This is a genomic window from Micromonospora sp. CPCC 205554 (assembly GCF_036902745.1).
In the GTDB taxonomy this organism is placed as follows: domain Bacteria; phylum Actinomycetota; class Actinomycetes; order Mycobacteriales; family Micromonosporaceae; genus Micromonospora; species Micromonospora tulbaghiae.
This window is the reverse complement of record NZ_JBAKHP010000037.1, coordinates 1-54,464: the sequence shown is the minus strand read 5'-3', so window position 1 is coordinate 54,464 and position 54,464 is coordinate 1. Positions and strand designations below refer to the sequence as shown.

Genomic DNA, 54,464 nt, shown 5'->3' with positions numbered 1-54,464 from the left:
CACCCCTACCTCGGCGGCACGCCGTGGCAGGTCAGCTTCTACACCACCCGGCGGGACGCAACCTGGCTCACAAGGACGTGTGGTCCAACCGGATCGTCGGCTACTCCATCGACTCACGGATGAAATCGAGGCTGGCCGTCAACGCCCTGCACAACGCCGTAGCCCGCCGTGGTGACGTGGCCGGCTGCGTGTTGCACACCGACCGCGGGTCGCAATTTCGAAGCCGGAAATTCGTCCGTGCCCTCAACCAGCACCACATGATCGGGTCGATGGGCAGGGTCGGCGCCGCCGGCGACAACGCTGCCATGGAGTCATTCTTCGGCCTGCTGCAGAACAACGTCCTGGACCGCCGAACCTGGACGACCCGGCAGCAGTTGAGGACCGCGATCGTGACCTGGATCGAGCGGACCTACCACCGCCGCAGACGCCAACGATCCCTGTCCCGGTTGACCCCTATCGAGTACGAGACCATCATGACCCCACTGGCCAGTCAGGCCGCGTGACTACGACTGTCACCTATCGGTGCAGCAGACCCGGTTCCCAGCCGGGGTGATCGTGTTCGCGGTGCGGTGGTATCTGCGGTTCAACCTGTCCTACCGCGACGGCCGGCTTCCACTAGCACATACCAGTTAGCAGGACCGGTACCGACGCCATGTGCATGACAGCGTCGTGGCCCCACATCGAGCGCTCGCTCAAAACTGGGTTGGGCTACGGCTAGAGAGAAGTGCTTCGGCGATCTGTTCGACCCGCTTGCCGTCGGTGTCGTATCCGAACATCCTGGTGGGACGATTGAGCGCCTCCGACTTTGACGGGTAGTTGAAGAAGAGGATCTCCCTGCAGAAGGAACGCGCCTCGATCATGATGCTGTCCTGACAGGTTCCTAGCACAGTTATCCCGTGATCCTTTGCAACTTTCGCGATCGCTTCGAGCACGTCGCGACGGTGTTCAGTCCCGAGAGAGTCGCCAAGCTCATCAAGAATCAGGACCCGTCCACACGGCTCGGGCGCGGCGAGAAGTGCCGCGAGTACGAGGTGGATCGAGAAAAGTTTCTCCTGTGCGGTATTGGTGACGGTGTCATAGGCGAGAAGTCGGCCAGCGGTGTTTCGACGCCAACGCGGTGTCACTTGGCAAACCCAGTCGGCATCTGGGGTACCAGGCGGCACGACGCTGTACTGAAGATCGGCGCCGAGACCGCCGGCCGCGCGGTTGAGTTGGTCGAGGGCGGCGCTGATCGCGTCAAGTCGCGTCTCCGCGCGCTGGGTGATGGCCTGCTGCGTGGCGGCCAGCTCGTCGACAAGTTGCTGCACTTGGGTCGCGACGTACTCGTTCTCGAGCGCTCTCTTCGCTTGTTGTTGCTGGATCTGTTCCTCAGCTGTGCTGTCGCGGTCGGCCGAACCGTTCAGCCACGTCTCGATCGCGCCGATCGTGGTGTCGAAAAGGCTGCCGTCGCTGTCCTCCTCACCGCTGCTCTGGCTGTTCTGATAGGCGCTCGCGGCCGCTGCGAGGTCCGCGCCGGGTGGTCCGGCTCCTTCACCGTCGTGGCCAAAGACCGCGACCATGGCAGTTAGCTGCGCGTGGGCGGCGCGGGCCAGCGCTGCGGCTGGTCGCCGCTCGACAGGCGGCCCATCGGGCACCTGCATTGGGGGGGCGGCTTCCTCTACGAGCCGCTCGGCGGCTGCGGCATCGATTGCGTCTGTTGGCCATCCGAGTTGGGCTAGAGCTTGAGCGGTCCCCCACGGCCAGGCGGCCAGTACCTGATCGTCGGGACGGCTTGCCACGCGCAGGCGCGCGAGTTCGCTCTCCTTCGCTTCCACATCGTGTTTTGTTTTTCTGATCTTGTTAGCAACGTTGCTCAGCTCGGTGTCGCGGTTCGCAAGCGCTTGCTTCGCTGCAGCGTTCTCATCCCGGGCGGTGTCCCGCGCGTCACGCAGCTGGGGCAGCGTTTCTCCGCGATGGGTGGCGAGCTGCTTGCTGGCGGCGACGATCTGAGGTTCAAGGTCGTCCACGAGTTGGGCGGCTTCCGCTCGGGCGAGGGTGTCCTCTGCCTGTTCCGCTGCGATCACGCGTGCGGCCACCTGCCGGTTGGCTTCATCTAGCCGGTCCTTGGCCTGTTGAAGCTGCTGGGCAAAGTGCGCGCAGATGTCTTCCTTGCCCACAATGGGGCTGGTGAAGCCGCCTATGGTGTGGACGCCAGTGCGAGGGTCGGTCACGTACGGGACGGGTGCCGCAACCTCGTCCTGGCTGGCGAGAGCATGCAGGAGGTCGTTCGCTTCCGCGGGGGCTTCCAACACTCCCGCAGGCCACACGCGTTCTACGACTTGTCTGTTGGCGTCAGAGGGCGCGCCGATCGTTCTGTTGTCTGGGCTGATGACGATGGCGCCTGGGAAGCTGCGAAGAGCTTCCAGGGCATCGGGCAGGTCCCCTGACGCTACGCAGATAGCTTCTCGCCATGGGGCGATACGCGCCTCCCATGATCCGCGTCCTTCCGGAGCTAGCCGGGTGCCTTCGGCGAGGCCAACGGCGGTAATGCCGAGCGAGTCCAACGTTCGGATGTAGGCGCCGGCCACACCTACTCGGCCGGCGCGCGCCTGTCGCAGCGCCTCTTCGGCCTCGGTGAACGCAGTGCTCGCCTTGGCCTGCTCCGCTCTGGCTTGCGCTAATTCCGTCGCCTTGATCTGGACCTGCTCGGCTGCGCTTGCAGGGGCGCCGTCCAGGCTTAAGTCGTAGCCCGCGGCGGTAAGGCGAGCCTCGCCGATCCTCGTTTCCCACTCGGCGATCCGGTCAGCGAGTCGCGTATCGTCGGCCAGCGCACGATCATACTCATCGTCTGTCTTCCGGAGCAGCCCTGCCTTCTCTTCCGCGGTCCGGCGCAGAGCGATCACGTCGCGTAGACGGGCCTGTTCCCTCGCCTGCTCCTGCTGAGTCCGGCGTAGTTCGGCAAGGTCCGCTTCGGTCTCTGCGAGCGGCGCTTTGGCTGACGCTGCCCTCGCGTAGGTGTCCAGAAGTTGCCGTGAGCGGAAAGGGCGCCAGAGGCTCATCGCCTGCTTCGTCTGGTAGCGCAGCCTGTTACGCGACGTCACCTGGCGCCGAATTGCCTCCTCACGTTCGGTCTTAATCTTGTCGTCTTCGAGGACCTCTTCCAGTCGAGCCTGTGTTGCGGCGAGCTTCCGTCGGACTTCGGCATCGTTCTCGAATAGCGCGGCGCGGCCGGTGACGGACAGGAGCGTGTCACCGATCTGTTCCGGAGTAAAGGTGCCGGCGTCGAGCTTTAGCAGCGACGGACGGGACCGAACCTTGCCCCGCGTGGCAACGTAGGCAAGGACACGCGGCGTCCGCCCGTACAGGATGCTCGGATACTCGCCACCACCCAGCGACTGTCCGCCGAGCGACTGAAACGTCTCTGGGGCGACTTCGTGGCGCTCTCTGTCGTCCTTCGCCACCACCAGACGTACGCCAGGCTCGTGGCGGACCTGCACATACGGCGTCCGCGAAGAAACCTTTAACCACACCGTGTAGGCCGTTGCAGCCACGTCATCGGGTTCAGCAAACACACCGACCACATAGCCTTCACCGGCCGCATGGGCTGTGGCGACGTCGCCGGCCGTGGCCGCATCGAACAGGAGGGTCGCAACGTTCGCTGCTCCGGTGCCCCCGGTGCGCCACTCCGGGTCGCCGAGCAGGAGCGACACTGCGGCCAGGAAGCTCGTCTTTCCCGACTCGTTTGAGTCCTTCGGGCCCCTACCAGTCACCGCGATGAACGCACCTGGAATGAGAGCGACAGGATGCGACGTCAGCCTGGCGATGTTGAACGTCTGCACACAGATCAGCTGGCGCCGGCCGATGAGGCCGAGCTGCGGTGCGGCGATCCCGGGCAGCATTTCCGCTGTCATCCTTGCGACCCACTGTCCGTCTCAGACATCGCCGACGGCCGACCCGCATTCGGCCGGAGGAGTTCACGCCGCGATCGGATCTTCGCGGCCATATGACCGTCAGGGCGACCGAGTAATACAAGATCCTCCCACAGCGATGCTGCCCGTGCAGCACCGATCCGCTGTAGCGCTGGACCTGGCACATAGTGCCCGGCCTTGGTCGTGGCGAGGTATCCGGCGGCCCGGAGGCCGCGGACCCCGTCACGAATCTGCCTGCGCGTAAGCCGCCGATTGGTAGCCAACTCGTCTATGGTCGTCGGCCGGGTCGTAACGGTCCAATGCTCGTGGTGGTGATGACCATGGGCGCGGGGGATCGCAACCGTCCGTAGCAGTACCAGGGCCAGCACCGCTCTTTCTGTGCGGCTGAGCGTTCCGGCCTCGGCTTCGACGAGTACGTCTGCCACAGAGTCGGGGAAGCCGGTGATCCAGTTGCCCTCAGGCGTACTGATCAGGATCCGGCCGCATGCGGCCAGAGAATGCTCAAGACTACGTCGCAGGGCAGGGTCCGCCAAAGCGGGCACGTCCGTGCGGGCTACGGCTCCTCGGGCCATCTCCAGCGCGGCGGCGGCTGCGCGGACGATCGACTCGTTGACCCCGAGAGGACCTGGCTGCGGGGCCGGGACCTTCCGACCGCCAGCCGGTCCTTGCGCTCCGGCCGCAGCCTCGCAGCCCACCGGTAACTCCTTACTGGGTGTCGGTCGCGGGGCGAGACGGGGAAGCCGGTCGTGGAAACGGGTCAGGGCCGACCACACGCTGCCGGGCAGCGCCGCCACCGCGGGACCGAGTCGGCGTATTGCTCCCGCCGCTGTGATGAGGCCAGCTTGGGGAAGACTGCCATCGAGCGCCCGGACCACCGCGTCGTCGTGGGCGCCGAGGCCGACGCAGGTGCGAAGCACCTGTGCTCGCGCGAACGGACGCCCGGGATAGGGCGGGGCGGTGGGATCTGGCCATGCGGCGGCCAGACACGCCGCCCAGACCAGATACGGGACTGCGCTGAGGGTCCTGGGCGGAGCGGAGGGATGTTGTGTCGGGTCGGGGGCGGCGCCCTGGGTCCAGCCGAGAACGAACTCACGTCTTGCCCCTGTGGGACTAACGACTTCCACGAGTTGCCGGTCGACTGCCGCTGCCGCGACTGCTGCTGCGGCGACCACCTCGGATGACACTTGTGCCGGCGCCACACCCGTGGCCCGGATCCGCGCCATCAGCACAATGCTGGCATGGGGGCCATCCGGCGGGTGTGTACCTGGGTCTGGCCTGTCGGTCCCGGCAGACGCACCCGCGCCCTGCTCACCGGTCACCGTCGACTCCCCCACGAAGATGGGCTGTCGCCGCGGTGCCGGCGGGTACATCCAGGGGAGGATCGGTCCGTATCAACCTTGCAGGATGCAGGTAGGTGACCTTCGCCTCGGGGTCGATCAGGAGCAATTCTTCGAGATCGAGGACGAACGGTTCGGCAGGATCAGCGTCCAGCAGCAGGGCATCCGTGATGATCTCGGCCGCCGCCGGCCAGCTCACGCGCATGTGCGGCAACAGGTCGACCTCCGCTCGACCATCGAGGATGCTCTCAAGAGCCAACCGACGTCGCCGAACAGCCCGAGCGTGGGCCAATTCGAGCGCTGTCAGCGGATCGTGTTCGTCCTGTACAGGTAGACGTGGCTCTGGCGGCCGAAGGTGATTGCGAGGTCGGGGTTGGTACTGATCGACCGCGTCGAGTAACGCCTCTGGGTCGAGGTACGTGGGTGGGGCGTCCGAGACCAGCGCGGTGCCCAACTCAGCGAGTTGGTCCAGGTCCGCGGTCACTGCTGCGTTCTCGTACTCGGCAGGCGTGAGCACGTCGAAATTCAGGCTAGATCCCCCCTGCGCGATCACCTTTTCGACAGCCGCCAGCACCTGGGTGCGATAGAACAGCTCGGCCTGGATCAAGTCGGCGCCAGCCTGGTCCATCTCGAAATGTCTAGCAAACCTGGCAGTCACCAGATCATTGAGCGCGACCACCTGGTCAGTGAACTTGCTGTGATCATGTTGGCGGCTCGCAGCTATGAGTTCCCCCGCCGTCCCCGACGCGATTCGTCGCTGAAGAGCAAGAGCAAAGTTGATCAGGGTGTATCGGCAGGTGTTGAGGTAAGCCAAGATCTGAGCAGGATCAGCGTGTTCGAGGGTGAGCGCCTCGCGCGTCCTATCAAGGAGTACGAGCAGCTCATCAACGCCACCACGTTCGGCAACACGGGCCGCCGCTAGAGCTCCCGCCATACCGGCTGGCCGGACGATGTACCGGTCCTGATGGGACTTAAGCAGGTACGGCTCCAGGAAGCCCATGCGTTCCAGGTGTTCGAGGCGAGCCTCAACATCATCCTCTGAGCGGGAGATTCCACGCCGACGAAGTCCGTCACGGATTTGGGCCCGGGTGAGTCCGTGCCGCGTCGGCTGATCGGCGAAGACAGCCAAGATATGAACGGCGATGTCGACCAGCTCGGGATCATCGATCACCGCTCCGGCATTGGACGCTAGCGGCGCGACGAACGCCTTCCATGTCGCGAAGCGTTCCGCACGTGCCAGTTGCTCGTACTCTTCGTTCGCGAGGCTGAGCTGCTCGGTGATATTTCCGGCACATTGCCCGCCTTCGGGGTTGCTCTGCACCCACGCCGCAGCGGGAGGGGCGTCAGACAAGAACCCTCCTTCCAGGCTGACGCCACGGTGTCGGCAGCGACCCGCCGATGCTGATCGCAATGCCGATGCGCGTAGCGTCACCAGGAGAATACCCGAGGTCGTGAGCACGATCATGAGGTCGACCTGTCGGATACATCGTCAAGCCAGCAGTGCTTCGAGGCGTTCAGCCAGACGGGGAAGAACTTTGTCATGAATCGCCTGTTGTTCACACGACCCACCCCGCGCGGCGATCTGGCCGGCGAGAGAGCGAAGGTCTTCTGGCCCGTCTGCGCAGAGTTTCGCGGCGCGTGCCTGATCGCGCTCGATCAACGCCGGCTTTTGCTTGCGGTGCTCCGTTGTTTGCCAGAGCTCAAGATCCATCCCAACGGCACGGACGGGTCGGTTAAGCTTTTTGGAGAGATCATGGATGATTCCGATTCCGTCTGCATCCAGGTCGCACCAGGCAGCCAAGGGCAAGGGAGGCAGGTTGGCGATGAGCGGAACTAGGCCATGACTGACATACCCTTCACCCCATACGCACAGCCACGCCTCGGCAACGCCCGGCAGCTTGCACACCTGCTCGAAGGTGTCCGCGTTCTCGATCACGAGAACGCCCCTGGCCGCGCACTGCACGACGCCCGATACGTGTAGGCCCTTGGCCGGGACGGCGATCCAAGGCACGGCCGTTGCGGCATTGGCGGCGACATCGCCCACCCGCCACAACAAGGGTCCGCGCATTCGCAGGTCCGTGTCCGTCTGAGTGACCGCCTGGTCGAAACTGATGCCAATGAGATTCGCGAACGCTTGAGCGCGCTGCGGAGTCCAGCCCTTCGAATCACGTAACGCCTTCGCCGCCAGGGCGTGCGCCGTCATCTCCTCGCCGGCAAGCCGGAACGGCCACCACACCGAGGCGGTCCGGACGGCGGACTCGTACACGGTCCAAGCGGCGGTTCCGGTTGCCGTACCTGCCGGTACCCGCAGAGGCGTCCCTGCCGGGCATTCCGCCAACAGCTGGAACTCATCAGCTAGCTCCTCGACCCCCGACATAAGGTCTAGCAGTTGACCACGAACGGCATCGGGGTTCCGGTACCCTCGAATCTCGGCGAGCAGATCTGGGGCCTGGGATGCCCACGCATGGCTGAGTCGCCACCCTAGGGGCGCGCTGAGGTGAAGATCGGCGTCCGTGGCGCACCGCAACACCACACCGCCGCAGCGAACCAGTTCCACCGCTCGCGCCCAGGCATTGGGCCCAAAGAAATCGCTGATCGTCGACCACTCACGCCGACCCTTGGCCAGCACGAAACCTAGCTCACGATCGGTAAGGCCCGGCGGTCTATCGAACCCGTTGACGGCACCGCCGGAGATAAGGTCGATGTCTTCGATGCGCAACAGACCACGACGATTGCGTGGCACGCGCGCCTGACCCCCGCGGCGGACCGGCACAGATACAGCGACAGTACCGAAGGGCAGGCCGCCGATAGCCACCGGGACCCGACCTTCGCTCTCACCCAGAACGAACTGCATAAGACCCCCGGATTCGCACATATGACCCAATTTGATGGCGGACACCTATCGATCATCTGGCCGGTTTCGTCTCGGCGGGATGCGTACTGAACCCCTTCCTTACGGTGCTAGTAAATGTACGGATTAGCGAGGCGGTGTCGACGCGGAGCGAATCTGCCAGCAAGACAGCAGCTGGCCAAGGTCATCTGTGCCTCACGCACCGACGGGTCAGTGTTTAGGGCGGCGCCGACGGCACAAGGTGGCGGCAGAGCGGCTTGGCGGACCGGCAGACGACGGCAACCTCGTCTGCTCAGGATCCGCTCGAGGCGTTCGGCGACGCCCTCGCCGGCCTGCAGCGGCGGCGTGGCCGGCACGACCCGGGCCGGGTCGCGGTGGACCTGGCGGCGATGCTCGCCGACGGTGGTGAGGCGATCTCGGACCTGGCCGTGCTGCGTGACCAGGCAGACTTGTTCGGTCCGCTCGCGTCGGACCCGACGGCGTGGCGGCTGCTGTCGGGCGTGGACGGTGAGGCACTGGTCGGTTGCGTGACGCTCGGGCACGGGCTCGCCAGCTGGCCTGGGCCCAGCTGGCCGAGGCCCGCGGCGGGCTCCCGCAGACAACCGCGGCCGGCCAGTCGGTCCCCGGACTGGTCCTCGATCTGGACGCCTCGATCGTGCTGTGCCACTCGGACACCACCGGCGAAGTGCTCCTGGCCCGCGCCGACATGTCCCAAGCCGAAACGGCGTTCCAGGCTGCCATCGCCATCGCCGAAGAGCACCGCCTGCCACACCAGATCCAACGCAGCCTCCGGGCCTGCACATCGCACCTTCCCGCTGTCGAGGAACTCGCGCGCCAATCGCTGGAAAGGCTCCGTATCCCAGCGCCCGACCCCGCGGTCACCCAGGCTCCGTGACCAGCATCACGCTGGTCGCCGCGGGGTTGCGTCCACGGAAGTGGTGTACGACTTGCTGATTGACCGTCGGCGGCGGGGACCGGCGGTGCTCCGGCGCCATTCGCCGCTCCAAGAGCGCCTGACGAGCTGAGGACTCGTTCGCCTACAGCATGCTCGTCCACCCGCTCGGTTCAACGCGGTGCCGGAGCTCGTCCTCCGGCCCCGGATCGTTGTGCAGCGCACTGGGTGCGCCGCTACGCACAGGCCGAAGACGGCGGGCGGCAATCCGACGTCCCTGCTCCCAATCTGCTCCCAATTAAGGCGCAACAACGCGAAAGCCCGTTACCGATGGATCCGGTGACGGGCTCGCTACCTGCGAATATTTACAGTGGGCGATACTGGGATCGAACCAGTGACCTCTTCGGCGTGAACGTAGTCGTCTACTCGGCCAGGGCCCGGACGATGGAGCGTCACCATCGCCGAGTCATAGGGACGCGCGTCCTTGGCCTTCCGCAGCTCAGCGCCTGTGCGTGGCGTTTGATGGTCTCGCCGTGGGGGCTGCTGTACGCAGAGGTGGCCCTTGCTGTTGGTGGTGGCAGGGGACGGGCCCCTGCCACCACCTGACATCAGGTCACGCTGGTCGTGGGGTCGGCTCCTCACCCTGCGGTTTGTGGCTGCTGAGCATGCGAACGGTGGTACTGGTCTTCACTGGGGACTCGGCTGGCCCTTTCAGGAATGGGTTGATGTAGATCGGGCGGCGAAGCGATCGGCCTGGGCCGTGGGCTTGGTTGCGCCAGTGGCCGGAAACCCAGAACCGGCTGCTCTGACGCCGCCCTTGCTCCCCCGGGGTCGTCTCTGCTGCGGCGCTCGGGCTGCGGCGGCCGCGGATCCGCACGATGCGCACCTCTGGTTGTTCCCGCTTCGTACGGGCATAGGCCTTGACGATGGTTTTGTCGACTCTCGCGACGTCGACCTCTGCGGCCTTCTGAGTGATCAGCAGCCATGTAGCGAACAGGGCGGCTGCGGGGTGGTCGGCATCGATCAGATGTCGCTCGGTGAGGTGGGCGGCCGTCATGGGTACGAGCCAGCCGACTTGCTCCCGGAGCCGTTGCAAGGGCTTACCGTCGAGTCCGCCGCCGATGGCGCGGTAGAGGACCACCTGCCAGCCGTCGGTGGCCAAGGTCCAGGAGGCGGCGTTGATCTGGTGTTGGGTCACGGGCCGCGACCAGGTGATGAGTACGTTGGCCGGCGGGCCGAGGTCGTAAGCGATGGTGAGGGCGGTGAGCTGGGTGGCGGCGTGTTCGGCGAGGTCGGTGAAGTCGTCGTCGATCCAGTACAGGCGCGACTGGTCAAGTCCGTCAGCGATCTGGCCGCGTGTTCCGGTGAGTCCGAGCGGAGCAGGCAGGTCGTCGTTGCCTCGGTAGAGGTGGGTGAGCCGGTCGCGCACCTTGGGCAGGTCCTTGGCTGCGATGGATGCCGCTGGCCAGGGGGTTGTGGTGAGGAGCGTGCGGCCGGGGAGGCGATCGTCGAGGAACGCCAGGTGCAGTTCCTGGATGCGCCCTCGTACTTCCGGGTTGGTGCCGACGTCGAGGGCTTGGACGGCTCGGTCGACGACCAGGTCTGGGCGGCCGTCGTCGATGTGGGTCTGGCAGGTGGCGCATGCTGCCCACGTCTCGCCGAAGTTCTGCACGAGGGTGGCGGTGGAGCCGATGGCGACGGCGGTGACGTTTGCGCCGTGCAGCGTCCAGATCGGGTAGGGGTCGCCGCAGAAGTCGCAGGTCCGGCGGACGGTGGCGAGTTGGCTGACCGGGACGGGCACGGGTGCGTGTCCGTCGGTTGCGAGATGAACCGGGTGGACGGGGGTAGGTGGTGTGCCCATGGTGTTGAGCGGGACCAGACAGGTGCGGCAGGCCATCTCTTCGGGTGGGGCGGTCATGCTGGGGCTCCGTCGATCGAGCGTCGGCGGTCGCGCAGGCGTGGTCCGCGGCGGTGGGGCGCGGGCGGCATGGTCATGCCCGGCTGGTAGGTGGCGTGACGGTTCCGCCCGTTGCGCTTGGCTTGGTACATGGCGACGTCGGCCCGGTGGAGCGCCACTTCCGTGAGCGGATCGGTGGCCTCGACGATGGCCAGGCCGATGCTCGCGGTGACGGAGCACTCGTCGGCGCCGACGGCGACGGGCTCGGCGATGATCGTCGCGAGCGCGTCGCCGATGCGGTCCGGGTCGCCAGCGCGGCTGGGTAGGAGGACGGCGTATTCGTCGCCGGCGAGCCGTGCGGCGGCGCCGCAGTAAAGGGCGGCGAGGTCGGTAATGCGACCGCCGATGGCGATGAGCAGGTCGTCGCCGTGGTCGTGGCCGTGGGTGTCGTTGACGTGCTTGAAGTCGTCGAGGTCGATCAGGGCGACGATGATCGGCTGGGCGGGAGCTTGTTCGGCGAGGGCGGCGTGGGCGGCGTGGAGGCCGGCGCGGTTGAGCATGCCGGTGAGCGGGTCGTGGAGCATCGAGCGGTGGGTGTCAGCGAGCTGGTGGCGTAGGCGGTGGATGGTCGGCCAGGCGGTGAGCCGGCCCAGAACGTAGGTCACCACGGCGGTGGCGATCATGAGCAGTGGTCGGGACACTGGGGTCCTCCTTTGATGGAGAACCCGGGACGCGGACGTTTCGAGGCGGCGCGTCCCGGGTCCTGATACGACGACGGCCCGCCAGTGGCGGGCCGGTTTCGGTTCTTGCTGCGAGGACTTGCGGCACTGGTGGCCGGAGCGTTCGGGCCAGGGTCGGGCCGGCGGCGCCGGACAGCGGCACGTCGAACCGCACTGCAGATACGACAGCAGCCAGTCACCTCGTGACTGGTCGCGAGATGGTGTCAGCGGCGTACCGGGTGTTTGGCCTGGTCGGCGCGGAGTCTGGCCGGGAGGCCGGCGGGGATGTCGGCGTAGGGCTCAAGGGCCGAGAGCACTTCGGCCGGGTCGAGGATGGTCTCGATCCGGCCGAGGTGGATGACGTGGGGTTGGAGATCGGGTTCGATCACCGGGTCCCAGGTGAAGTCGACGAGGGTGGCGACGTAGGTGCGGTGTGGGTTCCAGCCGACCTGGATCGGGTACCGGTCGAAGCCCGGCTTGGGTATGAGGGTGTAGAGGCTCATGGCTTCCTTTCGCGGAGATCTCGCGACGTTGCCGAGTCCACGCCTACGACGGCCTGCTAGCCGCAAAGGCTCGCCCGGAGACCGCCAGCGGCTCTGGTTCTCCGGTCCCGCGCTCCCCTGCTCTTGACTCCTGCGGAGGCTGGCGCTGCTCGGGCCTTTCAGGCGCGTACTGCGATAGGCGCGACGGGAGACTGACCTCCCTGGCGGCAGGCGTCGCGGCGAGCTAGGGCTCAAGCCGGACGGTGTCGGATGCGTTCCTCCGCTGCCTCGATGATCTTGTCTCGGCGTGCGGCGGGCAGAGTGGCGAGCAGGTCGACGTAGTGCTGTTCCTGTGGGGTGAGCGGTTCGGCGAAGGCCTGCTTGTAGGCCAGTCGGGCTGCTTCGTGTTCGGCCTCGATCGGGCCGCTGTGGTCGTAGGCGGAGGTGACTTCGCGGAGTTGCGCGGCTGCGGCGAGGGGGTCCCGGGACAGCGAGGTGTCGTAGAGACGGAAGTTCGCGGGCAGGTCGGCTGCGGTGATGGCGGTGATCAGGCAGAGGTCGGCTTGGACGCTGTAAGCCCACGAGTTGCCGTGGGTGGGTGTTTCGCCGCGGGCGCGCAGAGCGGCACGCTCGGCATACCAGGACAGCCGGGCTTCTTCTGCTCGGCGGGCGAGGGCCAGCAGGATGGCGCGAACGGGATCCATGATCGTTACTCCTGTTCCATCGGGTCGTCGGGCAGGGCGAGCGGTTCGGAATCGACGTCGGCGAGGGCCTCCTCGACGACGATCGGAGGAACCCCGGCCTGTAGGGCTTGAAGGACCGTCGCGGCGAACTGGTAGGTGCCGTCGATACCGAGGGCGTGTTCGGCGGCCATGGCGGCGAGGACACCGTCGCCGCAGCGCCAGGCGGTGACCGCGAGCAGCGTGGCTGGCGCCGGTACGAGCGGCTCGTCGGCGCGGCGGGTGATGTCAGCCCAGAAGTCGACGTGCCGGCTGTGTGGCTCGGTGAGGCCGACGGCGAGGTCCCGGATGTCCCGGTTGACCAGCAACGTGGTCAGCCACGCCACCTCGTCATCGGTGAGTCGCGCTCCCGCGTCGTGTCGACGTAGCGCGTCGCGGACTGCCCGCTCACCGGCCTTATACATCGCGGTGCCGCCGGCGACGTGCAATGCCTGCAGTCGGATGCGCGCCTCGCGGCTGGCCCGTTGGATGGCGTCGCGCGCGGCGCCGCTCACCGGCGTGATCTGGCCGGCGACCGACGTCCGGTCGGGTCGAACAACGACGCCCGCGATGGTCGCGCGGACCGCGACCGTTGATGCGATGGGGTCGAACGGGGTTCCCTGGGGCGGGCAGCAGGCGGGGTTGGCGCAGATCAGGCTGAACAGGCGATCTCCGGCGATGCGCAGCAGGTCGTATACGGGCAGTCCGGCGGCGACGAAGGCGTCGCTGAGGGCGCGTAGCGCCGGGTCGATGAGGTCCGGCGGGCCGTAGCCGATGATCACCGCGTGAGTGAGCGGTTGTTGCCGCTGCACGACGGGGATGAGCTGAGCGGCGAAGGCGTCCAGCTGGTGTGCGTACTCTGAGCCGGTCGGCAGGTCACCGCGGGCGGCGAAGACGATCCGTCGGTCGTTGCAGGCGATGACGACGGCGCTGCCGTCGCTGGGATGAAAGCCGATGAGGTAGGGCACTGCAGCGGCCAGATCGGCTGGCGAGCGGACTGTCACTTTGTTCTCGGGTAACGACACGATGACCTCCACGGTGTGACTCGGGTCGAGGGATGGGGTTGCCGACGGATGCGGGCCGGGCAGGGTGCGAAGACCTGATGCCGGCTGGTGGTGCCGGCGGCGGCTGCCGGCTGGTGACATCCGGCAGCAGACGGCCATCCGAGTGGTGGCCGCCTGACCGACGGATGGAGCGCCCGATCGCCAATGTCGCGAGTGGGCTTGATGGTTTGCGGTGTTCTGAGGCTGGCGGTGGCGGCCGACCGGAGCGGTGGGCGCGATGCCGTCGCGGACGCGTCAGACGGGCGCGAGAGAAAGAGAAAAGAAGGAGCCCTCAGGCTATTCGGGCTCCCGGAGGCAGGGCTCGGTGTGTCAGAACTGGCCATCTGTCAGGCCCTGACAGCCCAACCGCCGCGATGCCGGCAGCTCGGCGACAACGCCAGTGCAGGCGTCTATGGATGCCGTAGCACGAGGACGTCCTCATGCGCGATCAAGTGCATGGGAATGCCGTCGTCGCGGGCGCGGCGCACAGCCAGCAGCACGAACATGTTGGCCCGGTGGACGATCTGCCCGTCGCGGACAGCGGCGAGCATCGCCGCACACCGCTGCACCGGGATCAGCCCGACCGACCGGGCGACGGTGAGCAGCTCGCCAGGTAGATCTATCAGGTCGTCCCGCTGGCGGCGCACCGGCCGGCAGGTGATCACGACGATCCCGCCGGGGCGCAGAAGCTGGTAGCTGGCGGCAAGGATCGCGGCGAACCCGTCGAGTAGACGCGACCAACCGCCGTAGGCGAGGTTGCCGCTCTGCCGGTCCCCGTAGTGGTGGTGTCGCTTGCGCACGCCGGCGCTCGTCGTCTGGACCAGTCCGTGAGTGCCGCGTCCGTAGGGCGGCGAGGTGAGCACGAGCGAGACTTGGCCGACGACGGTGGCGGGCACCAGGTCGAGCAGTCCGGTGGCGTCGCCGGTGAACACCCGCGCGGTTCCGGGGGCGTTCTGCTCAGCGGCAAGAGCGATGTTGGCCTCGGCGATGGCGGTGTAGCGGGGTTCGATGTCGATGCCGAGTCCATGACGGCCGAGGTGCATGGCCTCGACCAGGGTGGTCCCGGCCCCGCACATCGGGTCGAACACCAGATCCCCTGGCCGGCTGTAGGTGTTGATGGCATGCGCGGCCGCGTGGGGCAGCATCTTGGCCGGATGGCTCGACGTCGTCGGAACGTACCGGCCGCGCCGCTGGTCCCGGGCGGGTATCTGGCAGGTCAGCCACACCGAGGTGATCGGAAGCGAGTCACGCATGGCCGTCGCCGCGCTGCGTGGTGCCTCGGGTCAAGATCAGCACGTCGGTATGGATATCGAGGTGCGCGCGTGCACCGCGCCGGGGCGGACGGTCAGCGGCCACGATGTGCTGCAGGTACATCAGTCCGGTGCGCTTGGCGGCGACGACCACGTCGACAGGCAGGGCAACGTCGTCGTGTGGCAGTAGCACCGCGACGCAGCCACCAGGCAGCAGACTCGCGCGGCAGCGGGTGAAGAACGCCTCCGGCGCGGTAGCCTCGTGGGGCGGCCAGCCGGAGACGATCAGCGTTGCCGGTTCCAGGCCCCGCTCTCCGGGACCCGCCAGGTTCAGATGGGCACGGCGCTGCGTGCCGATGATCGCGCGGGCCAACTGCGGCCCCACCGCCAAGTCGATGATCAGATCGGATGGGTGGCTGAGATTGTGGACCAGCCGCACGCCCATCGCGTTGGACATGGTCTCCCCCGCCTGCGGCGCGGGGACCGGCCACACGGTGATCGGCACGGGCGGGTCGCCGGGCACCACATCCCCCACAGGATCGGGTGCGCGACGCGGCTTCTTGTCGGTCATAGGCACGGTGGCCCCCGGACCGGCGGACGTACTGACGATCCCCAGTGCCACGCTGACAGGCCGATCGAACCCACCCCCGGTCTGACAGAACCCATCACCCGACGGCAAACGGCGCCAGGTCAGCAGGCACGACCTGCTCTGACCGGTGTGAACCTGACAGGGCCGGACACGAACCGTCCGACCCTGACAACCGACTCTGGTGTCAGGCCGAGCTGTCCCAATCGAGGGCCTCGGGAACGTCGCACCAGGCGACGTCCTCCCGTCGAGGGGACCTCACCGTGGCACCAACGACGCACACGACGCCGGCCCATACGGCGTTGACCACCGCCGAGAAGGCGTTCGAACTGCTGACCTGCGAACCCGCACCGCTGATGTTCGACGCCCGTCCGGTGGCGGGCCTGCCGGACAGGCCACTGCCGCTGGACGAGCTACGCACGTTGCTACTGGGCGAGCATCACAGCAGCGACACCACCGACGTGCTGTGGCGACAGTTGGCCCACCACGCCCGCGAGTGGGGACCGGCCTGGGTCGTAGGCGCGATCGGCGTCGCGCTCCCCGCACTGACGCACCTTGCGGCAAGGATCAGCCGCGGCAGGCCGAGGCACGCCGACGATGTGGACTCCGAAGTCCTCGCTGGCTTCCTTGACGCTCTCCGCACCGCAGACCTTGCACCGCCTCGGCTATGGCTACGGCTGTGCTGGGCAGCCTGGCGCGCCGCAGTCGCGGTCGTCAAGGTCGACGACGGTGAGGAACTGCCACCCGACCTCGCAAGCGGCTCGCGGACACCCAGAATGCCCTATGGGCATCCCGACCTGCTGCTCGGCCGGGCAGCTGCCGCTGGCCTGATCACCCCCGACACCGCCGAGCTGATCAGCGCGACCCGTTTCGGCGACGCCCTGATCGAGCACTTGGCCGGCGAGCAAGGCGTGACCGCACCTGCACTGCGGATGCGCCGGCGTCGTGCCGAGCACCTCGTGGCCGCCGCTGTCAGCCGGGGCGACCTGTCCGGCCCGATTCCTTCCAGGTACCGAGCTCACTGTCGCTGACATGGCTATCGAACCTTCCGAGGCTGGGGCGCCAGCGGCATGAAACCCGCCAGGAACCTACCCGCGCCTCGTCCGCGCGCTAGGCGGCATGAGCGAGCGCTTGGTCACTCGATCCGCATGGGCGTCCCAGGGTCCCAGGGTCCTCTGTGATAAGCGGAGGTAGTCCGCTCGCGACTGGAGGACGCAGAACAGATTGCCGCCGGGTCCACCATGACCTCCCAGCCGTCACCGCAGGTCTCTGCGCACGACAAGTTGATTGACAGGTACGACACTGGAGGCCGAAGCAGGAGAGGTAGCCATACATCACCGTGCGTCACCACCACCAATGAACGCAGCCCTCGCGGAGCGGCAGATCCGGATCCAGCGGCCTGGCTGCCTGAGCCGAACCGTGACCGGGTGTGTGCGCCGCCTTCGCGGGATGCCGCGGAAGCTCGGTGCGTGCCCCTGCTATACAGGCACCTGTGGATATCTCGCCAATCTTGGCGGCGGTGCTCGGACTCGGCGCGACGGCTGCGTCTGGCACGCTCGTAGAGTGGGCACGCTCCTGGCTGCGACGGCGGTCCCGAGTCGAGGTGCGAGTCGGCGATTCCACACTCCAGATTGCTAGCGCCACTCCCGAGCAGGTGCGCCATGCGGTCGAACTCTGGGTTCATGGAGCCGCTGAGCGGCGCGTCGAGGATGACGGCCGCGACATAGAGCTGAGTGTGGAGATCGAGAATGTGACTTCCGCCCTGCTCCGTTCAGCGGATCAACTCCAGAAGATCATGGCTCGTACCCAGCAACTCAAAGACACTACCGCCGAACTGATCGCCAAGGCCGAGCAGGCGGAGTCGTTAGCCGCGCTCCACGAAGACGAGGCGCGACGCATCGCGGCCGTCCTCGGCGAACAATCGAATGAGGCTTTCCAGGCCCAGGTAGCGGTACTGAAGGACGAAATTGTCCGGCTTCAGACCGAACATGCGGCCGAACTCAGAAGGGTCCAAGCTGCTTCTATCCGGAGTAGCTGGCTGTTCTTCGTCGGCGGCCTTCTCGCCGCCGTTCCAGTCGGACTTCTTGGCAGCTGGTTGGCCAAACTGCTTGGGTGGAACTGACACTCGACCTGTCGTAGCTTCGTTCTGCACTTCTTCGTTTATCGCGACCGACACCCCAATCGCCCATGATCCGGTGCACCGTCATCGGCACATCCGGACGCTGGCGAACGGCGCCGACGGCACTTGGATGACGAGCGCTTCGCGGCAGAAGAGGATGCGCGACGAGTAGGGGGCCAGCGTGATTGAATCGTGCTCTGCATCGGCGGAAGTAGAGGAACTCGGTGGCCCGTGATGGACGAGTTGGATGAGACGTGGAGGCGGGCCGTGTTGGACGATCTCGCCGTCATCTGGAACCGTGCCGCCGACTACGGGGCTGACGGTGAAGCGCCTGAAGGAACTCCGCTAGGGATTGCGCACCTTTCCTTCCTGCTACGTGTCTATAACTCGGCCATGGGCGGCGGCTTGGGCTTCGCCGTGGAGGTCAACGAACCTTTCCGCCTGATACGGGCGATCGACGCGATGCGCTATTTCCACCTGTCCGAGCTTGCCGACCTCCTGGCTGACGTCTTGAGCCATGGGTCGGATGTCGAATACACCGGATCGCGGGAACGCCAGTTCGATGATCTTCTCGGCCCAGCGGATGAGAATCTGCGCAAGGCTTTCAGAGCCAAAGCGGCGGAGGCTCCAAGCGACTTCGGTCTTCGATGAAACTCCGGGCTCAGGCCGAGTGTTATGTAATCTGTGGACTCACCTCGGCAGTTGAGCGCGTTGCAAGCGCATCAGCAGCCTGCGCTGAACCGGCGCCGGCTGGCCCGAGCAGGGCCAAGGGTCGAATGTTCGCCCGCTCGCTGACTGGTCGTGTCAGGGCGTGACAGGCGACAGGCGGGTTCGATCTGTCTGACAGCGCAGTTCTGGGCGGTGCATGTCCTGCATGGCATGCCCGCCCGGCGGGGTCGTTCGCGCGGCGGGTCTGAGGTGAGTTTGGCATGGCTGGCGCGGCGTACTGACACCGCGATCCCTGCGCTAGATCGCAAGGGAGGAGCGCCCCCACCGACTCACATCGTTCCCCCCGAGGTCCCCGCCGGGCGGCACACATAACCGGTTTGGAGTGCCGTCATGCACCTGACGCTATCCGTCCTGTCGGAGGTCGTCGCCGCGCCACAGCCGGTGGCGGTCAATTCCATCAATCAGGTCATCTCGAACATCACTGGCTGGATCATGGGAATCATCGCGTTGGTCGCGACGATGTTCCTGGTCATCGGCGGTCTGCGGTACATGGCCGCCGGCGGTGACCCGGCACAGGTCGAGCAGGCCAAGGGCAACTTCAAGTCCGCGTTGGTCGGCTACGCCTTGGCGGTGTTGGCCCCGGTGATCCTGCAGGTGTTGCAGGGCATCCTCGGCGGCTGAGGATGACCACCTGGTTGATGAACGATCTGGTCCGCTGGCTCGCCGAGCGGGTGATCGATCTTCTCGGCGGTCTGCTGGCTTTCCTGACGTCCTGGATCTTCGTGTCGCCGGATGTGACCGGGCTGCCGCAGGTGCAGTCGATCGCCGGGAAGAGCGCCCTCGTGGTCGACGCCTGCTTCATTCTCGCGATCGTCGCCGCGGGCGCCGCGGTCATGCTGGGCGACTCCGTCGAGACCCGCTACACGGTCAAGCAGTTGCTGCCGCGGCTCGTGGTCGGGTTCGTGCTGTCGGCGTTCGCGGTTCCGTTGACCGGCGTGCTCATTGAGGTGGCGAACGCGTTGACCACGTCGCTTGCCGGGGTGGACGCCCCGACGACCGAGGTGGTCACGTTCGTCAAGGCGCGGCTCGCTTCCGCGGTGGGGGATCCGAGTTCTGGTCTGCTGATGCTGATCATCGGGCTGCTGATCGTGGTGCTGATGTTCCTGCTCGTCGGCGGTTGGCTGACCCGCATCGCGGTGCTGGTCGTGTTGGCCGGTGTCGCGCCGGTGGCCCTGGCGTGCCACGCGACGCCCTGGACCGAGGGGGTCGCGCAGTTGTGGTGGCGGTCGGTGCTGGGCTGTCTGGCCACCCCGACGATCCAGGCGGTCACGTTCTCGGCCGGCGTCGACCTGGTGATCGATCCGCGGGGGAACGTGCCGGTCCTGCTCGGCCTGCCTGGCTCCGACACCCTGAACCTGCTGCTCGTGGTCGTCGTGCTGTGGATGACGGTCAGGATTCCGAGCCTGGTGCGGCGGTTCTCCGGTCAGCAGGGCCGCAGCGTCGGCATCGGCGGCGTCGTCCTGCGGACGGTGGCCCTGCAGGGGATGACCCGCAACCTGGGCCGACTCGGGCCCGGCTCGGGCCGCCGGACACCGCCGGCGTCAAGCAACCCCATCCGCGCGCCCTACCGCCGCCTGCCCGGCGTCTACCCCAGCCCGGAGTGATCGATGAACAGTCTGGATGATGCGGCGCCGCGTGCGGTGGTGCCGGCCAACGTCAACGAGCCGGACCGGGTCGCGTTCGGGCTCACCTTCCGTCAGCTCGGCATCATCGGCGGCGTCGGCTTGGCCGCTGCCGGTGTCTACCGCTCGTTCGGCCCTCTGCTGCCGCGGCCCGTGTGGCTCGTCGTTGGTGCTGTCGTGTTTGCTGTCGCGGTTGTGGTGGCGCTCGGCCGCCGCGACGGCCTGCCCTTGGACGTGTGGCTGCGGCACGCCTTCACGCTCTCGCACAGCCCGCGCGTGCTGACACCCGGGACGGCCCGCGCGGTCCCGGGCGCGGCCGTGGAGGGGAAGCCGATCGTGCCGGCGCTGTTGCGGTCGCCGGTGACGGCGGTCAGCCCTTCTGGTGTGCTCACCAGCGGGGGCAGCGACAAGGTGGTGATCGCCTGCGGCACCACCAACATTCACCTGCGAACCGGCGGTGAGCAGGGGGCGTTGCTGGACGGGTTCGGCCGGTTCCTCAACGGCTTGACCGGGCCGGCGCAGATCGTCGTGGCCGCGCAGCGCCACAACCTGGGCGCAAATGCGCAGGCTGTCGCTGATCACGCCCGGCGCCTGCCGCATCCGTCGCTGCTGGCCGCCGCCGAGGACCACGCCGCGTTCTTGCTGGAGCTTGACGGTGAGCGTGATCCGTTGCGTCGGCAGGTTCTGGCGGTCGTCACCGGGGCGCGAGCGGGCGACGCCGCGGTGCGGGCGTTGTCCGGGCTCGGCGTGCACGCCGCCGTGCTGGACGGGTCTGCGGTGTGCGCGGCGCTCGCGGGCGCGGTCGACCCGTTCTCCCCACCAGCGCCCGGCCCCCGCGCCGTACCCGGCGTCCCCATCACCCTGCGGAGCAGCACATGAACCTGCTGAAGACCCCCAAGAAGAGTGTCCGAGGCGCAGAGGGCATGCCGTCGCCGGCCGCGTTGTCGATCGCCCCGTCGCATGTGCGGGTTGGTGACGGGTACGCCGCCACCTACGTCGTGTGCGGCTACCCGGCGGAGGTCGGCCCGGCGTGGCTCGATCCGCTGCTGTCCTATCCGGGACGCGTCGACGTCGCCGTGCACCTGGACCCGGTGGTGCCGCAGTTGGCCGCGCCGATGCTGAAGCGGCAACGCGCCCGCCTCGAATCGTCGCGCCGCCTCGACGCCGACGCCGGGCGGTTGGGCGACCCGATGGTCGAGGCCGCCGCAGCGGATGCTGCGGACCTGGCGGAGCGTGTCGCCCGCGGGGCGGCGAAGCTGTTCGAGGTCGGCATCTACGTCACCCTCCACGCCCGCACCCTCGACGACCTCGCCGCCCTCACCGCGGGCGTGAAGTCCGCTGCGGCGAGCGTGCTGTTGGACCTGCAGCCGGCGACGTTCCGCCATCAGCAGGGCTGGCTCTCGACGTTGCCGGTCGGGGTGGACCCGCTGCGGATGCGCCGCGTGCTGGACACCACCGCCCTGGCGGCGGCGTTTCCCCTCGCCTCGCCAGACCTTCCCGCACCCACACCCGGCAGCATTCCCTTGGCGGAGGGGGTGTTGTACGGGGTCAACACGACCTCCAACGGGGTGCTGGTGTGGAACCGGTGGGCGCAGGACAACCACAACTCGGTCGTCCTCGCTCGCTCCGGGGCGGGCAAGAGTTACTTCGTCAAGCTCGACGTCTTGCGCAACCTGTATCAGGGCACGACCGTCAGCGTCATCGACCCTGAGGACGAGTACACGCCGCTGGCCGACCACGTCGGCGGCACGGTGGTGCAGCTGGGCGTGCCCGGGGTGCGCATCAACCCGCTCGACCTGCCCGACGACCGGCGGCCAGACACGCTCACCCGACGCGGCCTGTACCTGCATACGCTGATCGCGGTCATGCTCGGCGCGGCCCCGCCGCCGGCCGAACGCGCCGCCCTGGACCGGGCCATCACCGCCACCTACGCCCGCGCCGGCATCAACGCCGACCCGGGCACCTGGACGAAGCCCGCTCCCCTGCTGCGCGACCTGGCCGAGATGCTCGCCGGGGACAGGGACCCGGCCGCCGGGCAGCTGGCCGCCCGGCTCGCTCCCTGGACGGTAGGGAACTTCGCCGGCCTGTTCGACGGGCCTACCACCACCGTCCCGCACGGGCACCTGGTGATCTGGTCGCTGCGGCACCTGCCCGACGAGCTACGGACCATCGGCACGCTGATGGCGCTCGACTCGATCTGGTCGGCCATCGACACCCCGCCGGCCGGCACTAGCCGGGCTCGGCATCTGGTGGTGGTGGATGAGGCCTGGCTGCTGATGCGCGACGGCGAGGGCGCGCGGTTCCTGTTCCGGATGGCGAAGGCGGCCCGCAAGCGGTCGGCGGGGTTGTGCGTCGTCACGCAGGACGCGGCTGATGTGCTGTCGACCGACCTGGGGCTCGCCGTGGTGTCCAACGCCGCGACGCAGGTGCTGATGCGCCAGAGCACCCAGTCGATCGACGCTGTCGTGGAGGCGTTCAACCTCACCGCGGGTGAGGCACGGCTGCTGCTGGCCGCGCCCCGGGGCGAGGGGTTGCTCGTCGCGGGCAGGTCGCGGATACCGTTCCGCAGCGTCGGGTCGGCCGCGGAGCACACGATCGCCGTCACGGGCATCGGGGAGACCGAGTGACCGCCACCCCGGGCTGGCCCGCCGAGATGGGGCATTGGGTGCTCGCCCGGCCGTGGCTGGCCTTCGTCGCCGCCGCGATCGTTGTCGCGGCGGTGTTCGGGCACGACCAGGTGCTCGCCTGGCGGCACCGGCGGTTCACCGCCGGCGCGCGATGGCTGACCGTAGCCGCCCCACCGCAGGTCACCGCCGAGGCCGCCGCAGCGTTCTGGACCACCCTCACCGGCGTCCTCACGCCGTCGGTGTGGCGCCGCCGGGTGTTCGGCTACCCGCATGTCGGCTGGGAGTACACGTGGACCGGCCGCGCGCTGACCATCCGGGTCTGGGTGCCCGGCACGGTGCCGCCCGGCGCGGTCGAGGCCGCCGTCCGCGCGGCCTGGCCCGCCGCCACCATCACCACCACAGACGCCGCCGCGCCGATCCCGCCGCAGGTCGGTGAGGGGGTGGGTGGGGCGCACTGGCCGCAGCACCCCGATGGGCTGCCGCTGCGCAGCGACCACGACACCGATCCGCTGCGGGCGCTGCTCGCCGCCGGCGCCGAGGTCGGCCCCCGCGAGCACGCCTGCGTGCAGATCCTCGCCCGGCCGGCGCGAGCCCGCCGAGTCCGCGCCGCCCGAAAGGCGGCGGCAACGGCCGCCACCCACCCGCACGGGCGGCCGGATCTGGCCGCGCGGGCGGTGTCGGGTATGGCGAGGCTGGCCGTCGAGCCGCTGCTGTGGCTGCTCGACGTGTTCACAACCGGCCCGTCCAGGCCGTCGCGCGGCTCGGCTGTGGTGGGTCGGGTGGCCGAGCGGGATCCGGTGGCCGCGGCTGAGGCCCGCACGGTCGTGGACAAGGCGGTGCGGGTACCGCACTTCGAGATCGCGGTCCGGTTCGCCGTCGCCCGCGACCCGGACACCACACCACCAAACACGGAGCGGGCCCGGCAGACCCGTGAGCGGCTGATCGGGCTGGGGCACACCATCGCCTCGGCCGCCGCCACGTACACGGGACCGAACCGGCTGCGGCGCATGAAGATGCCCCACCCGGTTGCCACCCTCGCCGGGCGCCGGTTGCGGCGGGGGTTCCTGGCCACGGTGGCGGAACTCGCGGCCCTCGCCGCGTTGCCGCAAGACCTCGCCGTGCCCGGCCTGGACCGCGCCCGAGCGAAGGCTGTGCCGGCGCCCGTGCAGGTCCGCGGCGGTGGGCGTGGCGTCAAGATGCTCGGCCGCGCGCAGATCGGCCGCCGCAAGGTCGGGTTGACCGTCACCGACGCCCGCCAGCATGTGCACGTGGTCGGCAAGACCGGCGTCGGGAAGTCCACGCTGCTGCTGAACATGATCCTCGGCGACATCAAAGCCGGCCGGGGCACGGTGGTCATCGACCCGCGCGGAGACCTGATCACCGACATCCTCGACCGGCTCCCCGCCTCCCAGGCAAGCAAGATCGTGATCATCGACCCGGACCAGGAGAACCCCGGCTGCTTCAACCCGCTCGATGACCGGGGAGACCCGCACCTGGCGGTGGACAACCTGGTGGGGATCTTCGCGAAGATCTTCCAAGGGCAGTGGGGCCCACGGATGGACGACACGATGCGGGTGGCGTGCCTGACGCTGATGCGCCACGCCAAACCGACGCTGAGCCTCGTGCCGTCGCTGTTGCAGGACAAGGACTTCCGGGCCCGGTTCACCCACGGCCTGGACGACCCGGACGGCCTCGGCGGGTTCTGGGTCTGGTACGACGGCATCAACGAGCAGTTCCGCGGGCAGGTCATCGCCCCGGTCCTGGCCCGGCTACGCGCTTTTTTGCTGCGCGACTTCGTCAAGTCGGTCATCGGCAACGCGCACAGCTCGTTCGACATGGGTCGGGTGCTCGACGGCGGGGTGCTGCTGTGCCGGCTGCCCAAGGGGGTGCTCGGGGAGGAGACGACGCGGATCTTGGGCTCGCTGATTGTCGCCCGCGTCTGGCAGGCCGCCATCGCCCGCGCCAGCATCCCGGAGGACCAGCGCCGCGACGCCGTGCTGTACGTCGACGAGTGTCACAACTTCCTGACCCTGCCCGGCTCGGTCGGGGACATGCTGGCCGAGGCACGAGGGTTCCGGCTGGGTCTGGTGCTGGCGCACCAGGACCTGGCGCAGCTCCCGAAGGATGTCGCTGCAGCGGTGTCCGCCAACGCCCGGTCGAAGCTGTTCTTCAACGTCGACCCGGCCGACGCCCGGGAACTGTCCCGCCACACCAAACCGGAGCTCGACGAGCACGACCTCGCCCACCTCGACGTCTACACCGCCGCCGCGCGGCTGCTGGTCGGCAACCGGGAGCTGCCGTCGTTCACGTTCACCACCAACCCGCCGGCGGACCTGGTAGGTGAGGCGACCGCGATCCGTCAGGAGTGCGCCGCCGCGCACCGCCGCGCCGACGGTGAGCCGCCGATGCAGCAGGTCGCCCGCTCGGCGATGAAACGGCGGATGGCCAGCCGGGAGCGCTGAGCAACGGCCTGCTCGTTTCGGGCCTCGTCCGGGTGCTGCGGTGAGGGCTCGTTTGGGGGTGTCGGCGAGACGAGACCGCACCCGAGCCCTCCCCCAGCCGTCTGTCAGGTGCCTCACCTGCCCGTGCCTGGCCTGCCTCCGGTCTGTCCGCGAGATCAACTCGTCCAGACTCCCTACCGGGACTCTCTCTGCAGGGGTACCCATGCCGCAATCGCGCTCTGCTGACCTGCTGACCATCTACCCGCACATCACCAGCCGGGACCGGCAGCTGCTCCACCTCCTCGACGACCATCAGGTCCTGACCACCGATCAGATCCGCCAGCTGTTCTTCCTGGCCCGACGTACCTGCCAGATCCGCCTCAGCGAGCTGTACGGACTGGGCCTGCTGGACCGGTTCCGGTTCGCGCGCACCGGCGGCGGCAGCCAGCCGTGGCACTGGACCCTCGGCCACAACGGACACCGGTTCCAGGCCGCCGCCCACGAACGACCCGAGCCGACCGCCCGGGCGAGTCGGCAAGCCGTGCAACGGGTGTCGGCCAGCCCGACCCTGACCCACCTGCTCACCGTCAACGAGTTCTTCGTCCGGCTCAAGACCCACACCCGGCGCCATCCCGAGGCGCGTCTGGACCGGTGGTGGTCGGAGCGCACCACCACCCGGCAGTTCCGCACCATCACCGCCGACGGCCACGGCATCTGGACCGCCGCCGGCGCCAGCGTCGGGTTCTGGCTGGAGGCCGACACCGGCACCGAGCCGCTGGGCCGGCTGATCGGCAAACTCGACCGCTACGCCACCCTGACCCGACGCGTCGGCATCCGGTACCCGGTGCTGTTCTGGCTCGGCAGCGCCGCCCGGGAGGAACACCTGCACCGGCTCCTACGCGGGCGACGCGGCGACGTCCTCGTCGCCACCGCCACCCACGAGACGGACCCGGCGCAAGCGGTGTGGCTGCCGGTCGGCGCCACCGGCCGAGTCGGGCTCGCGCAGCTACCCACCGACCACGGTCAGCCGGTGGCGGACAACCCCAACTTCGACGACGGAGTCCTCGTCCTCTGACACGACCTGTCAGCCGACCCGCCGGAACCTGTCAACGCAGGTGAAGCACATGATCACGATTACTGGTCGAGGGCGTGCTGTCAGGTCACGACGCTACGGTGGAACTTCTTCTCTTTTGTTCGCACCGCAGCCCGTCTGTTCTCCCCGGATCTGCCCGCGCCAGCGGGTCACCCCTCAGCCCACCATCCGGTCGGCCCCGTGACCCCGCCCCGCACCTTTCCCGGCAGCACTCCACCACAGACGCCGCATCCCGGTGGCACCACCACACCCGCAGTCGAACCGCGCCTTCGCGAAGGGAGCACCCCGTCATGCCCGCACCCACCAACACATCCCTCACCGACCAGGTCATCACCGTCTGCTTCGCCCCCGGCCAGGACGCCGACTGGTTCGCCGCCTCCGAAAAGGTCCACGACCTTCTGCAAGCCAACGGCACGCCGTCGCGCCGCTACCGCGTCCGACACCGCCGCCTCATCGGCTGGCTGACCCGCTTCATCGGCTACTACCTGCTCGACGCCGCCCGCCGCTTCGGCGCGATCACCATCGCCGCCGGCGGCCGCAAGAGCCGCCTCGACCTGACCGGCACCGCCGCCACCGCCGCACACGACGCCGCCCTGCGCTGGCGTACCTGGCACACCCACGTCGCCGCGACCACTCCCGTCGCCCGGCCGTTCGAGGACTACCTCGCCCAGCACCACACCGATCCCGCCAAGGTCAGCGCCCACGAGGCCCGCCGACGCTTCGAGCAGCAACCCCGCGTCCTGGCGATGCTCGCCCACCACCTCGACCCATACGAACTGCCCGCCTACCAAGCCGGCGAAGCCACCTACACCGGCCTGCACTGGCGCATCGCCCTGGTCGGCGACGCGCTGATCACCACCGACGGTCGCCTCCTCACCCCGGCAGGCGGCTCCGTCGCCGACCGGTTCCGCTTCCTCAACGACGCCTGCGCCTACCTGCGCAGCCTCGACCCACGCGCGAGGCTGTGCGCCGTCACCATCGCCTGACACCCCCCGACCCGAAACACCACGGCCGGTCGCAGCCCCGCTGCGACCGGCCTTCGCCATGTCCACACCGTTTGGAAGGAGACCCCTGATGTTCCTGACCGATCCGGTGCTGCGGCGCATCGCCGCCGACACCAACGACGTCCTGCCCGAGCAACAGTGGCGCCACGACACCGCCACCGCCGAACCGATCGGCGACCTCGCCCGCCTCCTGCACAAGACCGCGCTCGACTTCACCGACAGCACCACCAACCTCGACCAGGCCCTCACCAGACTGGCTGCACTCGCCGAAACAGGCCGACGAGGACTGGCTGCGCACGCCGGCCTGTACCTCCCCGGTCACCACCAGGTCGTCACCGATGCGCTCGCCGCCCGCGAGCGGCACACCGTCCTCGGCGTCACGCTCACTGCCTGCTACCGGGCCTGGCGCAACCACCGGCCGATGAACGAAGGCGACGAGCGACACCTGCTTCTGCGGCGTTGCGACCCGTCGCGTGGCGTGGCGACCCTGCAGCGCAAGGATCCGGACACGTGGCTGGTGATACCCGACGCCGAAGCCGCCGCCGCCTTCGACATCCCCTACCCGCAGCGCATCGTCGGCGAGGTCACCCGCACCGAACGCGGATGGGCGCCGACTGCCTACGTCGCCCGTGCGCATCAGGTCCCGCTCGCCACGGTGTATTCCCTGCCGATCCGGGGTGAGCTCACCTCGGCCTGCCGGACGCTGCTGCGCTGGTGGAACCTGCGCCACTCCGACGCCTGGCACAACCGCACCCCCGCACAGCTCACCCCCGCCGAACTCGCCCACCTCACCGACTGACGCGGGGCAGCGTGATGCCGCACCTCAACCTGGTCGAGCGGTGGATCACCGCGGCGACCGGCCGCACCCTCGACCAACACGCCGTCGACCCCATCCCCGCCGCCGCGCACCTACCCGAGGCCGCCGACAATCTCCGACACCTACGCGACGAGCTGCTGCTCGCCGTCGACCACCTGCGCACCAGACTCCTCAACGAAGACGACCTACACGCATCCGCCGCCGCCATCACGGGATCGGCGAAGACAATCCAGAACCTGGCCGGCGAGTACGGCAACGCCCGCGCTCGGATCGACGCCCTCATCGGCGACGAGACGCGGACCGCCTACGCGCTGACCCACCCTGGGCAGCAGGTACGTCGGCGCTACGTCGACCCCGGCGACACCGTGCTGGTCGTTCTGCCGCACACCGACTCCTGCCGCGCGCAGAACCTCGCCGGACACACCGCCCACATCAGGGTGGGCAGCTCCGACGCCCGGTTTCGGCCGCCCGGCAGCATCAGCTCGGTCCGGCTGTCCCACAGCGACGCCGGCATCTACCGGGACCGCACCGAGGGCCGCCTCTACACGCTGCAGCCCGCGGCAGGCGCGCCCGCCACCTCGGGCCGGTAATCGACCGGTCGCATCGCGGCGCCCTTCACCGGGCGACGAATGGCACACCTCGCACGGCACGGCGCTCCCAACGCGCGCCTGCCGCCCCGGCTATCACCCGCGACCCGGCTCACCATCCGGGCGGCCTCACTCGCGCCGCTATCCGAACTACGTCCCCAAGAGAGGAACCCCATGAAAGACCTGTCCCTGACGCCTGCAGCACAGGCTGTCCTCGACGCCCTGACCGACCTTGGCCAGGGCGACGTGCACGAGTTGGCCGACCGCGCCGGAAAGGCGCGCTCGACCACCGACAAGGCACTCAAGACCCTGGCCGACGCCGGCTTGATCGTGCCGGTGGACACCGACGCCGATGCGGCCGACAGCGCGTCCACCCGGTGGGCCCTGCCCGCCCCGGACGGCGCCGCCGCTGCGGAACCGGACGCTGCCGTCGATCTCGGCGACCAGCAGACCGCCGCCGCGGACGAGAGCGAGCAACTCATCGGATCGGATCTCGACACCTCGGCGAGCGAACCTGCCAACGGCGGCGCAGCTGATCCATCCCGCGACGACCACGCGGACAAGGCACCGGATGAGGCGGGAGACGAGACCGACCAGCACGACAGCCGCGGACGCGACGACGACAGCAGCGAGACCGGTGAGAGCTCCGCCGTCGTTGCGGTCCAGCCGGCGCGGCCCGGCGACCGCAAGGTCATGGCCATCAAGGGAGTCCTGGCCGACTACGGCGACGCCGGCGCCACCATCGACCTGATCGTGGCCGAAAGCGGCATCGGACACGCCACCGCGTCCCGGCTGCTGACCGCGATGGAACAGGCCGACGCCGCCCGTCGACTGCCCGGCCTACCCGAGCGGTGGATCGCCGGCCCGACCAGAGCCAGCGAGGTGGACCCGAACCCGGAGCCGCCCCGCTGCCCGCTGTGCTCCCAGGTCATCCGCGGCCAAGCGAGCATGCCGATCGCCGCAGCGGCGGTGCTGCCCCTGATCCGACCGGACGGCACGCTGCACGTCGTCGACGCAGACGGCGAGACCCACGTCGTCGCCATGCCGCTGCGCGCATCCGGCCGCACGCCGCGCGTCGCCCGCAGCACGGGGCCGCGCGGTGACGGGACCGTCAACGCCGACGGCAGCCAACCGTTCGGCCGCGGCGAACTGGAAAGACTCACCCTCGACGTCCTGGCCGCCAACCCCGGCCAGCAGATGACCCCGCAGGACATCGCCACCGTGCTCGCCGGCCAACTCGGCCGCGCGATCAGCTCCGGGGCCGTGCGGAACAACTGCACCAAGGCCGCCGCCGGCGGCCGGATCGTCCTGGTCTCGGACGCGCCGCTGGCCTTCGTCCACCCGGCGCAGCCCGACAGCGGCGACCCCGTCGAGGCCGACGCGGGCAGCACCGACCGGTCCTGACCAACGCCACTTCCCTGCGGGGGCGGAGCCGCGTGCTCGGCCCCCGCCAGCACATTGAGAGGAGCATCCCCGTGCCGCACGAACTCGAGACCTACACCGACGGAACGACTGCCTTTGCCAGCGCACGCCTGTCGGCCTGGCACCAGCTCGGCACCGTCACCCAGGAAACGATGAAGGCCGAAGAGATCATGGCCGCCGCCCGCCTCGGCGACTGGGGCGTGCGCACTATCCGCACCGTCGGCATCGACATCGTCAACGGCGTCGAGGTACAGGTCCCCGCCGACGACAAGCGAATGACCGTACGCCGCAACCCGGTCACCGGCCAGACCGAATACCTGGGCATCGTCGGTACCGACTACACAGTCGTCCAGAACGAGCAGTGCGCCGAGATGCTCGACCGGCTCGTCGATCAGGTCGGCGGCGCCCACTTCGAAACCGCCGGCAGCCTGCGCCGCGGCAAGAGCGTGTTCGTCACGATGAAGCTGCCCGACGCGATGGAGATCGCCGGGGTGGACCGCCTCGACCTGTACCTCATCGGCACCACCTCCCACGACGGCAGCGCCGCCCTGCGGGTAGACGCCAGCCCGATCCGGGTGGTCTGCGCCAACACCCAACGCGCCGCCTTCCGGCACGCCGTCGGCCACTACACCTTCCGGCACACCTCCAACGTCAACTCCCAGATCAGCCAGGCCCGCGAAGCCCTGGGCCTGATGTGGACCTACATGGAGACCTTCGAGAAAGCCGCCGAACGGATGCTCAACGCGGAGCTGACCATGCGCGAGTTCGAGAACGTCGTCGCGCAGGTATGGCCGGTCAAGGACACCGCGTCCGAGCAGGCCAAGAACAACGCCAAGCAACGCCTCGGCACCCTCAAGTACCTCATCCGCGAGGCCGACACCCAGAAAGCCATCACCGGCAGCCGGTGGGCCGGATACCAGGCCATCACCGAATACCTCGACCACTACCAGCCCGCCAAGAACGACCTCGTCCGCGCCAACCGGGTGCTGACCGGCAACACCGGCGACCTGAAAGTCGCCGCCTTCGACCTGCTGAAGATCTGACCGCCACACCCACAGCCGCCGGGCAGCGGTCACCCGCGCCGCTGCCCCGGCACCGAAGGAACGGACACCTCAGATGACACAGCCCCGCACCCGAAGACTCGGCGCAAACCAGAGAACCCGCCGATGACTGGCCATCTCCGCCACCCCCGCGACCTGCGACAGTCGGTATGTGGCCTACCCGCCACCGATGTGCAGCGGTGGGAAACCGACCACCCGCCGCGCATCGAGGACACCTGCGAGGACTGCTACACCCTGCTGCCCGAGGCCGCCCGCCCCGACGACGCCAACCACCCGCCGGGCGACGCCACGCTCATCGACACACTGCGACGCATCGTCGCCGCCCGGCAGTACGCCAAAATCGACGGCGTGCTTGTGGACGTGTGGTCCGCCAGCGTCACCGTCCTCATCTGGGACAAGCTTCGCGAGGACAAACGGCAGCTGCTACTGACCCTGCCATCACACGAGCTGATCCTCCGATGCATCGCGATCTACCGCCGCGTTACCGAGGACCAGACAGTCAAGGACCAGTCCGGGCACAACCGAGGTACAGAGGTCGGAGGTCAGCCGGTGTTGACGCGCCTCGCACTCATCGGCCGATCGAGCAATTGAGGTGGGTCGTCCACGTAGGCGGCCCACGGTCATTCTCCGCTTCATCACCTTCGAAGGCCCTCCATGCACCGCGCCTACCGCGCCGCCGTTGAGCCTGCTCACGAGGGCTCCTGTCCGATCTGCCATCCCAGCTATATTGAGAGGCCGCCGCCATGACCAGAGCCATCGCCGGCATTGTCAGCCTCGTCGTCGTTGCCTGCCTCGGCCTGCCCATGCTCCTGCTGACGGCCGTCATGGGCGGTGGCTCCAGGTGGTGCGGCATCGCCGCCACACCCACCATGCGTCCCTCCGGGCGACCGCCTACCGTCGGCGCCTGGGATGCCGAGCAAGTTGACGTAGCCGCGACCATCATCGACACCGGCGTCACCAAAGGCGTCCCTCGATGGGGCTGGGTCATCGCCGTCGCCACCGCCATGCAGGAATCCCGCCTCCGCAACCTGCCCCATCTAGGCACCCGCAACGACCACGACTCCATCGGGGTGTTCCAACAACGCCCCAGCCAGGGATGGGGCACCGTCGCACAACTGTCTGAACCCGCGTATCAGGCCGGCAAGTTCTTCGACAAGCTCCTCACAATCCCCGGCTGGGAGTCGATGCCGCTCACCCAGGCCGCCCAGGCGGTCCAAGCCTCGGCCTTCCCCGATGCGTACGCCACATGGACCAACGATGCCCTCCGCCTGATGGAGCAACTCACCAGCACCCTCGCCGACTGCACCCCCGATGCACTGGCCGCCCTACCTGCCGGATTCACGCTGCCCTCCGACACCTCGCCAGCGGTGACAACCGCGGTGTTCTGGGCCGCTGCCCAGCTCGGCACGCCCTACCACTTCGGCGGCTCGTGCACCGACCCGCACTCCAACGACCCCCACAAACAGTGCGACTGCTCATCCCTGATGCAAGCGGCCTACCGAGCAGCTGGCATCTCCATTCCGCGTATCACCACCGACCAGGCCAACGCCGGCACACCAGTAGCCAGCTCGACGCGCCTGCTACCCGGCGACCTCATCCTGATCCCCGGCAGCAACGGCACCCCGGCCCACCCACGCCACGTCGGCATGTACCTCGGCGAAGGACTCATCATCCAAGCACCGCAGACCGGCGACGTCGTCAAGATCACTCAGCTGAGCAGCTGGAACGACCAGATCGCCAAGATCCGACGGATCGTCCAGAAGCCTGCTGAGAAGGGCACGATCCTACGTTCGGGGCAGTCGATGCCGCCGGATGCCGCTTGCCGGGCGCCGTGGCCCTCGCATCTGCTCAACCTTCGGCTGATGTGCGACTCGACGATCCGGTTTCGCCACTCACGACGGATGATCGGTAGACGCGGACTGGCACCCGGATCGCGGCATGAGAGTTGACCACTGACGCGCGGGGATTGTGCATGCTCGTGAAGGGACGGAATACTAGCGTTCTCTCCCGGCAGAGCGAGCTTTCGCCAAAGGAGGCGCACTTTGACGACGAACCATGAGGGTAGACGGCGGCCGTACGAGACGCTCGAAGCCAGCTTCCAATCTGCCTGCGATGCTGCGGTGAGCGCATGTCGGCGGCTCTCGCCGCCGTATAACCCGACGGCGTGGATCGGCATGTCTGGAAGGCATGGAGCTGCGGAGGCCGCGCGACGGCTCGTAATCAGCGGAGACATCCAGACCGGTTTCGAGAGACTGGTCCAGGCGGGACGGCCAGAACTAACCATTGAGTGGGCGATACTCGACCCCAGATGGAATCCCTTAATCAGCGAACAGCACCGCGAAGCCGCCCAGTGGCGTCTACGTCAGGCAGGGATCCAGCCACCGGCTTGATTCCGTAAGGTTTCGGCAGTCAGATCGGTCGCACTGCGACGTGCCCACTGCGGGCGACACGCCGGCCAGCCACATGAGAGTGCGGGCCGCCGAACTCGGCAGAACAGACAGATGGAGTGCCTTCTTTGCTGAGCGATAAGGGTGCGGAGCAGCGCGTGGACTATGAATACTATGAACCGGATGACGATTTCTGGGACTTTGACGAGCTCACCCCCGCCGTTACGTACGCTGACGCGGTCCAACAGTTAACGACACTGGCGTCACTTCGCTCTGACCTCAGAGTTGAATGGTCCGGTGGTCGTGGGCCGCGAGGGGATGCCCGCCTCGTCTTCCTAAACAAGAGCGGCGACACGATTCTCAGAACCAGGTTCCGGTCCGCAACCGACCTGCCTGCGGCGCGACAACTGGTCGAGCAAATACGTCCGATTCCTGAACATCGAGCCCTGTGGATCGAGTCGGAAGACGTCATTGAAGCTTGGTTGGCCGGACCCCGGGACGAAACCATTTACGCCCTATCTCGCCAATTACGGCCGAAGCTGAAAAGGAGGGTGCACTTTGATGGGCGTCCGGTAGTCGATGACGTGTACGGCCTGTTGAATTCGACTGGTCTACTTATCGTAGAAGACAAGCGGTCGCAGGGGGGAGGAGCGCGAACTCTCCGGATTGCAGGGGTGGGCGACAGCCTCCTTGTTGCCTACGCCGGAAGCCGTCGCGGGGAACTCCAAGGCGTGTCGCTCAAACTCGGCGGCTTCTCTGTGGCGGACCTCAGCGAAGCGCTGGAAGCACTCGAGTCTTACGGGTCAAGCTACTTGCATACGCTGGCTTCAAGCCTGGATCTGCCGGTCAGACTTTGGAGCCCAGCATATAAGCAAGTGCCGGCCGCGCGCGCCACCTCACGTAGCAAGATTCGTTTTCCGTCTCGGCGCCACGATCCAATTCCCGCAGAGCTATACGGCGCTGCGAACACGCCTGGCCGGGACGCCTTGGAAAAGTACATCAAGTATTACCAAGTCCTGGAGTACTACTTCCCGCGGGCGGCATCGTCATACTCGGCATCGATCGGAAAGTCTGGCAACCAAGGTACCACGCCTTCCGGGAAGCAGTTGAGCGTCGAGCGTGGGCAGATCGAAGCACTCCTACGCCTAGCTGTGCAGCCGAGACAGCTTGAAGGCTTCTTCTACGGAAGCGACGTACTTGCGGTAGCGTCCAATAGAAGCGCAATCGTTGACGTGACGACCCTCGAAAAGGACATAAACGGCCAGCCGAAACCTGGGTTCGATTATCAATACGCTGTCGCCATGAGGATCTACGGCATCAGGTGCAGAATTGTGCATGCCAAAGAGCCGGGTATGAGCGGCAAGCGAACTAGCCAGCCACTCCTTCCTTTCAGTCGAGAGGCGCGTAACCTGCAAGCTGACATCCAGCTCGTGAGGTTCGTCGCCGAACGAGTAATGGACTATTGGGCAACGCCCTTGCCCTGAGCATCCGGAGATCGGAGTCCCAACTCTCATCGGCAGATCCGCGCATGCTCAGCGGCAGATCCGTGAACCCGCTGTGCAGCACGACAGTGGGTCGCCCACGGACCCGAGGCCCGCCGATCGCCGAGCTGCGGGCGTGCCGCAGCACCCGGGCGAGAAAGTCGGCTTGGTACTTGCGGACGGCCACGGTTGATACGGGAGACTTGAAGTGCATGACATCGGGACGGGAAGGTGACCTTGTCAGAGAGAGATTCGGCGTTCCTGGAATTCGTCACGGGAAAGGCCAACGAACTACTCGAGACCACGGGAAAAACTCCTGGGCGGGACGACATCGCTCGCCTGCTGATCGAGCACCTTCTAGAAGTTCTCACGCTCCGCCCCGACTTGAGTGATGATCTTCGGTCCCAGGTGACTGACCGGGCCGCCGAACGGCTTGCCGCCGAGAAGACCGCCATGACTGGCGACACCGTGATCGACGGCGCACTTCAGTCATTCGACGACATGTTGGCCGCCGGCGAGGCGGCTAATCAGCGACTGATCGAAGCCGTGTGTTCTCGTGCGCACTTCTGGAATTTCGATGATGCGGTCGCCGACGACAGGATCTTTCTTCCCGGTCACGCGATTCACGCATTATTGCTATTCTCTTTCCAAGCGCGCGCTTTGATGGTGGCGAAGGAGATTAAAGAACTCTCCAAGCTCGCTCTTTACGACGGCGCGGCAGCGCGGATCAGGACTCTTTACGAGATCGGCATTATTTCGCGAGCAATTGCAGCTGATCGAGATTACTCCTTATCCGAGCGATACCACGCTTCAGGGGTCTATGAACGCCTAAGGGACATCCGCGCCTACAATGAGACATGCGCCGAACTGGGCTTCCCGCCTCCCAGTCTGGACGAAAGGGCTGAGTGCGAGACCCTGATCGCCCGAATAGAGGGCAAGTTCGGGAGGGATATCCGTGAGCCCTACGGCTGGGCGTTGCCCATATTCGGCTCGGAAAGACGACGAGTCACATTCGCTCACCTAGATCATCGATACGGCGGCGACGAGCTGCGCGCCGTGTATCGCCTGTTGAATCATTCGATCCATGCGGGAGCTTCGGTTGCGACGTTGGGGGTGGATTTCAACAGGAAAGAACTCACTCCAGCTCGCCCCATCTTCAACCATGACAAGTCGCTTCGCGCACTCCGAATCTCGTCGATGTTGCTCGAAGCACTTAACTATGCGATTTTCGAGTCACTGCTCAGGCCGGAAGAATGGGACGAGCTCTCCTCGATTGCCCTGATGAGAGAGTGCCGATACAAGATCGGGTGAACTATCATCGGCAGATCCGGACGCCACCTGAGCTCCATGAGCCGCCGAGGCCGTGGCTCGAGTCGTTAGGTTGGGCGGCGAGTCCGCATCGGCCGGCTTCCCGATGCGTCATGTCGTTGTTCCTGGGCACGGATCGTGGGGTTGTGAAATGTTGAGGTCAGGTATGGTCCAACTCCGCCTCGAGGCGGGCGGCTAGGGCGATAGTGTCTTCGCTCGGTTCAGCGTCGAGGTCGGCGAGCACTCTCGTCAGGGCGCGCAGAAGGGTACGAATGCCGTCCGCATCGCCGAGGGCGTACCGGGCCTGCATAGCCTTGGTGTAGAGGGCTTCGTTGTACCGGTCTAGGACGATGGCTTTGTTCAGCAGGTCAGATGCGGCCTGCGGGTCTGGCTTAAGCAGGTCTTCGGCGAGGAGTAGGTGGGCTTCGGTACCCCAGCGGCGCACCGTCTCTCGGTTGGGCTGCAGCCACTCGTAGTCCTGCCCCTCGGCCAGTGGCGCGTCGTAGAGCTCGCAGGCGGCGGTCAACAGTTCGTGGCGGCGCAGTCCGGAGGCGATGGTGGCGCGACGCATGAGGTCACGGAGAGTCCACACGTCGACGTCGACCGCCGTCGGGTCGAGTCGATACCGGCCGGCGGTTTTGATGACGTAGGCGTTTTTCGTCTCGGCGGTGCCGGCACGGCCGAGGACATGTCGCAGGTTTGAGGCGTTGGTGTGTACGCGTTGGTCGGCTTGGCTGAGGCGGGCGTCGGGTTCGAGGTATTCGCCGATGTCGCGGGTGGTGACGCCGTCGGGGTGGCAGGCCAGGAAGACGGCGAGTTCGAGGGCTTTGGCGCGCAAGGGCCGTCCCGGTTTGGTGATGTCCTCGATCCGCGGCGGGCCAAGCACCCGAAGTCGGGCCTTCCCGACGACAGCGGCGGAGGGAGTTGCAGTTGCCGCGGGCTGATCCTCAGATGCCGCGTCGTTCCGGCTGGCGTGCAGGGCAATGACCGTGGCCGGTACGCGTGGCGAGGTTGTCGCTGGAGGTTCTCCGGTTTGCGCTTCTCGCAGCGTGGTCAGAATCTGGATCGCTGTGGTGGGTTCGAGCACGGGTAGGCGCGGCGGCAGTGGTTCGGTTGGCTGACCGGATATGAGGGTGGTCTGTCCGTCTGGGGCTACCTCGATGGTGACGCCGGGGTGCCACTCACCCAGTAGTACCCCGAACACCTGCCTGCTGGCGCCCGCGGCTAGAACCGCTTTGACGCGGGCTTCGGCTGCTGCGGCTGGTGTCTGGGCGATGAGGACGACCGGAGGCAGGACCTCTGCTTCCGCAGCCTTGGGTTGTTGCTGCCTTTCGGGGTCGGTCAGCGTCTGTTCGTCGAGTAGGCGGCTGCGGTGCAGCAGCTGGGTCTCGATCGTGGTGAGTGCGTCGTCGAGGGTGTCGGTGATGTGCAGGCGCGGCCATGAGCTGACGGTGGTCATTTCGGTGCCGAGCAGCGTGGTCAGGGTGGCGGCGTCGATGACGACCTCGCCACGCGCGTCGGGGTGTTGCGGGTCGCCGGACGCCAGCGCTGCTACGAGGGTGGCGCGTGCGGCGGGAGCTGCGCCGTCGCCGACGAGGCCGACGCCGCCGGACGGCAGCGGGACAAGGGCGGCCACTGGTGCCCCGTCGTCGGGGTGCGGGAGTTCGGGGTTTCGGGCCACGGCACGGCGTAGCTCGGCCACCGAGGGCGGCAGGTCGGTGGGTGGATCGTCGTGGGGGTAACCGGTGTAGCGGCGCCGGCGCTGCCGCCACACCAGGGCAGCCGCCGCGCTGATGGCGGCGGCGAGTGACCAGGGAAGCCACTCCGCGGAGGTCAGCTGCAGACCCCGCTGGTGGTCGGTGTCCTGCGGGCGTTGCGCGCTGTCGGCTTCCGGCGAGGACGAAGGCCGCGTGGGAGCGTCGGTGGGTGACCCGGAGTCCGGTGCGGTGGGTGTGGTCGGCGAAGAGCTCCTGGGCGTGGCGGCCGTCTCGTGGATGTCCGGTGTGGGTGGATCGGTGGGCTGCGGGGCTTCCGGCGGGTTGCTCGGCGGTGGGGATGGGGCGACGGTGCCGGGTCGCGGTGAGCGCGGGCGGCCCGGGATGGCGGTCTGTGGGGGTTGGGCATCGGCGGGTAGCCGCAGTTCCCAGCCCGGGTAGATCAAGTCGCAGTCACGCAGTGTGCCGCCAGCCTGGGGGAAGTGGCGGTGCTTGTTCATGCGGCAGATTTCCGGCCAGCGGCCGGCGTCACCGAGCCACTGCTTGGCGATTTTCGACAGGGTGTCGTGTCGTTCGACGGTGTACAGGTAGCGGGTGTTGTCGACCTGAATGAGTGCCGGCCCCTGCGCGAGGGCTTGCTGAGGAACAGCTACTGCCTCGGCCGCGTCGATGGCCGCCGGTGGTCGAACGCCGCCGGTGTTCAGTTGGCCGACGGAGGTGACGGCAATGGCCGCGGTGCCGGCCAGGCCGAACACGAGCCGGTGCAGTGGTGCGGGAAGCCGTAGCCTCGGGATCCGCCATCGGGTCGCCAGCGCGATCAGTTCGGCGATCAGCAGCAGCGCGAGCACGGCCCACAACAGCCACACCGTCCACACAGCCGCGCCGGCCAGGACGGTCGAGGTGAACCGTTCGTTCGGCTGATCGAACCATGCCACCACCTGCGTCCCCGACGGCCACCTCCGCAGCGGGTTCCCGTCAAGGGACACCAGCAACGCCGGTACCCCGGCCAGGAACACGACCGTGGCTACGGTGGCCCGGACCGGTCGGATCACGGAGGACACCCGCCCCGCCGTGTGGCGCGGCGGTGTCGACGCAGGCGGGACATACACCGTGGGACGCGCGTATTCGGCTAGCCGGTTGCCGCTGTCCGGGGATTGCTGCGACATCCTGTCCGTCCCCCCGCTTGGTAGATCCCTTTCCTCTCGCATACACGGCGATACCCATCGAGGGCCATCTCCTCAGGAAGGATTCTCACCATGCGCGCACAATCGATCACGGGACGAGAACGTGGTTGACGATCTACTCCCCGGTCGGGAGAGACTGCCTCGCATGCCAAGCGGGGGCACGCGACTATCGATCGATCTCACGTCGTCGGTAATCGCCGCCACCGTCGACCTCGATGGCACCCGGATCCCCGTGCTGCTCAACGGCCGCATCGTCATGCCGCACGGCATCGTGATCGACCCCGCCGGTCAACTACACCCCGGCGTCAACGGGCTGCCGGAGCCCTCGGTAGGTCACCGGTTCATCCGCGACCCGGTGGACCTCCTGCACGCGGCTGACGCCGAGCCGCCGGTGGACGCCGTACAGCTGCTCGCCGGGCAGCTGTGGTACGTCGCGGACCAGGCAGTCCGCCAAGTCGCCGTACCGGTCGCCGCTCTGACCGTGACCATCCCGTCGGCCTGGGGACCGCGCCGACGGGGGCATCTCACCGACGCGGCAGCCCGGGCAGGCCTGCCCGCACCGGCCATGGTCATCGCGCCAGCAGCACTCGCCGCTTACGCGACGACAGGCCACGTCCCGGATGGCACATGTCTGCTGATCTGCGATGCCGAGCGGCGTCCAATCACGCTGACCGTCCTGCAAGTCAGCCCCGACGGGTACCGGGAACTCGCCACCCGCCAGGTGAGGCCGAGCCGCGACCTGGACCGAGACCTCGCGCAGCACCTCTTGACCCGCAGCATCACGGACGACCCCTCACACCGCACCGAAAAAGAGGCCACACCCGAGCCAGCCGACGCGGCACTGCTGGAGTCCATCCGCCAGGCCAGGACCGCCCTCTCAACTCAGGAACGCGCACCCGTTCTCCTGCCCTCGCCCCGCCCGCCGGCCGTTCTGACCCGCGACGACGTCACCGCCGCAGCGCAGCCCCTCCTCGACGAGACCGCCAATGCCGTGCAAGACATCTTCGACGCCGCCGACATCGGCCAGCAGCACCTCAGCCACGTGATCCACCGGGAAGCCAGAGCAATCCCGGGCCTGCAGGAACGCCTCGCGGCCGTCACCGGGCACACGCCGACCGCCCTCGACGGTCACTCCCACGCCCTCGCTGACGGCGCCCTGGCGCTCACCGCAGCCCATCACCAGACAGCAACTACCGCCAACGACACCGCACTGCCACGAGTTCGGCTCCGCGTCCGTGACCTGACCAGCGCCATCATCCTCGGCGTCTGCTCGCTCACCGTGCTCCTACAGGCCATCCTCACCGCGGACATCGTCACGACCTACTCCGTCCAGGTCGTCGGCGTTCGCCTCTCCCTGCCTCAACTGGGCATCGCCGGTGCCCTCACCATGCTCACCGCATTCGCCGTGGCGCACCTCGCCCCCACCACCTGGCTCGCCGGCACCACCGACGCAGCCACCAGACCCACCACCGGCCACCTCATCAGACGCGGATACCTCGCCGCCGCCGTCGGCGGATCAACCGCCGCCGCCCTCTACGGCCTCGCCACCGGCACCGCCGTCCAGTTCGGCTACGAGCCATACCTGAAATGGACCCTCGGCTCCGCGCTCCCCCTCGCCGCCTGCGCGGCGATCATCGCCGCCACCGCTCCCCGCATCGCGGCTCCGCAACTGTCCAACTGGCTCGCGCGCACCCGTCCGGCGGCCCTGCCCGCCGCCGTAGCCGCCACCGGCATCTGCCTCATGCGCGCGGCGATCACCCTCACCCCACCGGTCGACCTGACCGGCATGCCCGGCCTCATCGGCAGCGCCGGAGCAGCACTGCTCGGCATCGCCACCGCCCTGACCACCAGCCGAAGCCGCACCACCCGCACCATCACGGTCCCCGGCCTCGCCATCGGCTACGCCATCGTCTTCACCAGCGACACCAGCAGCGCCCTGCTGGTCGGTTACCTCGTCGCCCTCACCTGGTGGGCCGTCCAACTCGCCGCTTACACATTGCGGCTCGCCTACCCCGGCGCCGGGCAGGCATTGCGCCGACTCGCGGGCAGCAGCCACACAGCCTGACGAGTCGTCAGAGCAAACAACGGCGCCAAACCTCGGGACTCACCGCTGTCCGGCCAATGACGGCGCCACCGGCGTGAGCACCAGGCAGCGCTCCAACAGATGACGGCCCGCCGATCTCGGCGGGCCGTCCATTCAATCCAGCCAGCCTGCCGAGCCTCTCTGCTCGGCGGGCCAGCCACGCATGCCCTCTGACGCAAGGAGGTCACCGGTTCCACGCGCCCGGATATCGCAGACCACGACCAGCACCAACCCACACATCAGCCTGACCGAAAGGCAACTGACGATGAGAACACTCCAGAACTTCCCAATCTGCATCGAGATGACCGGGCGCACAAGCACCGCGCCCCGGATCGCACGTTTCCACACCCAGCTCGGTACGGGGACGCACCGCGTCTCGCAACTGGCGAGCGAGGGCTCGACTGACGCCCTCTGTCCGCCATCCAGCGGTCCGCAGGACCAGGGGGACGCCGTCCGTCTGCAATCGACACCGAGCCTGCGATGCCTCTTCGAGGACAAGCCCAGCCCTTGGCTTGACCCCTGGGGGACACAACGGATGGATAGACGGCCACAGCTGTCAGATGCCGCACCCGCGGGTCGTAGCGACGACCCCGTTCACCCCCGGCCCCAGCAACGCCGGGCCAACGAAAGGAAGCACGATCCATGCCCGCCCCGACCCCGAACCGGCCCGGAATTCAGACCAGGTGCCGACCCACGCCGGCCGACTGCCAACCGCACGACGCGGCGCTGGCAGCCCGGTTCGACCGACGTCCTGGACGGGCGATGAACGGCCCCGCCGCCTCCGAATGGCGGCCAGACCCGCTCCTGACCATCGACGACCTCGCGGCCTGGTTGGGCAAGCCCAAGAACACCCTCTACGCCTGGCACAGCCGAGGCAAGGGCCCTCGCGCCATCCGCGTCGGCAACACCCTGCGCTACCGGCGCAGCGAGGTCGAGCGCTGGCTCGAAGACCACACCGACGCGGAGCGGTGAACCATGGCCCGACCTGAACTGGCCATCGGCACCTCCGGAAAAATCCGGATCGAGAAACTCGGTCCGAAGAGATTCCGGGCACGCGCCCGGTTCCGCGACTACGACGGCATCACCCGCGACATCGAGGCCACCGACACCACAGGCCCGGCCGCCGAACGGGCCTTGAAGGTCAAACTCCGCGACCGTGCCACCCCCACCGACGACGAGATCACCCGCGAAACGCGCATCAGCGCCCTCGCCGAACTGTGGGTCGAAGAGATCACCGCCGAGGAACGCATCGCGCCACAAACCATCCACCGATACGCGACCAGCGTTCGCACCTCGATCCTGCCAGCCCTCGGCAACCTCCGAATCCGGGAAGCCAGCGTCGGACGCCTCGACCGGTTCCTGCGCGACATCGCCAAGGACCGCCCTTCAGCCGCCAAAGGCGTGAAGGTCGTACTCAGTCAGATGTTCGCTCTGGCCGTACGTCACGGCGCCATGCCCACCAACCCGGTCCGCGACACCGGCCGGCTCCGCAAACCCCGCCGCGCCGTCGTCGTCCTGACTGCCGAGCAACTCCAAGCCGTCCGTACGGCGATCCGCGAATGGCAGCGACCGATCCCTGGTAAGCCCGGGCCTCGGCACAGCGGTGACCTGGCCGACGTCGTCGGCCTCATGCTCGCCACCGGCGCCCGTATCGGCGAGATCCTGGCCCTCCGCTGGGAGGACCTGGACCTCGCCGCCGAACGACCAACCCTGACGATCTGCGGAACGCTGGTCTTCATCAAGAGCCAGGGCTTCTTCCGACAGCCCTGGACCAAGAGCGACGCCGGCTACCGGAGGGTCGTCCTCCCCCGGTTCGCGGTCGGCATGCTCATGGCCCGCAAACCCACTGCCGCGGACAACCCCCACGACGCGATCTTCGCTTCCCGACGAGGCACCTGGCTCTCCCCCAACAACGTCCGCCGTCAGTGGCGCCAGGCCCGCGCCGAAGCCGACCTCGACTGGGTCACCCCGCACACCTTCCGAAAGACCGTCGCCACCCTCATCAAGGAGGAGATCGATACCAAGAGCGCGGCAGCGCAGCTCGGGCACTCCAGCGAGGAGGTCACCGACACCTACTACATCGCCAAGCCGGTACAAGCCCCAGACGTGTCCGGCATCCTCGAACGGCTCGGCAGCCACCCGAGCAACCAAGGATCGTCGCCAGGAGAGAACGATGCACACCGATGACGAACTTGGTTGCCGCACCGCGTAAATGGGGGGTTATCGGGGGGCGGTTCAAATCTCCATCGAAGAAAATCAAAGCCCTGACCAGTGTTCCCGCTGGTCAGGGCTTTTTCTTTGTCGGGACGGCCGGATTCGAACCGACGACCCCTTGACCCCCAGTTTGACAACGATTCTGTCACGGCATGCCGGAACAGGCTGAAACGTCGGCGGAATCGGACATAACGACGCCCCAGAATGCTGTTCCGTACCGCGCCTTGCCGTCTCATCCGCCCGCTGCAATGCCCTCCGTTACCGAGCTCGTTACCGCGGATCGTCAAGGACTTCCTCTGCCAGGCAGTCCGGCCGGCCTGCGGCGTCGCGCGACCGCCAATGGGCCGATCATCGATGTCAGGCTGGATGGGGTCCGACACAGTGCCGCGAGCCCTTCGCCCGTCGCACCGTCCACTACCGTGGGCCTTAACGTTGTCGTCACGCAGCAGCCTGAGGAGGCTGGTCGATCATGAGTGGTGCCAACACCGGCGGAGCCCCCGCCGGTTCCCGCTACGCCGACCAGCGGCCCTACGTCGTCGCCGACCGGCTCGACGATCTACGGGGACCAACGAGCGGCGTCGTGAGCCTGGATCGCCGGCTCGACTGGTCCGGGCGGGCCCGCTACGACACGAGCAGACCCAGACGCCTGGCCAGCATGTACGAGACCGTGCTGCGCGAGGCGACCGCGCACGATGACCTCACCCAATGGCTGGACGGCGCGACGTTGCTGCGTCTGTGGCCGAGCTGGGTGTTGCCTCCGCAGGTTCGCCATCTGTGGGAAGCGCGGTTTCCCGAACTGGCCAGAGCGCGCCGGCACGCCGCATAGTGGCCGAGCAGACCCCGCCGATCCATCGCCGCCTGGCGCAGATCGCCCTGCAGGTCGGCGGCCAATACGGGTTCGCGTTGGCCGGCGGGCATGCGATCGCCGCCCATGGCATCCTCGACCGCCCCAGTGAAGACGTCGATCTGTTCGCCGACTGGCAACGCCGCGCCGACTTCCCCACCGCCGTCGACGCGGTGATCACCGCCTATCGCGCCGAGGGCTTCCGCGTCGACATCGACCTGCGGCTCGACACGTTCGCTCGGCTACACGTCACCGAACCGGCCCACCCGGACCAGCAACACCGCGTGGAACTGGTCGCGAACTGGCGCGCTCAGCCGCCAGTCCAGATGGACATCGGTCCGGTCCTGCACCCCGATGACGTCATGGCCGGCAAGATGGACGCCCTCTACAACCGGGCAGCCGCCCGCGACTTCCTCGACATCGACGCCGCCATCAGCAGCGGCCGGTACACCCTGACCAGCTCTGCGACCTCTCGCACGCCGCCGACGACGGATTCGACCGGAGCATGTTCGCCACGATGCTTCGCCACGTCGACCGCTCGACGACGAAGACTTCACCGACTACGGTCTGGCGCCGCATGAAGTCGCCGACATGCGGGCTCGCGTCTCTGCATGGCGGACCGCCCTACTCCGAGCAGTCGAATAGATTCGATCAGGCTGCTCTGCTGCCTCCGTCTCCCCGGCCTGCTCGACTCATGGCACGTCCGGGTCAGGGTGCTCGGTCCGACAGCGGCTCGCGACAACGTCATCGATCAGGCAGCTGTCGAGCAGCCAGTCAATGGCCCGGCGGGTTGCCCGAGCCTGATGGAAGGCGTGCCAAGCCATCAGCAGGTGCGGATACTCGTCGTGCAGTTCGTCCCTGAACCGTCGGAAGGCACCCCTGCCTTGGACGGCCCGCAAGAGCCTGCGACCCGCCCGCTCGTCGCTGACTCGCTCGGCAAAGTCGACCATGTCGCGGTGCCAGACGGAGGGCGGTAACGCCTCGATCAGGACCAGGTCGAGTTCATCCAGGTCCACCGGCGTCTTCCCGTCGATGCCGCCATCAGCCGTCCACATCAGGATCTCCCCGCTGGCCGGATCGATGAGCCAGCGGTACTCGTACGCGCTCTGGTCCTGCAGCGCCGTGGCGATCCCCTCGAGATCGAGGTGGCGTACGTCGAGCATGATGTCCACTCCCGTTGCCATGGTCGTCGGCAACCACGGTAGGTCCGCTTCCCCCTCGGCCGCGAGACTGCCGGCCCAGTCGATTATCAGCACGGGGACCGAGGCCATCAGGCAACTACTGCTCCAGCAACCCGCAATCGGGAGACCGGTCAGCTACAGCCCGGCGGCGTCGAGGGTCTTGAGGAACGTCGGTCGGCGCTTGTGCGTGACGCGCACACCGGCAGCCACGGCGCCCAGCCCACCACCCGGCGCGTTGTTCGCACAGCGCCAGGCGACCGTCAACCGGGCCCGCCTACCGACCCCTGAACTCGCCGACTTCGCCAGGCCATGGCTCGGCGCCGTCGCCGGCTGCTCGGCCGAGGCCATCAGCACAGTCCAGCGAGGCAACGGCGAGACGAGCCGCACCCGCTGCACGGCCGGCATCGTCACCAGCTACTGGATCACCTACCGCACCCGGGCCGACCGCGACGCCGCGCAGGCCCGCTACCGCATCCAAGCGAGCACCACGCCGGACCTCGCGGCAGGCGCGGCCGGCCCGACGCAGCAGCGAACCGTTGCCGGCCGGACCGTCCAGTACATCGAGTACGCCTACCGGATCCCGTCCGGTGACCGAGCGGGACAAATCGTGGCCGCGATCTGGTGGAGCGACCCCACCACACCGATGGCCGGAGTCCTCACCGGCTACTGGCAGGATCTGGGCTCTACGTGGATACCGCTGCGCGACCTGTGGACCACGACCGCCGCGACGCCCGGTCAGCGATAACCAGCCAGCGCCGGCAGCCGCCCCGCCGCGATCTCCCCAACGGCGGTGTGCACCGCCGCTGCCGGCACGACGACCTCCCGGCCCGCCCACGGCACGGGCAGAATCGCCTGCCCACAGCGAGCGCACCACGACCCCGCCTGCCACACCTGCCACGCCCGACCGGCCAGCGTCGTGCCACGGCGGGACCAGTGCACGCGAAGCAGCGCGAGGGCTGCCGCCGGCGCACCCGCCAAGCCTGCGAAACCCATCATCAGCGTGCACGCGGCGCGATCCTCCGGCGACCCGGCCACCAGCCCGTACGCGTGGAGACAGAACACCCCGGCGCAGACGAGCGCGACGACGGCCGGCCGGCGAGGTGACCGCGGCTGAGCCGGCGGTCGCAGGAGATGCGCCAGCCCGGACGCCGACGCGCGCGGCGGATACGCTAGCGGCGAGGTGGCGCAGGTCACCGCCCCGGGCCGAGTCGAACCGAAGAAAGCCTCGAACCGCTGCCACTGGACGCGGTCGAATGCGGATCATCCTGGGTGGAACGTCAAGTCTGGCGCTCCACCCAGAATCCCGCCTTACTAGCACACCTACCGGCTGAAGTCGGCCACGCTTCTTCTACGTAGCCGCTAAAGAGGCGAAAGGATTCTTCACTCTCCCACGCCTTCCGTAGTCGCAGGCCCTTCGCCTAACCTCCAGCACTCCCTTCTTATCGAGCACCAATAATCCTGACGGCACCTACCGGGTTAAGGCTGATCCAGACCTCGGCCGTCTCCCGGTCGACTCCGCGAATGTATACATCACCCTTAACTTCTTTTGGGTGGTGCTGCGAGGCCAGCATTTTCAGCGCAAGCCTTGCGGCCAACGAGGCAAAGGCCAGAACGAGGGCGATCAAAAGCGTCCACCCTAGATACTGCGCGTCGTTGCGCATTGAGTCGATGACGTGCGCCACGACGAGCAGCGACGCTAGAACGACAATCGCCGGATAAACCCTGCGAATCCACACCTTCTCCATTCGACAGGTCAGGGCGATTCGCTCCGCCGTCACCGTGTCGACCGGGATGGCCACTTCCACCGCACTCAGCCCGAAACGACCCAGACAGCGGGTCCGCACCACAGATGCCGCCGCACTACCATCAATGATGGATGCGCCGGGCGGCGTCAGCGTGCCGGCAGTCTTTCCGTCGAGCAATACGTCGACTTTTGGTCGCATTCGTTAACCTTTCAGATTCCACCAGCCTCCTAAGCGCAGAACTTATTGGTTAGCCACCCATATCCGTGCGAGTAGGAACGGCGCTTGGTCAGGTATCCGCGGAAAGTGCCATTAATGTAAGCGCCTCGCTTCCGGGAGCATCTGTCATTGTATTCCCAGGCGATCCAACCGATGGCGGCGGCCGCAGCCGCGAAGCCAGCTGCTACAGGCGCGGCCCAAAAGGTGAGCGCTGCGATAATCGCGTATGCGAGGCCGAGTCTCGTAACGTTCCTCGTGTCGTTGTGCGAGAAATAGCACTGCCAGTATGCGTCGACGCGATAGCCCCCCCAGCCGCCCCACCAGTAGTACCACTTCCGTTCACTGGATCTGTATCGATAGCAGTAGTACTTACCAGAGATGTCGTGCTTGTTAATCGAGTCCCCCGTGGCGTATTCGTAAGGATTCGCGTTACCGCCATAGACGGAGTCGACTGAGTTGAATCGGCTGGTGGCAGGGTTGTAGAGGCGGGCACCCATAAGTATCGAGCCATCAGGGGTGTCAGCGGCGCGTTGATGGGTGCCGAGCCAGCCGTAGCGGCGGGTGCCGGCGTCGGCGGAGTTACGGGCATTGCCGTGTTCATCGTATTCGCTGGTGTAGGCGAGTCCCGCGCCGGTCTCGGCCATTCCGGCGACAAGGTCACCGTGCAGATTGGTGATCTGCCAGACGACTCCGGTGGTGTTGGTGAACACGCCGGCGATGCCGGCGAGGCCGACGATGGCCCGGGAGTGCTTGCCGCCGCCTTCATCGGTCCAGCTCGGGCTGTCACCATCGGCGCTGTAGTGGTTGATTCTCGTGAGGTTGTCGGTGGTGTCGGTCCAGGAACGGATCCGTTCGGGTGCGACGTCTAGCGTGTAGGTGGTGGTGCGCGGCCCCTGGTTGATGCTGCGCACCATGTCGTTGACGTGGTAGGTCATGGTGCTGCCAGCAGCGCCGGGAACCGCAGAGTCAACGGCCGGTTGGGTCAGCGTGCGACCTAGAGCGTCGTAGGTGTAGCCGACGCTGCTGATGCGGTCGGCACTGTCGTAGTTCCATTCCTGACTAGCGGTGGTCGCGGTTGTCTGGCAGGTGCCGCCAGCCCCCGGGCCGTATGTCACTTGGTCGGTACGGTTGGTGGCGGCGTCAAAGGTGTACTTGCGGGTGGTGCACTGACCAGCGACGGTGTCCCGGACATCGGTGAGCCGAGCAGCGTCGTCATACGTGTAGGTCTGCCCGGACAGGGTTGATGTGCGGCTGCGCCACTGATCGTGGACGCTGGATATGACCGTTTCGGTGTAGAGCGTGCAGTCGGTCGGGCCGCAACCAGGTTTGGTGTAGCTCGTGCTGGTGGCTGCCCCGCTTTCATCGATGATCAAGGCAACCGCGAGCCCGTTGGGCCACGTCTGGCTGACAGTCGCCCCATCGCTGTCGTAGGCGCCAGTGAAGGTGCCCGTCTGGGTGTCCGCCACTGACGTCGGTAGGCCACGTCGCTCGGCGCCACCATCGTAGGTGTAGGTGCGGGTTCCCTTGCCATCATTGATGGTGGCTGGACGGCCAGCGATGTCGAAGGTGCTGGTAGTGACAGTCCCGTCGGCATCGGTGTATGAGGTCATCTGACCCAAGCTGTCGTAGGCGCGGATGATCTCGGCCGTTACCGATCCCGAACCGTTGATCGTCTGAGTGCGGACGGCCTGCCCGTTGGTCTGGTCATAGATGGTGCGCCGCTTCTCCAGCCCGGTGCCCAGCCCGGCTGCGGTCACCGAACTTTCCCACTGGCGGCCCGCGGAGTCGTAGGTGACTTCGATCCGCCGCAGTTCACCCGATCCTGTCTTCGTCGACTGCACGCGTGGCTGCCCGTACATGTCGTAGGTGGTCACCGTCGCCGGTAGCTGCGGGCCGGATTCCGGCTGACCGCCGGTCTGGGTACGGCAAACCAAACCGTGCCACTCCGGCCGGTTGCCGCATTCGGCGTAGCTGGCGTTGGCCGCCGCCGTGTAGTAGACGGCCACCCGGGTCGCCGGACTGGTGTCCACGCTGCCACCGGCCGGGGTCGTGGTGCGGACCACGCGACCTTCGCTGTCGTAGCTGGTGCGGGTGACCAGATCCAGAGCGCCCGGTGCCACGGTCACCCTCACCGGCTGACGCAGAGTCCAGTCGTAATCGGTGGTCGTGGTGCGGCTGTCCGCGTCCACAGTCTGGCCGGCGTTGACGTAGTTGACCGAAAGCCGTTCGGTGGTTGGCAGGGAATACGGCCCACCACTGCTCGGCGCCCCTTCGTCGTAGGTGAGCCGGACGTGCCGCCGACCGCGCACAATCGTGCCCGAGTCGAGCATCACGTCATGTTCCGGACCGAAGGTCTCCAGCAACTGCTGCCCATCGCTGGAGTAGACGTTAAGGGTGGCGAGCTTGGCCGCAATCTGAGCCTCAACGGTGGCGTCGTCGCTGGGTGCCGCCACCAGGGCCCGTTGGCGGTTCCCGGGAGTCAGCTCGCGAGCAACGTTGCCGTACTGGTCGTACCAAGTCGTGGTGATGTGCCCGCCCGGTGCGGCCATGTTCACGGTACGAGCGTTGGCGTCGAGGTAGGTCACCGTTGCCCGCTCGTAGGAGCTGGGCAGCGTCCCGGCCGCCGGATTGCCGGTGGGCACTTGAGTGGGCGGGTAGACGGCGGTCGCCTCGGTCGGGGGTTCAGTCTGAGCCCACCGGGCCGTCTGAGGGCCCGACAAATCGTATGGTGCACCAGTTCCGGAGGTGGGGACGCGGTAGACGACGGTCTCCACAGCCGTGCCGGCGGCCAGCGCCGAGCGGGTCACCTTCGAGAGCCGACCCTTGCCCGGGTCGTCGGGCAGGGTGGTGTAGGAGAGCTGCATCGGCTGCTGAGCCGGCGGCGTCACCGTGGCAAGGATGCCATCGGCGTCGTAGTCGTAGACGGTGCGCAGCGAGTGCGTCCCGCTTCCGTTGGTGTAGTCCAGTCGCGGATCCCACCTCGCCCGCAACCGTCCAGCGTTGTCGTACGTGTAACGGGCCAGGACGACCGTGCGCATTGCCGGAGTGGACAGATCAGGATCCCAGGCGGTGTACGCGATCTCCTTGATCCGGCCGAGGTAGTTGCCCCAGGCGTTAGCCGCAGTGCCGGTAGCCGTCGTCGCGCTGGCGTACGTGAAAGTCAGCGCCTGGCAGCCGCGAACCATCGTGGTGCAGGTCACTCCTGACGGTACGGGCGCGAGCAGGCGCGTCGGCCGCATCACGTCCTGGGTGTCGAGGGTCGCCTTCTGCCATGAGTATGTCGACGAGTTGGTGGCGCCAGCCGCACTGACGGTGGTCGGTGCATAGACCCCGGCCGGGTCGGTGGAGCCTCGGGTGAAGGTGGCGCTGTTGCCGTCAGTGTCGGTCAGCCGGAAACTGTTGGCCGTCGAGTCGTAGGTCAGGCTGTACTTCTCCGCACCAACCTGCGGCTGGTACGCCGTCCCGGTGCTGTCGACCTTGGCGAACCCGAGAGTCGACCCGTCCGGCAGGGAGACCTGAACCAGACTGTCGTAGGTGGTGAGCTTGGTGTACGGAGCGTCCGCGATGCTGAGCACGCCGGAGACCCAACCGGGACCGAAGAGCGGGTCGGTCCCACCGGCCTGCCGCGTGTTAAAGGTGCGCCCGACCGACAGGCCACCTACCGAGACATCCGGCTGTGAGATCTGGTAGTTACCGGTGATCAGGTTAACCGATCCGAGGCCCACCTCGGCGGTGTCGGCGCTGGCGAGATTGCGGTCGAAGGTGATCCGGATGGCCGGCTCACCGACGTTGTCGTACTGGCCGCGGAACTCCAGTGGTCCGTCTCGCGGGATGCCCTGCGGGTCGACCGCAGCGAGGGTGGCGGCCACGTTCCAGACGACCTTCGGGATGGCGCCGTTGGACGCCTTAATCGGCCAGGCGGCCACCGTGCCACCGCCGACTGCGTACGTCACGTCGGTCGTCGGTAGGACGGTCCAGGTGTCGGCACCGGCTCGGCGCCACTGATAGCGAACGCCGACGATGGTCGGCGAGATCACCGAGGTGATCGACACCTTGGCGGCGGTGATGTCACCGACCTGCGGCGAGGTGACCGCCGCGGACCCCACCTTGAACGGGTACCCGCGCACGTTGGACAGGTTGCCCGCGGTGTCCCGGCTACGGACGTAGATTGTGTGCCAACCGGCGGTGGGCGGGGTCAGCGTCACCGACGCCTGCGCGCCCAGGCTGGGGGCGTTGACCACCTTGGTCGGCGGGTTGACGTCCATCTCGTACACGTAGGCGGCAACATCGCTGGCGCCGTTCGGGTCGAAGGTGAATACGCCCGGAACGCCCGCGTCACCGCCCCACTCGTTCTTCGGGTAGGTGGTGGAACTGGTCCACGGCGGGCTCGCGTGCGTGGTGTCGACCGAGAACTCACAGAACGACGACCAGGTGCCGTCGACCGTGCCGTCATTGCCGCGCACCCGCCACTTATAGGAAGAACCGTTGGCCAGGACACCGGGCGGGACCGTTGCGCTCAGCGTCGAGCCGGAGGCCGAGGTCGCGGTAATCGTGCTGCCGAGCTTGGTGGTGCCGTTCAGCGTCCACCACTCGAACTCCGCCTTCACCGAGGACGCATCACCGTCGGAGATCACGACCTTCAACTGGGGTGTCAAGCTGTTGAGCTGGGGACGACCGGTTCCGGTGACGCAGGCAGAATCGGGGACGGTCGACCGGGTGCCGACGGTCGGGTACGAATTGTACGTGACCACCGCGTACGGCACCTGGGAGGTATCGACCGCGTTGCGAGAGCGAAACTGCTTGAAGCTGTTGCCAGTCGTCTCGTCAGTGCCCCGCACACCCATGTAAGCGGTGGACTGTCCGGCCGTGGCCGCCCGCTGGAAGAAGCTGGTGCCGCTGATGCTCACCCAGCCGTCGTCACATGCCGACGAGAACCCCTTGGTCTGGGTGGACGTGGCTTCCTTTTGGATCCAGGCCGGCTGGGTGCCCCACCGGGTCGCGGAGGAAGCCCCGCCGGTAGTCCAGATCTCCCACGAGTTCGCGGTGCAGGTGTTCGACCAGAAATTCCAGAAGTTTATCGTCGCCGAGGTGATCTGCTTTCCGGCCAGGGCGGAAGTCGGCCAGCTCACGAACGCGCGGGACTTGGCGTTCGGAGAACCGGGCAGGAGGCCCAACTGCAGGTCGTTCGCCCCGCTGCGGTCGACCGTGTCACCCTCCCGGACGTAGGTGTCGAAGGAGGTGTACAGCGGGTTGATCTGCGGGTCGATGGTCACCGGGTACCGGGTGGCGGGATCCTTGAGCCACTTCAGGTCGGGTGTGAGCCGCATCGTCAGGCCACCTCCGCCGCGGGCCGTGCTCGTGCCCGGCCGGTCGGCTCGGGTGGCGATGACCGCCCGCCGGGTCGGCTCCTCCGTGCCCGGCGCCCGCTGGGCATCCCACATCTCCGGGGCCGGCACCGACGCGATTGGCTTGCCCTTGGCGTTAATCAGGGTCAACCCGCCAGAGCGGTCCTGCGTGAACGACGACAGCCCCTTGCCGGTGACCGGCAGAGCAAGCGCCGGGATCCGGTCGACGGCAGACCGGTCCTTGACCGTCAGGTACTCGGAGAAGCCGATCCGGGTCGCTTCGACAACCAGGTCGATGCCGGGTACCACGTCGGAATAGGTGGCCCGGTTCTGATCGAGGGTCGGCGCGGGCAGGGCACCCGGCCAGCCGAGGGCGAGTCGTCCATCGTCCTTTCCAACCGCCGCCAGTTCCCCGGCGGTCGAGCGAGCGCCGGAAATGCGCAGGTCCAGCGGGTGCGCTAAGGCACTCACCGAGCCGTCGGCGGCCGACTGGAGGGTCAGGTCGATCGGTACCCAACGGTCGTCGCGGCGCATCCGGACCGGACCGGCGTGAACCGTCGCCTCGACGTGCCCGTTCGGGTCGGCGATGTACTCGGCCGAGTCGGTGGTCATGTTCGTGATCCTGACCCGCTGCCCGGTCATCCGAGCGGTAATCAGGGCGGCCATCTCGTCCGGCCGCTCCAGCAGCCGGTCGAGCTCCTTTACCGGTGCCGCCTCCACCCGCTGAGCGGGAAGCCCATTGGCCACCGTCGCCACCATGACAGCGGCCATCCCGGCGGTGAGCAGTCTGCCCCACCGGGTGTTCGTCATCTTCGTGCAGCCACTGATCGAGCCGGCTGTTCGTGCGCGTGCAGGAGCCACTAGCGGCCATCCCCCGTAGCTTCGAGCCAATAGTGGCGGAGACGTTACGGCCGCGCCTGAAGATCGTCAATAACGACTTCGGGTCACCGCCCGGGGCCCGGAGCTTGAAGGGCTGAGCAGCGCGAATGGTGTCATGGCAACGGTGTGGCCCGGCAGAGCCGTGGCTGACATGTGAGCTTGACACACCGACAAGCTTTTCTCAGACGGGGAGGTAACAGTTCGTGAGACGATCTCTGCCGCACATGCGGCGATACCTGGCGGCGTCAGCGGCCACCGTGATCGCCGCTATTGCCGCCGTGGCGCTGTTCGCGTCACCGGCCTCAGCGCAGGCGACACCATCGGCGCCCGCGACCGCCACGGTCGGCACCGACGCACCGAGACCGCAGCGGTCCCCGGCCGGCACAAAGCTTTCGGCCGCGCCGGAGCCGGCCGACACCGGGGCTCCCGACCCGACCGAACCACCGCCGGAGCCGGACCCCACTACTCCCCCGCCCGATCCCACCACCCCGCCGCCCGGCCCTGACCCCAACACCCCGCCGCCCGACTCCCCTCCTACTGCGAAGCCGACCCCGACACGTCCTCGACCGTCGAGCAGTCCGTCCAGAAGCGGGGACACGCAGCCTCAGCCCGGGGTCACGTCCCGTGGCGTGGTGTAGATCGCCTGCGTGAGGCCCTGTGTGCTGTTCAGTTTTCC

38 protein-coding genes and 3 pseudogenes are annotated in these 54,464 nt (G+C 67.6%); 26 read left to right on the top strand and 15 right to left on the bottom strand.

The annotated features are described in order from the left end of the window. On the top strand, nucleotides 1-503 hold a 503-nt coding region (locus V6U82_RS28705), incomplete at its 5' end, for a DDE-type integrase/transposase/recombinase (protein WP_334466731.1). Between the two features lie 189 nt (nucleotides 504-692). Here the strand turns inward: V6U82_RS28705 and V6U82_RS28700 are convergent. From V6U82_RS28700 to V6U82_RS28690, 3 genes are all read right to left on the bottom strand, one after another. Further along, a complete protein-coding gene (locus V6U82_RS28700; protein ID WP_334466728.1) occupies nucleotides 693-3,878 on the bottom strand; it encodes a hypothetical protein in 3,186 nt (1,061 codons plus the stop codon). Between the two features lie 1,338 nt (nucleotides 3,879-5,216). Next, nucleotides 5,217-6,710: a hypothetical protein gene (locus V6U82_RS28695; RefSeq protein ID WP_141722502.1), complete on the bottom strand. Its 1,494-nt coding sequence runs from the start codon at nucleotides 6,708-6,710 to the stop codon at nucleotides 5,217-5,219. Nucleotides 6,711-6,734: 24 nt separating this feature from the next. Then, the gene (locus V6U82_RS28690; RefSeq protein ID WP_334466720.1) at nucleotides 6,735-8,144 is read right to left on the bottom strand and encodes a Wadjet anti-phage system protein JetD domain-containing protein; all 1,410 of its coding nucleotides are present in this window, start codon (nucleotides 8,142-8,144) and stop codon (nucleotides 6,735-6,737) included. Between the two features lie 260 nt (nucleotides 8,145-8,404). Here V6U82_RS28690 and V6U82_RS28685 point away from each other — a divergent pair. After that, nucleotides 8,405-8,769 (top strand): annotated as a pseudogene (locus V6U82_RS28685) (IS1380 family transposase); the annotation flags it as partial. Nucleotides 8,770-9,601: 832 nt separating this feature from the next. On the opposite strand, the gene V6U82_RS28680 reads toward V6U82_RS28685, so the two are convergent. From V6U82_RS28680 to V6U82_RS28650, 7 genes are all read right to left on the bottom strand, one after another. Further along, a complete protein-coding gene (locus V6U82_RS28680; protein ID WP_334466717.1) occupies nucleotides 9,602-10,906 on the bottom strand; it encodes a hypothetical protein in 1,305 nt (434 codons plus the stop codon). Next, complete coding sequence (locus V6U82_RS28675; protein WP_334466714.1) at nucleotides 10,903-11,568, bottom strand: GGDEF domain-containing protein; 666 nt, start codon at nucleotides 11,566-11,568, stop codon at nucleotides 10,903-10,905. Before V6U82_RS28675 ends, V6U82_RS28680 begins: the two co-directional genes overlap by 4 nt. A 260-nt stretch (nucleotides 11,569-11,828) precedes the next feature. Further along, a complete protein-coding gene (locus V6U82_RS28670) occupies nucleotides 11,829-12,107 on the bottom strand; it encodes a hypothetical protein (protein ID WP_334466711.1) in 279 nt (92 codons plus the stop codon). Nucleotides 12,108-12,337: 230 nt separating this feature from the next. Then, nucleotides 12,338-12,790 carry a hypothetical protein gene (locus V6U82_RS28665; protein ID WP_334466708.1) on the bottom strand — a complete coding sequence of 151 codons (453 nt, stop codon included), beginning with the start codon at nucleotides 12,788-12,790 and terminating at the stop codon, nucleotides 12,338-12,340. A gap of 5 nt (nucleotides 12,791-12,795) precedes the next feature. After that, the gene (locus V6U82_RS28660; RefSeq protein WP_334466705.1) at nucleotides 12,796-13,842 is read right to left on the bottom strand and encodes a DUF4192 domain-containing protein; all 1,047 of its coding nucleotides are present in this window, start codon (nucleotides 13,840-13,842) and stop codon (nucleotides 12,796-12,798) included. Between the two features lie 416 nt (nucleotides 13,843-14,258). Beyond that, complete coding sequence (locus V6U82_RS28655) at nucleotides 14,259-15,101, bottom strand: TRM11 family SAM-dependent methyltransferase (protein ID WP_334466702.1); 843 nt, start codon at nucleotides 15,099-15,101, stop codon at nucleotides 14,259-14,261. Further along, nucleotides 15,094-15,669: a hypothetical protein gene (locus tag V6U82_RS28650; RefSeq protein ID WP_334466699.1), complete on the bottom strand. Its 576-nt coding sequence runs from the start codon at nucleotides 15,667-15,669 to the stop codon at nucleotides 15,094-15,096. The genes V6U82_RS28655 and V6U82_RS28650 overlap by 8 nt, the downstream gene beginning before the upstream one ends. 317 nt (nucleotides 15,670-15,986) lie before the next feature. On the opposite strand from V6U82_RS28650, the gene V6U82_RS28645 reads away from it, so the two are divergent. From V6U82_RS28645 to V6U82_RS28560, 18 genes and pseudogenes are all read left to right on the top strand, one after another. Beyond that, complete coding sequence (locus tag V6U82_RS28645; RefSeq protein ID WP_334466696.1) at nucleotides 15,987-16,715, top strand: hypothetical protein; 729 nt, start codon at nucleotides 15,987-15,989, stop codon at nucleotides 16,713-16,715. A 461-nt stretch (nucleotides 16,716-17,176) separates the two neighbouring features. Beyond that, entirely contained in the window at nucleotides 17,177-17,806 is a 630-nt protein-coding gene (locus tag V6U82_RS28640; protein WP_334466693.1) for a hypothetical protein, read from the top strand. A gap of 264 nt (nucleotides 17,807-18,070) precedes the next feature. Continuing rightward, the gene (locus V6U82_RS28635; RefSeq protein ID WP_334466690.1) at nucleotides 18,071-18,454 is read left to right on the top strand and encodes a hypothetical protein; all 384 of its coding nucleotides are present in this window, start codon (nucleotides 18,071-18,073) and stop codon (nucleotides 18,452-18,454) included. Nucleotides 18,455-18,862: 408 nt separating this feature from the next. Then, nucleotides 18,863-19,153 carry a pilin gene (locus V6U82_RS28630; protein WP_334466688.1) on the top strand — a complete coding sequence of 97 codons (291 nt, stop codon included), beginning with the start codon at nucleotides 18,863-18,865 and terminating at the stop codon, nucleotides 19,151-19,153. 2 nt (nucleotides 19,154-19,155) lie between these two features. Beyond that, a complete protein-coding gene (locus V6U82_RS28625; RefSeq protein WP_334466685.1) occupies nucleotides 19,156-20,136 on the top strand; it encodes a conjugal transfer protein TrbL family protein in 981 nt (326 codons plus the stop codon). A gap of 39 nt (nucleotides 20,137-20,175) precedes the next feature. Beyond that, nucleotides 20,176-21,033, top strand: coding sequence for a PrgI family protein (locus tag V6U82_RS28620; RefSeq protein WP_334466682.1), 858 nt, complete (start codon nucleotides 20,176-20,178; stop codon nucleotides 21,031-21,033). After that, nucleotides 21,030-22,781, top strand: coding sequence for a VirB4 family type IV secretion system protein (locus V6U82_RS28615; protein WP_334466679.1), 1,752 nt, complete (start codon nucleotides 21,030-21,032; stop codon nucleotides 22,779-22,781). Before V6U82_RS28620 ends, V6U82_RS28615 begins: the two co-directional genes overlap by 4 nt. After that, a complete protein-coding gene (locus V6U82_RS28610) occupies nucleotides 22,778-25,243 on the top strand; it encodes a type IV secretory system conjugative DNA transfer family protein (RefSeq protein WP_334466676.1) in 2,466 nt (821 codons plus the stop codon). Before V6U82_RS28615 ends, V6U82_RS28610 begins: the two co-directional genes overlap by 4 nt. A gap of 202 nt (nucleotides 25,244-25,445) precedes the next feature. Beyond that, a complete protein-coding gene (locus V6U82_RS28605; RefSeq protein ID WP_334466674.1) occupies nucleotides 25,446-26,297 on the top strand; it encodes a replication-relaxation family protein in 852 nt (283 codons plus the stop codon). 308 nt (nucleotides 26,298-26,605) lie between these two features. Next, the gene (locus tag V6U82_RS28600; protein ID WP_334466671.1) at nucleotides 26,606-27,301 is read left to right on the top strand and encodes a hypothetical protein; all 696 of its coding nucleotides are present in this window, start codon (nucleotides 26,606-26,608) and stop codon (nucleotides 27,299-27,301) included. An 88-nt stretch (nucleotides 27,302-27,389) separates the two neighbouring features. Beyond that, complete coding sequence (locus tag V6U82_RS28595; protein WP_334466668.1) at nucleotides 27,390-28,118, top strand: hypothetical protein; 729 nt, start codon at nucleotides 27,390-27,392, stop codon at nucleotides 28,116-28,118. A 14-nt stretch (nucleotides 28,119-28,132) separates the two neighbouring features. After that, nucleotides 28,133-28,726: a hypothetical protein gene (locus tag V6U82_RS28590; protein WP_334466665.1), complete on the top strand. Its 594-nt coding sequence runs from the start codon at nucleotides 28,133-28,135 to the stop codon at nucleotides 28,724-28,726. A gap of 171 nt (nucleotides 28,727-28,897) precedes the next feature. After that, nucleotides 28,898-30,127 carry a MarR family winged helix-turn-helix transcriptional regulator gene (locus V6U82_RS28585; protein ID WP_334466662.1) on the top strand — a complete coding sequence of 410 codons (1,230 nt, stop codon included), beginning with the start codon at nucleotides 28,898-28,900 and terminating at the stop codon, nucleotides 30,125-30,127. A 71-nt stretch (nucleotides 30,128-30,198) separates the two neighbouring features. Beyond that, entirely contained in the window at nucleotides 30,199-31,188 is a 990-nt protein-coding gene (locus V6U82_RS28580) for a DUF932 domain-containing protein (protein WP_334466734.1), read from the top strand. A gap of 123 nt (nucleotides 31,189-31,311) precedes the next feature. Then, nucleotides 31,312-31,797 carry a hypothetical protein gene (locus V6U82_RS28575; RefSeq protein ID WP_334466660.1) on the top strand — a complete coding sequence of 162 codons (486 nt, stop codon included), beginning with the start codon at nucleotides 31,312-31,314 and terminating at the stop codon, nucleotides 31,795-31,797. A 152-nt stretch (nucleotides 31,798-31,949) separates the two neighbouring features. Then, nucleotides 31,950-32,975: pseudogene (locus tag V6U82_RS28570) on the top strand (C40 family peptidase); the annotation flags it as partial. Nucleotides 32,976-33,751: 776 nt separating this feature from the next. Beyond that, nucleotides 33,752-35,077, top strand: a complete 1,326-nt coding sequence (locus tag V6U82_RS28565) for a hypothetical protein (RefSeq protein WP_334466654.1) — start codon at nucleotides 33,752-33,754, stop codon at nucleotides 35,075-35,077. 228 nt (nucleotides 35,078-35,305) lie between these two features. Next, on the top strand, nucleotides 35,306-36,385 hold the full coding sequence (locus V6U82_RS28560; RefSeq protein ID WP_334466651.1) for a DUF5677 domain-containing protein: 1,080 nt from the start codon (nucleotides 35,306-35,308) through the stop codon (nucleotides 36,383-36,385). 157 nt (nucleotides 36,386-36,542) lie between these two features. Here V6U82_RS28560 and V6U82_RS28555 read toward each other — a convergent pair whose 3' ends face one another. Further along, the gene (locus V6U82_RS28555; RefSeq protein ID WP_334466648.1) at nucleotides 36,543-39,032 is read right to left on the bottom strand and encodes a transcriptional regulator; all 2,490 of its coding nucleotides are present in this window, start codon (nucleotides 39,030-39,032) and stop codon (nucleotides 36,543-36,545) included. A gap of 394 nt (nucleotides 39,033-39,426) precedes the next feature. On the opposite strand from V6U82_RS28555, the gene V6U82_RS28550 reads away from it, so the two are divergent. The 5 genes and pseudogenes from V6U82_RS28550 to V6U82_RS28530 all read left to right on the top strand — a co-directional run bounded on the left by V6U82_RS28550 (nucleotide 39,427) and on the right by V6U82_RS28530 (nucleotide 45,067). After that, complete coding sequence (locus V6U82_RS28550; RefSeq protein WP_334466645.1) at nucleotides 39,427-41,346, top strand: hypothetical protein; 1,920 nt, start codon at nucleotides 39,427-39,429, stop codon at nucleotides 41,344-41,346. 780 nt (nucleotides 41,347-42,126) lie between these two features. Beyond that, on the top strand, nucleotides 42,127-42,336 hold the full coding sequence (locus V6U82_RS28545; RefSeq protein WP_030504821.1) for a helix-turn-helix transcriptional regulator: 210 nt from the start codon (nucleotides 42,127-42,129) through the stop codon (nucleotides 42,334-42,336). A gap of 3 nt (nucleotides 42,337-42,339) precedes the next feature. Further along, the gene (locus V6U82_RS28540) at nucleotides 42,340-43,551 is read left to right on the top strand and encodes a tyrosine-type recombinase/integrase (protein ID WP_334466638.1); all 1,212 of its coding nucleotides are present in this window, start codon (nucleotides 42,340-42,342) and stop codon (nucleotides 43,549-43,551) included. 496 nt (nucleotides 43,552-44,047) lie between these two features. Then, nucleotides 44,048-44,404, top strand: a complete 357-nt coding sequence (locus V6U82_RS28535) for a hypothetical protein (RefSeq protein WP_334466635.1) — start codon at nucleotides 44,048-44,050, stop codon at nucleotides 44,402-44,404. Continuing rightward, nucleotides 44,404-45,067, top strand: a pseudogene (locus V6U82_RS28530) (nucleotidyl transferase AbiEii/AbiGii toxin family protein). The gene V6U82_RS28535 and the pseudogene V6U82_RS28530 overlap by 1 nt, the downstream one beginning before the upstream one ends. Nucleotides 45,068-45,114: 47 nt before the next feature. Here V6U82_RS28530 and V6U82_RS28525 read toward each other — a convergent pair. Continuing rightward, complete coding sequence (locus V6U82_RS28525) at nucleotides 45,115-45,678, bottom strand: UPF0158 family protein (protein ID WP_334466629.1); 564 nt, start codon at nucleotides 45,676-45,678, stop codon at nucleotides 45,115-45,117. A 112-nt stretch (nucleotides 45,679-45,790) separates the two neighbouring features. On the opposite strand from V6U82_RS28525, the gene V6U82_RS28520 reads away from it, so the two are divergent. Continuing rightward, nucleotides 45,791-46,348, top strand: a complete 558-nt coding sequence (locus tag V6U82_RS28520) for a hypothetical protein (RefSeq protein WP_334466626.1) — start codon at nucleotides 45,791-45,793, stop codon at nucleotides 46,346-46,348. Here the strand turns inward: V6U82_RS28520 and V6U82_RS28515 are convergent. The 3 genes from V6U82_RS28515 to V6U82_RS28505 form a co-directional block, all read right to left on the bottom strand. Continuing rightward, entirely contained in the window at nucleotides 46,339-46,665 is a 327-nt protein-coding gene (locus V6U82_RS28515; RefSeq protein WP_334466623.1) for a hypothetical protein, read from the bottom strand. The genes V6U82_RS28520 and V6U82_RS28515 overlap by 10 nt on opposite strands. 377 nt (nucleotides 46,666-47,042) lie before the next feature. Beyond that, nucleotides 47,043-47,546, bottom strand: coding sequence for a hypothetical protein (locus tag V6U82_RS28510; protein WP_334466620.1), 504 nt, complete (start codon nucleotides 47,544-47,546; stop codon nucleotides 47,043-47,045). A gap of 29 nt (nucleotides 47,547-47,575) precedes the next feature. After that, nucleotides 47,576-53,719: an RHS repeat-associated core domain-containing protein gene (locus tag V6U82_RS28505; RefSeq protein WP_334466617.1), complete on the bottom strand. Its 6,144-nt coding sequence runs from the start codon at nucleotides 53,717-53,719 to the stop codon at nucleotides 47,576-47,578. Nucleotides 53,720-54,464: the final 745 nt, after the last annotated feature.

Excerpts from the sequence above, each read along its gene's own strand:
- V6U82_RS28700 (WP_334466728.1), bottom strand. The coding sequence starts at position 3,878 with ATGCTGCCCGGGATCGCCGCACCGCAGCTCGGCCTCATCGGCCGGCGC.
- V6U82_RS28695 (WP_141722502.1), bottom strand. The coding sequence starts at position 6,710 with ATGATCGTGCTCACGACCTCGGGTATTCTCCTGGTGACGCTACGCGCA.
- V6U82_RS28680 (WP_334466717.1), bottom strand. The coding sequence starts at position 10,906 with ATGACCGCCCCACCCGAAGAGATGGCCTGCCGCACCTGTCTGGTCCCG.
- V6U82_RS28675 (WP_334466714.1), bottom strand. The coding sequence starts at position 11,568 with ATGATCGCCACCGCCGTGGTGACCTACGTTCTGGGCCGGCTCACCGCC.
- V6U82_RS28670 (WP_334466711.1), bottom strand. The coding sequence starts at position 12,107 with ATGAGCCTCTACACCCTCATACCCAAGCCGGGCTTCGACCGGTACCCG.
- V6U82_RS28665 (WP_334466708.1), bottom strand. The coding sequence starts at position 12,790 with ATGGATCCCGTTCGCGCCATCCTGCTGGCCCTCGCCCGCCGAGCAGAA.
- V6U82_RS28655 (WP_334466702.1), bottom strand. The coding sequence starts at position 15,101 with ATGCGTGACTCGCTTCCGATCACCTCGGTGTGGCTGACCTGCCAGATA.
- V6U82_RS28650 (WP_334466699.1), bottom strand. The coding sequence starts at position 15,669 with ATGACCGACAAGAAGCCGCGTCGCGCACCCGATCCTGTGGGGGATGTG.
- V6U82_RS28630 (WP_334466688.1), top strand. The coding sequence starts at position 18,863 with ATGCACCTGACGCTATCCGTCCTGTCGGAGGTCGTCGCCGCGCCACAG.
- V6U82_RS28625 (WP_334466685.1), top strand. The coding sequence starts at position 19,156 with ATGACCACCTGGTTGATGAACGATCTGGTCCGCTGGCTCGCCGAGCGG.
- V6U82_RS28615 (WP_334466679.1), top strand. The coding sequence starts at position 21,030 with ATGAACCTGCTGAAGACCCCCAAGAAGAGTGTCCGAGGCGCAGAGGGC.
- V6U82_RS28605 (WP_334466674.1), top strand. The coding sequence starts at position 25,446 with ATGCCGCAATCGCGCTCTGCTGACCTGCTGACCATCTACCCGCACATC.
- V6U82_RS28600 (WP_334466671.1), top strand. The coding sequence starts at position 26,606 with ATGCCCGCACCCACCAACACATCCCTCACCGACCAGGTCATCACCGTC.
- V6U82_RS28595 (WP_334466668.1), top strand. The coding sequence starts at position 27,390 with ATGTTCCTGACCGATCCGGTGCTGCGGCGCATCGCCGCCGACACCAAC.
- V6U82_RS28590 (WP_334466665.1), top strand. The coding sequence starts at position 28,133 with ATGCCGCACCTCAACCTGGTCGAGCGGTGGATCACCGCGGCGACCGGC.
- V6U82_RS28585 (WP_334466662.1), top strand. The coding sequence starts at position 28,898 with ATGAAAGACCTGTCCCTGACGCCTGCAGCACAGGCTGTCCTCGACGCC.
- V6U82_RS28575 (WP_334466660.1), top strand. The coding sequence starts at position 31,312 with ATGACTGGCCATCTCCGCCACCCCCGCGACCTGCGACAGTCGGTATGT.
- V6U82_RS28550 (WP_334466645.1), top strand. The coding sequence starts at position 39,427 with ATGCCAAGCGGGGGCACGCGACTATCGATCGATCTCACGTCGTCGGTA.
- V6U82_RS28545 (WP_030504821.1), top strand. The coding sequence starts at position 42,127 with ATGAACGGCCCCGCCGCCTCCGAATGGCGGCCAGACCCGCTCCTGACC.
- V6U82_RS28540 (WP_334466638.1), top strand. The coding sequence starts at position 42,340 with ATGGCCCGACCTGAACTGGCCATCGGCACCTCCGGAAAAATCCGGATC.
- V6U82_RS28535 (WP_334466635.1), top strand. The coding sequence starts at position 44,048 with ATGAGTGGTGCCAACACCGGCGGAGCCCCCGCCGGTTCCCGCTACGCC.
- V6U82_RS28510 (WP_334466620.1), bottom strand. The coding sequence starts at position 47,546 with ATGCGACCAAAAGTCGACGTATTGCTCGACGGAAAGACTGCCGGCACG.
- V6U82_RS28505 (WP_334466617.1), bottom strand. The coding sequence starts at position 53,719 with ATGACGAACACCCGGTGGGGCAGACTGCTCACCGCCGGGATGGCCGCT.